This window comes from Janibacter sp. HTCC2649 (genome assembly GCF_000152705.1).
GTDB lineage: Bacteria > Actinomycetota > Actinomycetes > Actinomycetales > Dermatophilaceae > Knoellia.
Genome location: NZ_CH672413.1, coordinates 3,314,862 through 3,370,958 on the forward strand (window position 1 = coordinate 3,314,862; position 56,097 = coordinate 3,370,958).

At 68.7% G+C, this 56,097-nt stretch carries 59 protein-coding genes and 1 tRNA gene (1 of these 60 cut by a window edge); 37 read left to right on the forward strand and 23 right to left on the reverse strand.

Going from position 1 to position 56,097, the window contains the following annotated elements; translation table 11 throughout:
* Positions 1-110 precede the first annotated feature (110 nt).
* From JNB_RS15865 to JNB_RS15875, 3 genes are read right to left on the reverse strand one after another with little or no spacing between them, the layout of a single operon-like run.
* Positions 111-1,022, reverse strand: coding sequence for an NUDIX hydrolase (locus tag JNB_RS15865; protein WP_009777530.1), 912 nt, complete (start codon positions 1,020-1,022; stop codon positions 111-113).
* A 53-nt stretch (positions 1,023-1,075) separates the two neighbouring features.
* Positions 1,076-3,394, reverse strand: coding sequence for an RNA degradosome polyphosphate kinase (locus JNB_RS15870; protein WP_009777531.1), 2,319 nt, complete (start codon positions 3,392-3,394; stop codon positions 1,076-1,078).
* 47 nt (positions 3,395-3,441) lie between these two features.
* Entirely contained in the window at positions 3,442-4,149 is a 708-nt protein-coding gene (locus JNB_RS15875) for an aspartate/glutamate racemase family protein (RefSeq protein ID WP_009777532.1), read from the reverse strand.
* A 149-nt stretch (positions 4,150-4,298) separates the two neighbouring features.
* On the opposite strand from JNB_RS15875, the gene JNB_RS15880 reads away from it, so the two are divergent.
* Together JNB_RS15880 and JNB_RS15885 are read left to right on the forward strand one after the other, a co-directional pair.
* Positions 4,299-5,525 carry a peptidoglycan bridge formation glycyltransferase FemA/FemB family protein gene (locus JNB_RS15880; RefSeq protein ID WP_009777533.1) on the forward strand — a complete coding sequence of 409 codons (1,227 nt, stop codon included), beginning with the start codon at positions 4,299-4,301 and terminating at the stop codon, positions 5,523-5,525.
* A 135-nt stretch (positions 5,526-5,660) separates the two neighbouring features.
* Positions 5,661-6,878 carry a hypothetical protein gene (locus tag JNB_RS15885; RefSeq protein ID WP_237700678.1) on the forward strand — a complete coding sequence of 406 codons (1,218 nt, stop codon included), beginning with the start codon at positions 5,661-5,663 and terminating at the stop codon, positions 6,876-6,878.
* 127 nt (positions 6,879-7,005) lie between these two features.
* Here the strand turns inward: JNB_RS15885 and murJ are convergent, their stop codons facing one another.
* Genes murJ through JNB_RS15900 form a run of 3 tightly spaced genes read right to left on the reverse strand, consistent with a single transcriptional unit; the run spans position 7,006 to position 10,367 of the window.
* Positions 7,006-8,688 carry a murein biosynthesis integral membrane protein MurJ gene (gene murJ, locus JNB_RS15890; protein WP_009777535.1) on the reverse strand — a complete coding sequence of 561 codons (1,683 nt, stop codon included), beginning with the start codon at positions 8,686-8,688 and terminating at the stop codon, positions 7,006-7,008.
* Between the two features lie 39 nt (positions 8,689-8,727).
* A complete protein-coding gene (gene mshD / locus JNB_RS15895) occupies positions 8,728-9,660 on the reverse strand; it encodes a mycothiol synthase (RefSeq protein WP_009777536.1) in 933 nt (310 codons plus the stop codon).
* Positions 9,657-10,367 carry a response regulator transcription factor gene (locus tag JNB_RS15900; protein ID WP_009777537.1) on the reverse strand — a complete coding sequence of 237 codons (711 nt, stop codon included), beginning with the start codon at positions 10,365-10,367 and terminating at the stop codon, positions 9,657-9,659. Before JNB_RS15900 ends, mshD begins: the two co-directional genes overlap by 4 nt.
* A 20-nt stretch (positions 10,368-10,387) precedes the next feature.
* Here JNB_RS15900 and JNB_RS15905 point away from each other — a divergent pair, with 20 nt between their 5' ends.
* Both JNB_RS15905 and JNB_RS15910 read left to right on the forward strand, forming a co-directional pair.
* Entirely contained in the window at positions 10,388-10,660 is a 273-nt protein-coding gene (locus JNB_RS15905; protein ID WP_009777538.1) for a MoaD/ThiS family protein, read from the forward strand.
* Between the two features lie 28 nt (positions 10,661-10,688).
* Positions 10,689-11,552 carry a hypothetical protein gene (locus tag JNB_RS15910; RefSeq protein WP_148232471.1) on the forward strand — a complete coding sequence of 288 codons (864 nt, stop codon included), beginning with the start codon at positions 10,689-10,691 and terminating at the stop codon, positions 11,550-11,552.
* 34 nt (positions 11,553-11,586) lie between these two features.
* Here JNB_RS15910 and JNB_RS15915 read toward each other — a convergent pair whose 3' ends face one another.
* Entirely contained in the window at positions 11,587-11,964 is a 378-nt protein-coding gene (locus JNB_RS15915; RefSeq protein WP_009777540.1) for a DsrE family protein, read from the reverse strand.
* A 35-nt stretch (positions 11,965-11,999) separates the two neighbouring features.
* Between JNB_RS15915 and JNB_RS15920 the strand changes: the two genes are divergently transcribed.
* On the forward strand, positions 12,000-12,509 hold the full coding sequence (locus JNB_RS15920) for an FABP family protein (RefSeq protein WP_009777541.1): 510 nt from the start codon (positions 12,000-12,002) through the stop codon (positions 12,507-12,509).
* Positions 12,510-12,536: 27 nt separating this feature from the next.
* Here the strand turns inward: JNB_RS15920 and JNB_RS15925 are convergent, their stop codons facing one another.
* A complete protein-coding gene (locus JNB_RS15925; protein WP_009777542.1) occupies positions 12,537-13,562 on the reverse strand; it encodes an LCP family protein in 1,026 nt (341 codons plus the stop codon).
* Positions 13,563-13,620: 58 nt separating this feature from the next.
* On the opposite strand from JNB_RS15925, the gene JNB_RS15930 reads away from it, so the two are divergent.
* From JNB_RS15930 to JNB_RS15940, 3 genes are all read left to right on the forward strand, one after another.
* Positions 13,621-14,040, forward strand: a complete 420-nt coding sequence (locus tag JNB_RS15930) for a Fur family transcriptional regulator (protein ID WP_009777543.1) — start codon at positions 13,621-13,623, stop codon at positions 14,038-14,040.
* Positions 14,037-15,083, forward strand: coding sequence for a folate-binding protein YgfZ (locus JNB_RS15935; RefSeq protein ID WP_050766637.1), 1,047 nt, complete (start codon positions 14,037-14,039; stop codon positions 15,081-15,083). The genes JNB_RS15930 and JNB_RS15935 overlap by 4 nt, the downstream gene beginning before the upstream one ends.
* Positions 15,084-15,146: 63 nt before the next feature.
* Positions 15,147-15,986, forward strand: coding sequence for a 3-keto-5-aminohexanoate cleavage protein (locus tag JNB_RS15940; RefSeq protein ID WP_009777545.1), 840 nt, complete (start codon positions 15,147-15,149; stop codon positions 15,984-15,986).
* An 85-nt stretch (positions 15,987-16,071) separates the two neighbouring features.
* Here the strand turns inward: JNB_RS15940 and JNB_RS15945 are convergent, their stop codons facing one another.
* Entirely contained in the window at positions 16,072-16,578 is a 507-nt protein-coding gene (locus tag JNB_RS15945) for a DUF4395 domain-containing protein (protein WP_009777546.1), read from the reverse strand.
* Between the two features lie 190 nt (positions 16,579-16,768).
* On the opposite strand from JNB_RS15945, the gene JNB_RS15950 reads away from it, so the two are divergent.
* From JNB_RS15950 to JNB_RS15970, 5 genes are all read left to right on the forward strand, one after another.
* The gene (locus JNB_RS15950; RefSeq protein ID WP_009777547.1) at positions 16,769-17,137 is read left to right on the forward strand and encodes a helix-turn-helix domain-containing protein; all 369 of its coding nucleotides are present in this window, start codon (positions 16,769-16,771) and stop codon (positions 17,135-17,137) included.
* 62 nt (positions 17,138-17,199) lie between these two features.
* Positions 17,200-17,877: a hypothetical protein gene (locus tag JNB_RS15955; RefSeq protein WP_148232473.1), complete on the forward strand. Its 678-nt coding sequence runs from the start codon at positions 17,200-17,202 to the stop codon at positions 17,875-17,877.
* A gap of 31 nt (positions 17,878-17,908) precedes the next feature.
* Positions 17,909-18,892 (forward strand): asparaginase, encoded by a 984-nt coding sequence (locus JNB_RS15960; protein WP_009777549.1) that lies wholly within the window; start codon positions 17,909-17,911, stop codon positions 18,890-18,892.
* Complete coding sequence (gene dtd, locus JNB_RS15965; RefSeq protein WP_009777550.1) at positions 18,893-19,327, forward strand: D-aminoacyl-tRNA deacylase; 435 nt, start codon at positions 18,893-18,895, stop codon at positions 19,325-19,327. It abuts the gene before it with no gap.
* A gap of 9 nt (positions 19,328-19,336) precedes the next feature.
* On the forward strand, positions 19,337-19,663 hold the full coding sequence (locus JNB_RS15970; protein WP_009777551.1) for a DUF2516 family protein: 327 nt from the start codon (positions 19,337-19,339) through the stop codon (positions 19,661-19,663).
* Here JNB_RS15970 and JNB_RS15975 read toward each other — a convergent pair.
* Positions 19,648-20,478, reverse strand: a complete 831-nt coding sequence (locus JNB_RS15975) for a hypothetical protein (protein ID WP_050766638.1) — start codon at positions 20,476-20,478, stop codon at positions 19,648-19,650. The two genes, JNB_RS15970 and JNB_RS15975, sit on opposite strands and share 16 nt — an antisense overlap.
* Before the next feature lie 57 nt (positions 20,479-20,535).
* Here JNB_RS15975 and JNB_RS15980 point away from each other — a divergent pair, with 57 nt between their 5' ends.
* From JNB_RS15980 to JNB_RS15995, 4 genes are all read left to right on the forward strand, one after another.
* Complete coding sequence (locus JNB_RS15980; protein WP_148232474.1) at positions 20,536-21,327, forward strand: hypothetical protein; 792 nt, start codon at positions 20,536-20,538, stop codon at positions 21,325-21,327.
* Positions 21,328-21,350: 23 nt separating this feature from the next.
* Positions 21,351-22,664 (forward strand): D-inositol-3-phosphate glycosyltransferase, encoded by a 1,314-nt coding sequence (gene mshA / locus JNB_RS15985; RefSeq protein ID WP_009777554.1) that lies wholly within the window; start codon positions 21,351-21,353, stop codon positions 22,662-22,664.
* Positions 22,661-23,149: a YbjN domain-containing protein gene (locus tag JNB_RS15990; RefSeq protein WP_009777555.1), complete on the forward strand. Its 489-nt coding sequence runs from the start codon at positions 22,661-22,663 to the stop codon at positions 23,147-23,149. Before mshA ends, JNB_RS15990 begins: the two co-directional genes overlap by 4 nt.
* Positions 23,150-23,214: 65 nt before the next feature.
* Positions 23,215-23,949, forward strand: coding sequence for a phosphoglyceromutase (locus JNB_RS15995; protein ID WP_009777556.1), 735 nt, complete (start codon positions 23,215-23,217; stop codon positions 23,947-23,949).
* 114 nt (positions 23,950-24,063) lie between these two features.
* Here the strand turns inward: JNB_RS15995 and JNB_RS16000 are convergent, their stop codons facing one another.
* The 3 genes from JNB_RS16000 to phoU all read right to left on the reverse strand — a co-directional run bounded on the left by JNB_RS16000 (position 24,064) and on the right by phoU (position 26,908).
* On the reverse strand, positions 24,064-25,386 hold the full coding sequence (locus tag JNB_RS16000) for a hypothetical protein (protein ID WP_040883905.1): 1,323 nt from the start codon (positions 25,384-25,386) through the stop codon (positions 24,064-24,066).
* 1 nt (position 25,387) lies between these two features.
* A complete protein-coding gene (locus tag JNB_RS16005) occupies positions 25,388-25,927 on the reverse strand; it encodes a SigE family RNA polymerase sigma factor (RefSeq protein ID WP_009777558.1) in 540 nt (179 codons plus the stop codon).
* Positions 25,928-26,200: 273 nt separating this feature from the next.
* Positions 26,201-26,908 carry a phosphate signaling complex protein PhoU gene (gene phoU, locus JNB_RS16010; protein WP_009777559.1) on the reverse strand — a complete coding sequence of 236 codons (708 nt, stop codon included), beginning with the start codon at positions 26,906-26,908 and terminating at the stop codon, positions 26,201-26,203.
* A 194-nt stretch (positions 26,909-27,102) separates the two neighbouring features.
* Between phoU and JNB_RS16015 the strand changes: the two genes are divergently transcribed.
* Together JNB_RS16015 and JNB_RS16020 are read left to right on the forward strand one after the other, a co-directional pair.
* On the forward strand, positions 27,103-28,287 hold the full coding sequence (locus JNB_RS16015; RefSeq protein ID WP_009777560.1) for a cell wall metabolism sensor histidine kinase WalK: 1,185 nt from the start codon (positions 27,103-27,105) through the stop codon (positions 28,285-28,287).
* Entirely contained in the window at positions 28,284-28,964 is a 681-nt protein-coding gene (locus JNB_RS16020; RefSeq protein ID WP_009777561.1) for a response regulator transcription factor, read from the forward strand. The genes JNB_RS16015 and JNB_RS16020 overlap by 4 nt, the downstream gene beginning before the upstream one ends.
* A gap of 161 nt (positions 28,965-29,125) precedes the next feature.
* Here the strand turns inward: JNB_RS16020 and JNB_RS16025 are convergent, their stop codons facing one another.
* On the reverse strand, positions 29,126-29,626 hold the full coding sequence (locus JNB_RS16025) for a hypothetical protein (RefSeq protein ID WP_148232475.1): 501 nt from the start codon (positions 29,624-29,626) through the stop codon (positions 29,126-29,128).
* 233 nt (positions 29,627-29,859) lie between these two features.
* Here JNB_RS16025 and JNB_RS16030 point away from each other — a divergent pair, with 233 nt between their 5' ends.
* From JNB_RS16030 to JNB_RS16075, 10 genes are all read left to right on the forward strand, one after another.
* Positions 29,860-30,342 carry a CarD family transcriptional regulator gene (locus JNB_RS16030; RefSeq protein ID WP_009777563.1) on the forward strand — a complete coding sequence of 161 codons (483 nt, stop codon included), beginning with the start codon at positions 29,860-29,862 and terminating at the stop codon, positions 30,340-30,342.
* A gap of 27 nt (positions 30,343-30,369) precedes the next feature.
* Positions 30,370-31,026, forward strand: a complete 657-nt coding sequence (gene ispD, locus JNB_RS16035; protein WP_083784510.1) for a 2-C-methyl-D-erythritol 4-phosphate cytidylyltransferase — start codon at positions 30,370-30,372, stop codon at positions 31,024-31,026.
* Positions 31,023-31,793, forward strand: coding sequence for an SDR family oxidoreductase (locus JNB_RS16040; protein ID WP_009777565.1), 771 nt, complete (start codon positions 31,023-31,025; stop codon positions 31,791-31,793). The genes ispD and JNB_RS16040 overlap by 4 nt, the downstream gene beginning before the upstream one ends.
* Positions 31,790-32,284 (forward strand): 2-C-methyl-D-erythritol 2,4-cyclodiphosphate synthase, encoded by a 495-nt coding sequence (gene ispF / locus JNB_RS16045; RefSeq protein ID WP_009777566.1) that lies wholly within the window; start codon positions 31,790-31,792, stop codon positions 32,282-32,284. Before JNB_RS16040 ends, ispF begins: the two co-directional genes overlap by 4 nt.
* 142 nt (positions 32,285-32,426) lie before the next feature.
* On the forward strand, positions 32,427-33,515 hold the full coding sequence (locus tag JNB_RS16050) for an S-(hydroxymethyl)mycothiol dehydrogenase (protein ID WP_040883909.1): 1,089 nt from the start codon (positions 32,427-32,429) through the stop codon (positions 33,513-33,515).
* Entirely contained in the window at positions 33,512-34,192 is a 681-nt protein-coding gene (locus JNB_RS16055) for an MBL fold metallo-hydrolase (RefSeq protein ID WP_009777568.1), read from the forward strand. The genes JNB_RS16050 and JNB_RS16055 overlap by 4 nt, the downstream gene beginning before the upstream one ends.
* 60 nt (positions 34,193-34,252) lie before the next feature.
* Complete coding sequence (gene cysS, locus JNB_RS16060; protein WP_040883911.1) at positions 34,253-35,686, forward strand: cysteine--tRNA ligase; 1,434 nt, start codon at positions 34,253-34,255, stop codon at positions 35,684-35,686.
* 2 nt (positions 35,687-35,688) lie between these two features.
* Positions 35,689-36,639 carry a 23S rRNA (guanosine(2251)-2'-O)-methyltransferase RlmB gene (gene rlmB, locus JNB_RS16065; RefSeq protein ID WP_009777570.1) on the forward strand — a complete coding sequence of 317 codons (951 nt, stop codon included), beginning with the start codon at positions 35,689-35,691 and terminating at the stop codon, positions 36,637-36,639.
* A 144-nt stretch (positions 36,640-36,783) separates the two neighbouring features.
* A complete protein-coding gene (locus tag JNB_RS16070) occupies positions 36,784-37,194 on the forward strand; it encodes a CD225/dispanin family protein (RefSeq protein ID WP_009777571.1) in 411 nt (136 codons plus the stop codon).
* 11 nt (positions 37,195-37,205) lie between these two features.
* On the forward strand, positions 37,206-37,646 hold the full coding sequence (locus JNB_RS16075; protein ID WP_148232476.1) for a DUF2752 domain-containing protein: 441 nt from the start codon (positions 37,206-37,208) through the stop codon (positions 37,644-37,646).
* A gap of 17 nt (positions 37,647-37,663) precedes the next feature.
* On the opposite strand, the gene JNB_RS20645 is transcribed toward JNB_RS16075, so the two are convergent.
* The 3 genes from JNB_RS20645 to JNB_RS16090 all read right to left on the reverse strand — a co-directional run bounded on the left by JNB_RS20645 (position 37,664) and on the right by JNB_RS16090 (position 40,857).
* Positions 37,664-38,356 (reverse strand): RDD family protein, encoded by a 693-nt coding sequence (locus JNB_RS20645; RefSeq protein WP_009777573.1) that lies wholly within the window; start codon positions 38,354-38,356, stop codon positions 37,664-37,666.
* A gap of 40 nt (positions 38,357-38,396) precedes the next feature.
* Positions 38,397-39,650 carry a DUF4032 domain-containing protein gene (locus tag JNB_RS16085; RefSeq protein WP_009777574.1) on the reverse strand — a complete coding sequence of 418 codons (1,254 nt, stop codon included), beginning with the start codon at positions 39,648-39,650 and terminating at the stop codon, positions 38,397-38,399.
* Positions 39,651-39,753: 103 nt separating this feature from the next.
* Positions 39,754-40,857: an ABC transporter ATP-binding protein gene (locus tag JNB_RS16090; RefSeq protein ID WP_009777575.1), complete on the reverse strand. Its 1,104-nt coding sequence runs from the start codon at positions 40,855-40,857 to the stop codon at positions 39,754-39,756.
* A gap of 214 nt (positions 40,858-41,071) precedes the next feature.
* On the opposite strand from JNB_RS16090, the gene JNB_RS16095 reads away from it, so the two are divergent.
* On the forward strand, positions 41,072-41,500 hold the full coding sequence (locus tag JNB_RS16095) for a CBS domain-containing protein (RefSeq protein ID WP_009777576.1): 429 nt from the start codon (positions 41,072-41,074) through the stop codon (positions 41,498-41,500).
* Between the two features lie 13 nt (positions 41,501-41,513).
* Positions 41,514-42,152 carry a hypothetical protein gene (locus JNB_RS16100; RefSeq protein WP_009777577.1) on the forward strand — a complete coding sequence of 213 codons (639 nt, stop codon included), beginning with the start codon at positions 41,514-41,516 and terminating at the stop codon, positions 42,150-42,152.
* Positions 42,153-42,179: 27 nt separating this feature from the next.
* On the opposite strand, the gene JNB_RS16105 is transcribed toward JNB_RS16100, so the two are convergent.
* Positions 42,180-44,360: an alpha/beta hydrolase gene (locus tag JNB_RS16105; protein WP_009777578.1), complete on the reverse strand. Its 2,181-nt coding sequence runs from the start codon at positions 44,358-44,360 to the stop codon at positions 42,180-42,182.
* Between the two features lie 4 nt (positions 44,361-44,364).
* Positions 44,365-45,477: a class I SAM-dependent methyltransferase gene (locus tag JNB_RS16110; protein ID WP_009777579.1), complete on the reverse strand. Its 1,113-nt coding sequence runs from the start codon at positions 45,475-45,477 to the stop codon at positions 44,365-44,367.
* A gap of 132 nt (positions 45,478-45,609) precedes the next feature.
* Between JNB_RS16110 and JNB_RS16115 the strand changes: the two genes are divergently transcribed.
* The 5 genes from JNB_RS16115 (at position 45,610) to JNB_RS22240 (ending at position 53,299) form a co-directional block, all read left to right on the forward strand.
* The gene (locus JNB_RS16115; RefSeq protein ID WP_158306148.1) at positions 45,610-48,348 is read left to right on the forward strand and encodes a LuxR family transcriptional regulator; all 2,739 of its coding nucleotides are present in this window, start codon (positions 45,610-45,612) and stop codon (positions 48,346-48,348) included.
* Between the two features lie 79 nt (positions 48,349-48,427).
* A complete protein-coding gene (locus JNB_RS16120) occupies positions 48,428-50,179 on the forward strand; it encodes a serine/threonine-protein kinase (RefSeq protein ID WP_009777581.1) in 1,752 nt (583 codons plus the stop codon).
* Positions 50,176-51,630, forward strand: a complete 1,455-nt coding sequence (locus JNB_RS16125) for a threonine/serine exporter ThrE family protein (RefSeq protein WP_148232477.1) — start codon at positions 50,176-50,178, stop codon at positions 51,628-51,630. The genes JNB_RS16120 and JNB_RS16125 overlap by 4 nt, the downstream gene beginning before the upstream one ends.
* Positions 51,631-51,776: 146 nt before the next feature.
* Positions 51,777-52,472, forward strand: coding sequence for a transglycosylase family protein (locus tag JNB_RS22235; RefSeq protein ID WP_009777583.1), 696 nt, complete (start codon positions 51,777-51,779; stop codon positions 52,470-52,472).
* A 137-nt stretch (positions 52,473-52,609) separates the two neighbouring features.
* Complete coding sequence (locus tag JNB_RS22240; protein ID WP_009777584.1) at positions 52,610-53,299, forward strand: transglycosylase family protein; 690 nt, start codon at positions 52,610-52,612, stop codon at positions 53,297-53,299.
* A 24-nt stretch (positions 53,300-53,323) separates the two neighbouring features.
* On the opposite strand, the gene JNB_RS16140 is transcribed toward JNB_RS22240, so the two are convergent.
* The 4 genes from JNB_RS16140 to JNB_RS16155 form a co-directional block, all read right to left on the reverse strand.
* Entirely contained in the window at positions 53,324-53,695 is a 372-nt protein-coding gene (locus JNB_RS16140) for a VOC family protein (protein ID WP_009777585.1), read from the reverse strand.
* 90 nt (positions 53,696-53,785) lie between these two features.
* Complete coding sequence (locus tag JNB_RS16145) at positions 53,786-54,034, reverse strand: acyl-CoA-binding protein (protein WP_009777586.1); 249 nt, start codon at positions 54,032-54,034, stop codon at positions 53,786-53,788.
* A 298-nt stretch (positions 54,035-54,332) separates the two neighbouring features.
* Positions 54,333-54,665 carry a putative quinol monooxygenase gene (locus tag JNB_RS16150; protein WP_009777587.1) on the reverse strand — a complete coding sequence of 111 codons (333 nt, stop codon included), beginning with the start codon at positions 54,663-54,665 and terminating at the stop codon, positions 54,333-54,335.
* 347 nt (positions 54,666-55,012) lie between these two features.
* Positions 55,013-55,085 (reverse strand) — tRNA-Thr (locus JNB_RS16155).
* Positions 55,086-55,329: 244 nt separating this feature from the next.
* Here JNB_RS16155 and JNB_RS16160 point away from each other — a divergent pair.
* Positions 55,330-56,097 carry the 5' portion of a nitrate/nitrite transporter gene (locus JNB_RS16160; protein WP_009777588.1) on the forward strand. 576 nt of this gene lie beyond the right edge of the window, so only the first 768 of its 1,344 coding nucleotides appear in the window; the start codon lies at positions 55,330-55,332; its stop codon lies off the right edge, out of view.

The following is a 56,097-nucleotide window of genomic DNA, read 5'->3' on the forward strand; positions in this document are numbered from 1 at the left end:
CTCAGGGGGTGCGGCGAGCGCCAGCGAGTTGTCCGTGCGGGGCACGAAGACGAGCTCAGGAGGTGCGGCGAGCGCTAGCGAGTTGTCCGTGCGGGGCACGAAGACGAAGGTCAGGTCGTGAGGTGGCGCTCGACGGCGACGATGCGCGCGTCCGCCCCGACACCGGCGACGTGGCAGACGAGCGCCTCGCCCTTGACGAGGTTCTCGTCCTGCGCTGCGACGAACCGCTCGAGCGAGTCGACGGAGCCATCTCCCGCGAGATCGAGCCGCGTGCCCAGGGCTTCGAGCAGCGACCCCATCACCGGTCCGTGCGAGCACACCGCCGTCGGTTCACCGCGCTCAAGCACCCGCTCGATGTGCTGCTCCGCCTTGTCCGGGGCAGCCTCGTGGCCCTCCTCGGACAGACCTCTCTTGGCACGGGGCACGATCCCGAACCACACGGCATACGGGGAGATCGTGTCGAGACAACGCACGGACGGTGACGTGAGGATTCGTGAGATCCCGTATGCCGTGAGCACCGGGATGAGCCCATCGGCGCGTTCTCGTCCGCGCGCCTCGAGTGGGCGCTCGCGGTCGTCGCCCTTCCAGTCCGAGCGTGGGACGGCCTTGGCGTGCCGGACGATGATGAGCGGCCAGGTGTCGAGGGAGGCCTCGGTGTGGGCGCGCACGAGGGCGCGCAACTGTTCGCGGTCGTGGGCGTAGTCGAGGCGCACGTTGGCCTCGACGACGTCGAGCCATGCGACTGCGTCGATCTCGTTCTCGAGCACGCCGCTGCCGCCGGTGACGGTGGAGGCCCAGTAGCGGACGATCTTCTCGCCGGGCTCGCCCGCCTTGGTGAGCAGGAGGTAGCGGGCCTCGGGCAGGGGACGGCCGAGGCGCACCTCGAGCCCGGTCTCCTCAAGCGTCTCGCGGGCGGCGGCAGTGCCCCAGTCCTCGCCCGGGTCGAGCTTGCCCTTGGGCCAGGACCAGTCGTCGTAGCGAGGGCGGTGGACGAGGGCGACCTCGAGCACGCCGTCACGCACCCGCCACGGCAGCGTTCCTGCCGCGGGGATGACCTGGGATCGGGCCTGCGTACTCAGCGCCGCCGAGCCTTGCGTCGACGCTTCGCGTGCATCTCGATGAGCCCGGCCTGCAGATCATCGAGCAGCTCGCCGTCGGCTCCGACGTGGTGTCGGCTCCAGCGACCGTCACTCTCGAGACTCCAGTGGGAGTAGTCGCCACTCATGCCCTTGGTCATGAGCGAGCTGAGGTCGTGGAGGTGGCGCGGGTCGGACAGGCTCACGAGGCACTCGACACGGCGGTCGAGGTTGCGGTGCATCATGTCGGCGCTGCCGATCCACGCCTCTGCCTCGTCACCGGTTCCGAAGAGGAAGATCCGGGAGTGTTCGAGGAAGCGGCCGAGGATCGAGTGGACGGTGATGCTCTCGGACAACCCCTCGACGCCGGGGCGCAGGGACGAGATGCCGCGGACCCAGACGTCGACCTTCACGCCGGCCATCGAGGCACGGTAGAGCGCGTCGATGACCTGCTCGTCGACGATGGAGTTGACCTTGAAGCCGATGTAGCCGGTGCCCTTCTTGGCTTTCTCGCACTCGATCTGCGTGTCGATGCGCTCGAGGAGCCCGGTGCGCACCGATCGCGGCGCGACCATGAGTCGCTTGAACTTGCTGCGCGGTGCAATGCCCGAGAGCTGGTTGAACAGGCGCGACAGGTCCTCGCCGACCTGCGGGTCGCACGTGAGCAGACCGAAGTCCTCATAGAGGCGGGCCGTCTTGGGGTTGTAGTTGCCGGTGCCGACGTGGCAGTAGCGGCGCAGCCCGTCCTCCTCCTGACGAACGACGAGGCTGAGCTTGCAGTGGGTCTTGAGTCCGACAATGCCGTAGACGACGTGGACGCCGGCGCGCTCGAGCTTTCGGGCCCAGGAGATGTTGTTCTGCTCGTCGAAGCGGGCCTTGATCTCGACGACGGCCAGCACCTGCTTGCCGCTGTCGGCGGCGTCGATGAGGGCGTCGATGATCGGGGAGTCACCGCTGGTGCGATAGAGGGTCTGCTTGATGGCGAGGACGTTGGGGTCCGCGGCCGCCTGCTCGATGAAGGCCTGCACCGACGTCGAGAACGAGTCGTAGGGGTGCTGGAGCAGGACGTCCTGCTTGCGGATGCTCGCGAAGATGTCGCGCGCCTTGGCGCTCTCGGTCGGCGCGAGGTCGCTGTTGGTGCGCGAGACGAACGCCGGATAGTGCAGGTCGGAGCGTTCGAGGTCGGCGATGATGTTGAGGCCGCGCAGGTCGAGCGGTGCGGGCAGGCGATAGACCTCGTGACCCGAGACGCCGAGTTCACGCACGAGCAGGTCCATGACGTGGTCGTCCATGGCGCGGTCGACCTCGAGCCGGACGGGCGGGCCGAAGCGGCGACGGGTCAGTTCCTTCTCGAGGGCAGCAAGGAGGTTCTCGGCGTCGTCCTCCTCGACCTCGAGGTCCTCGTTGCGGGTGACCCGGAAGGTGTAGTGCTCGTGCACCTCCATACCGGGGAAGAGCTGGTCGAGGTGGGCGGACATGACGTCCTCGAGCGGCACGAACCGCACGTCGTAGACGTCGCCGGCCGAGCCGGTCTCGCCCACCCGGATGAGGCGAGGGAGCAGCGGCGGCACCTTGACCCGAGCGAAGTGCTCCTTGCCGGTCTTGGGGTTGACCAAAAGGACGGCGAGGTTGAGCGACAGCCCGGAGATGTAGGGGAACGGGTGGGCCGGATCAACAGCCAGCGGAGTGAGCACGGGGAAGACCCGGTCGGTGAAGAGCTGGCCGAGTTCGGTCTGCTCGTCCTCTGAGAGCTCGTCCCAGCGGACGACCTGGATGCCCTCGTCCTCGAGTGCGGGCTGCACGAGGTCGTCATAGACACGGGCCTGCATGTCGAGGAGCTCGTGGGCCACGCTGGAGATCTGCTCGAGGACCTCGCGCGGCTCGAGACCCGAGGCCGAGCGCACCGCGAGGCCGGTGGCGATGCGGCGCTTGAGGCCGGCGACTCGCACCATGAAGAACTCGTCGAGGTTGGACGTGAAGATCGCGAGGAAACGGGCGCGTTCGAGGAGCGGCACGTTCTCGTCGGCGGCCAGCTGGAGGACGCGCTCATTGAACTGCAGCCACGAGATCTCGCGGTCGAGGAACCGGTCGGCGGGCAGCCCGTCGGCCTCATCCTCGGGTCGTGTGAAGCGGCCGTTGGACGAGCGGGGCTGGATCGCCCGGGCCTCGGACGCAGAGGCGCTCGCGATCGACACCTCTCGGACGAAGTTCCCACCAGCAGCAGCCTCGGCAGCCGTGTCAGGGGCGTCGGCCGCTTCCGTCGAATCCTCGGGCTGTTCCAGGTCCACTGAGTTGTCCTGGGTCGTCGACGTCGTCATGGCTTCATCGTGACAGTTCGAGGTGAACAGGAGAAGACATCACCGGGTCAGCGCAGTCTGCCGCCGGCGAGCACCACCGTGCGCGCGGCAAGGGCATCGAGCGAGTCGACGACATCGGGCTCGTCGACCTTGAGGTCGGTCTGCAGGATGGACAGCTCGGTGCAGCCGAGCACGATGGCGCCGGCACCCTTGGTGCGCAAGTGCTCGACCGCAGCGTCGAAGCGGTCGCGGCTGACCGGCATACCCGCTTTGACTCCGTCGTAGATCATCGACATGACGTCCTTCTGGACGACGTCGTCGGGGGCGATCGGTGTGAGCCCCGCAGCCTCGGCGGCCCGGTGATAGGTCTCCGCGCGCAGCGTGCCGTCCGTCGCGAGGATGCCCAGCGTCGTCAGCCCGGGCACGGCAGCCTTGGCGGCCTCGACCGTCACGGCGACGATGTCGATGACGGGAATGGTGACGGCGGCCGCGACCTCGTCCTGGAACGCCTGCGCGGTGTTGCACGGCAGCGCGATGAACTTGGCGCCGGCCCGCTCGAGCTCGCGTGCGTCCTGCGCCATCACCGGTCCGGGGCTCTCGTCACTGTCTCCGACGATGTATGCCGTGCGGTCCGGAATGCTGGCGTGGTTCCACACGAGCATGTCGACGTGGTCCTGGTCCCGGCCCGCATCCGTCATCTCGAGGACGCGCTGCATGAAGTAGACGGTGGCCATCGGGCCCACGCCGCCAAGAATGCCGACCGGTTCGTTGCGCACGCTTCGAGCCTAACCCCGGCGTGGGCTGCTCGCCGATGGCGCGGAAATCGCGGATCGTCTCGGTCATATCCGGGAACATGCCCGATTTCCGCGTCCCGCTCGGCGGATAGACTCCGGTGCGATCCCTGACGACCTGACCTAGGAGCTTCGTGGCACTGTCGGCCCTGTCCCTCACCGAGCGTGAGCACGACGATTTCGTTCGTGACCACCCCAACGGGCACCTCATGCAGACGACGCCGTGGGGCAAGGAGAAGGAGCACACCGGCTGGACCTGGAAGACGGTCGCCGTGGGCCGCAAGGGCGCCGGACCGGATGGCGCCGACGAGGTCACCGGCGCAGCGCTGATCCTCTTCCGCCGCACCCCGGTCGTGCCGATGGCCCTAGCCTACTGCCCGCGTGGGTTCGTCGTCGACTGGGCAGATGCCGAGGCGGTCGACGCGCTGCTCGCCGAGGTCACCAAGGTCGCCAAGGAGAACCGTGGCGTCCTCCTGCGCATCGACCCGGCCGTGCGCATCGACAACCCCGACATCCGGCCGGCCCTCGAGTCGCGTGGCTTCACCCGCACCGACCCGGGCGACGACGCGGCCAAGACGCTCGCCCAGCCGGCGCTGCGCATGGTCACCGACATCAGCGACCTCGAGGCCCTGCACAAGGACCTCACCCAGGGCACGCGCCAGTCGATCCGCAAGGCCGAGAAGTCTGGCCTCGTCTACGAGTCGGTCGGTCGCGACAAGATCCCCGCGTTCTACGAGCTCATGAAGACGACCGGTGCGCGCGACGGCTTCGGCATCCGCAGCATGGAGTACTTCACGACCCTCTACGACGTACTCTCACCGACCGACGACATCGTCATCTCGCTCGTCAAGCTCGACCACGGTGCTGCGGCCGAGGCAGCCCGCGCCAAGCTCGAGGACCTGCGCGGTCAGCTCGAGAAGGCAGCGGCCAAGCGCGAGAAGTACCCCTCCGAGAAGGCCGACCGCCAGGTCGCCGGACTCGAGGAGAGCATCGAGAAGAACGAGGGTTCGGCCGCCGAGTTCGAGGCATCGCACGCGAAGCACCCCGATGGCCAGTACCTCGCCGGCTCGGTCTTCGCGACGTGCGGCACCCGCGGCTCCTACCTGTATGCCGCGAGCTCCGACGAGCACCGCAACCTGCGCCCGAACTACCTCATGGTCTGGCAGATCATGCAGGACGCGGCGGCCAAGGGCGTGACGACCTTCGACTTCGGTGGCATCGACGCGTCCGAGGGGCTCGAGGAGTTCAAGCGCCAGTGGAACCCGGAACGACGCGAGTATGCCGGTGAGTTCACCAAGCAGCTCCGTCCCCTTTCCGGTCGGCTCATCGACCTTGCCGTCCGCGTCTACAAGCGCCGCTGAGAGGCGAACTCCATGCCAAGGACACAGCCTGAGAGCTCGTATGAATCTGTAGCCGACCAGCCGTTCGTTCCCGTGATCGTCGGTGCCCACGTCGGTGGGTACTCGTTGGTGCGTGCCTTCCATGAGGAGTACGGCGTGAAGTCGCTCGTCGTGAGTGGCGCGACGTCGTGGGTCGTCGAGAACTCCGCGATCCTCGAAGTGGTCACGTGCTCCGACGCCCACGACCCCGAGGCCTTGGCGGCCACCCTCAAGTCCTCGGGCTTTGCCGAGCTCTCGCAGCCCAAGATCCTTCTCGCGACCTCGGATGCCCTCGTCGACGTCATCGACGCCATGCGCGACCAGCTCGACGACTCGTGGAAGGTGCCCTACGTCCGGGCCGAGATCCTGAAGCGAGCGACGCGCAAGCACACCTTCGAGAAGGCGGCCCTGGCGGCGGGCGTCTCGATCCCGACCACGACGATCATTGACCTGGCCGAGAATTCACAAGGAACGGCATACACCGTTTCTGATGGTGGTCAGATCCCGACGCAGGGCTATCCGCTCATCCTCAAGCCCACGGCGCCGCGGGCCTGGAACCTCGTGAAGTTCGAGGGCCAGGCGAAGGTGCACGAGGTCGCGTCCGCCGACGAGTTGCGCGACCTGCTCGACCGCATCCACGGGTCGGGCTATCGCGCCAAGCTGATCCTGCAGGACATGATCCCGGGCGACGACACGGGCATGCGGATCCTCACCTGCTACTGCGACAAGAACTCGCAGGTGCGCTTCGCGTCCTACGGCCGGACCCTCATCGAGGAGCACTCACCCGGACTGATCGGTGTGCCGGCCGCGATCCTCACCGGCCAGAACCGCGAGATCGTCGACGAGTCCGTGCGCCTGCTGGCCGAGCTCAAGTGGGTCGGCTACGCCAACTTCGACCTCAAGTACGACCCGCGCGACGGGAAGAGCAAGTTCTTCGAGCTCAACCCGCGGCTGGGGCGCTCCAACTACTACGTCACCGGGACCGGCTTCAACGCGGTCAAGTGGTACGTCGATGAGTACGTCCACGACAACCTCCCCGACGAGTTCGAACTCATCGAGGCCGACACCGAGACGGTCTACTCGGTCGTCCCGGTGCGGACGATCAAGTGGGCTCTCGCCCGTCACCCCGAGCTGTGGGCGCGGGTGCAGCGAGTCATCAAGGCCGGTGGGTTGCGCAACCCGATGCACTACAAGGCCGAGAAGCATCCGGTGCGGTGGGCCAAGATCCTCGCGGCGGGCGTGAGTTACGACCGCAAGTTCCACCAGTACTACGACCCCGAGGCGGCCTTCCACCCCGGCGGCGAGGCCGCGGACTCGGACCTCCCTCGACGCTGACCCGCCGACCCACACTTCTTGCGCAATCCGACGGAACTGTCCACTGATTGCGCAAAGCGTCGGGCAGACGGATTGCGCAAGAAGTCAGGCGATCCGACGGGTTGCGCAATAAGTCGGGGGAAGTGGGTCAGGCGCGGCCGGGGAGGCGCCGCAGGACCGGCGCGACCATGTCCTCGACCTCGCGGATCCGCATGACCTTCGCGGCGACGTAGTAGAGAACCAGCATGACCAGGCCACCCACCGCGAGTGCGGCGACGTTCAACACGTAGCTGCTCGCCGGGTCGGCAACCAACGACGCCGCGGCCCAGCCACCCAGACCGGCGATCGCCGAGGCGAGGGCAAGGCGAGTCCACAGCCGCGAGACCCGGCCGAAGTCGAGTCCGCCGAGCTGCGAGCGGGCCACGAAGAGGAACGCGCCCGCTGAGGCGAAGTTGGCGAGCGTGGCACCTGCGGCCACGGTCGCGACGAGGTACTTCGGCGGCGAGACCCACACGGCCACGGCGCAACCGGCAACGCTGATGCCCACCATGAGGGCCACGAGCCAGAAGTTGAGCCACCCGTCGCCGCGAGCGAAGCAGTAGCGCTGCTTGAGTGCCGTGACGCCAAAGGGCAGCAGGCCGATCGACATGATGGCCAGGACGAGCGCGACGTCCCTGCCGTCGTCGACGCCCTTCTCCGGGATGTAGCGCGTCCCCGGGAAGAGGCTGTTGGCCATGGGTCGGCCCAGCGCGATGAAGGCAGCAGTCGCGGGGAGCAGAAGGACGGCCGGGCTGGTGAGTCCGCTGACGACCCGGCGCCGCATCTCGGCGAGGTCGCCCGACTCGTGCGCGCGTGACATCGCCGGGAAGAGCGCGCTGACGATCGAGGTCGTGATGATCGAGTGGGGAAGGATGTAGAGGGTGTAGGCCCAGGTCTGGATCCCGGTGCTCGGGACGTTGTCACCGACGGACTCGGGCGCCATGATCCCTGTCGTCAGGAAGCCGTAGGCCTGTGAGATGACCAGGGCCGCGACCGTCCATCCGGTCATGCGCGACATGTCGCTGAAGCCGACACCGCGCCAGCCGAACCGGGGCCGGTAGCGGAAGCCGGACTTCCACAGCGGCCAGATGAGGCACAGGCCCTGCAACGCAATGCCCAAGGTGGTGCTGACCCCGAGCACGAGGATCATCTCGGTCGTCCAGCCGGTCGCGGCGGACTGCTTCCCCCACTGCACGATGAACCAGCCCAGGCCGATGATCTGGATGACGTTGGCCGCGGCGGGTGCCCAGGCGTAGGCGAGGAAGTTGCCGCGGGCGTTGAGCACCTGTCCCAGCACGGAGTAGAGCCCGTAGAAGAACAGCTGCGGCACACAGATGTAGGCCATGAAGATCGTCAGGTCGAGGAAGGCCTGGCCCGCGGAGTCCTTGGTCAGCAGATCGATGATCCACGGCGTCCCAGCCATCGAGAGGAGGGTCGCGCCGCCCAGCACGAGCAGGCACAGGGTGATGAGGCGGTCGCTGAAGTCCTGCCCACCGTCCTTGCGCATCATCGCCTTGGTCAGCTGCGGGATGAGCAACGCAGAGATGATGCCGCCGTTGATGAGCACGTAGAGCTGCGTCGGCAGGGTGTTCGAGATGGTGAACGAGTCGAACGCCTTGGACACGACGACACCCGAGAGCATCGCGGTGCGGACGAACCCGAGGACCCTGGACCCGAGGGTTCCGACCGCCATGATCGCGCTGTTGCGGGCGACGCTGTTGCCGCCCGTGTCGAGCGGCGGGGTGGCGCCTTCGGGATCTACTCCGGCGCCCTCGGGGCGGGTGTCGGTCACGTGCTCTCCCTGACGCGTCTGCGGGTGGACCGGGCCACTCTACGGCGCGGTCGGACGTCCGTAGACGACGTGGATGGCGGCGTCCTCGAAGCCCGCGCGCCGATAGGTCGCGAGCGCACGCGTGTTGTCGCCGTCGACGTAGAGGTCGATCGTGTCGACGCCCTGACGGGCGAGGTAGGCGGTGCCGAGTCCCGTGAGTGGTCCGGCAAGACCACGACCTTGGTATGCCGGGTGCACGCCTACGACGTACACCTCTCCGGTTCTTGAGCCGGGTTCCCGCTTGGTCCAGTGCGAGGCCGCGAGCGGATGGCCACCGTCGGCATCGGTCACTGTCGTGTCCTCCACGAGGAAGAGGCCAGCGGGGTCGAACCAGTCCTGGGCCATGCGGTCCTGCAGGTCCTCGAGGGTGATCGAGCCCTGCTCAGGATGGGTCGCGAAGGCCAGCGCGTTGACCTCGAGCCAGGCCTGCTCGTCACGCCCGAGCTCGAACGTCCGCGCCGAAAAGCCCTCTGGGAGAACAGGATCGACTTCGTCGCCCGGCGCCACGTCTCGCGCCATGACATGAAGCTCGCGGGTCGAGACCAGACCCTCGGCGGCGGCCAGGGCCTGGGCAGCTGGCAGATCGCCATGAGCCCACACACCCGTCGCCGACCCGGGCACGAAGTCGGAGTCGAACAAGGCGTGGAGCAGCTCCCGGCCCACGCCCTGCCGGCGCGCATCCGGGTCGACGACGAGCTCGGCGGAGCCACCGGAGTCCACCGCCGCGTAGCCGAGCAGGTCCTCGGAACGCGACTCACCGGCATACGCCACAAGGTGTGAAACGTCGCCATGGGCGGAGGTGAGGGCAAGTCGGAAGGCCTCCGAGATGGCCTCGACGCCGTCGGCGTCGGCAGCACGCGCAGCCAACGCGAGGACGTCAGCAGCCACGGTCCCATCGAGGTGGGAGGACGTCTCGAGGCGGACGGAGGTCACGAGGACGCGATCTCGGCCTCGGCGGCAGCCTCAGCCTCTTCGGGGACGAAGCGGTAGCCGACGTTGCGGACCGTGCCGATGAGCGTCTCGTGGTCGGAGCCGAGCTTGGCGCGCAGGCGGCGTACGTGGACGTCGACGGTGCGGGTGCCACCGAAGTAGTCGTAGCCCCACACCTCCTGCAGCAGCTGGGCACGGGTGAAGACGCGGCCCGGGTGCTGGGCGAGGTACTTGAGGAGCTCGAACTCCTTGTAGGTCAGGTCGAGGGCCTTGCCGCGCAGCTTGACCGAGTAGGTCGCCTCGTCGATGACGAGCACGCCGGCAGTGATCCGTACGTCGTCATCGACTCCTTCGCCCTCCAGGCCGCGAGCAATGGCGAGCCGCAGCCGCGCCTCGACCTCGGCGGGGCCGGCGCTGTCGAGCAGCACGTCGTCGATGCCCCACTCAGGGGTCAGGCCCGCGAGCCCACCCTCGGTGAGCACGGCAAACAGGGGCGCGGACAGGCCGGTCGTGCGGATGACACGGCACAACGAACGCGCCATGGCGAGCTCACGGCGGGCGTCGACGAGCACCGCGTCAGCGGCCGGAGCGTCGATGAGTGCGGTCGGCTCGGCCGGGAGGATGCGAACATGGTGGCTGAGCAGGCCCAGAGCTGGCAGCACCTCGGCGCTCGGCGCCAAGGCGTTCGTCAGCAGCAGGAGGTGGGCCATCCAGCACAGAATAGGTGGACATGACCGCGATCGACGGCTCTCACCGGGGCATGAGACTGGTGACACTGCGTTATTGGGCCGGTGCCCGGGCGGCCGCAGGCGTGACCGAGGAGACGTTCGAGGCGGGTCCGCGGGTCGGTGACGTCCTCGACGCGGCGGTCACGGCGCACCCGGCGCTGCGCGACGTCGTCGCCGTGTGTTCGGTCCTCCTCGACGGCCGATCCGTGGGTCGCGACGCGGAGGTCGGCGAGGACAAGGTCGTCGAGGTGCTTCCGCCTTTCGCCGGGGGGTGACGGCGTGACTGATGGCAGGATGCCGATCGTGGATGCGACGGAGCCCGTGAGTGACCCGGTGAACGAACCGGTGAACGAGTCGCGTGCTGCCCGGCGTGCCGCGCGGGAGGACCGCCGGCGCAACCCGATCCTGCCGCCGATCGCCACGGAGCGTCGGGTGACCCTGGTCCTCGCGACTGCGGTGTTCGCCGTGCTGCTGGCCGTCGCGACTGCGGCTGACCATGCTCTGGGGGCTGCGGCGATTGCCTGGGGTGGCCTCGTGCTCGCCTGGGGCTGGCCCGAGCTGCTGGGTTCCTCGAGCAAGTTCGGCTCGTCGCTTGCCATCGGCCTGGCTGGCGTGGGCGCACCCGTGGCCGTCGCGCTGACCTCCAGCGAGCCGTTTCTGCGCCATGTGCCCGTCGTCGTGGCCGTCGCGATGCTGGCGATGTTCCTCCACCAACTCCTGCGCCGCGACGGTCGACCGCGCCTCACCCAGTCCGTGGCCGTGAGCGCCGCTGGCGTCGCGATCGCTGCCATCGGTGCTGCGTACGTGCCCCTCGGCCGCACCTACGGCGGCCGAGAGGTCGTCGCCGTCGTGGCGGCCGCCCTCGCCCTGTCCGCCATTGCCGACCTCGGCGCTCCGATCGCGAGGGCCCGGCCGTGGATGATGCCGGCCGCCGCTGCCATCGGGCTCGTCGCCGGAGGTGTGGCCGGTCTGTTCGTCAACGTGGTCGGTGGGCCTTCGGGAGCCCTGCTCGGCGCGGTCGTCGGCGTGCTGGCGCACGTGATGCGGCGGGCCCTGTGCACCCTGTCGCCGATTCGCGGGATGCGCGGCCAGATCACGGCCGCGGCGGCCTCGGTCCTCGTGACCGCCGTGCCGGTCTACCTGCTGTCGCGACTCATCGTCGGCTGACCCGGCCACACGGCATACGCCGTCGTGGTCTGCGTCAGTAGACGATCGCTTGCGCGTCCGGTCGCAGGATTTCTTCGACGTATGCCGCGGCGCCCCTGATCGTCGCGCCGTCCAGCAGGTCGTCGGGGGAGAGGTCACGCCGCGCCGCGCACTGGCCGCAGACCGTGACGGTGGCACCCGCGAGCAGGGCGTCGCGCAACTCGTGGAGCGGGGCACCGTGGGGGAGTGAGAGCTGTTCGGCGCGACCGGCCACGGCCACCCAGGTCGCGTCGCCGGTGAGCCACAGGCTGACCTCAGCGCCGGCTGCGACGGCCGTCGCAGCCACGGTGAGCCCCTGGTTGAGGCGTTCGAGCTCCTCGGCGCCACAGGTGATCTTGACGACGAGCGGTCGGATGGTCGAGGCATTGGCCATGGGTCCTCCTCAGGGGTGCGACTACGATCCCACTCGTGGCCTTCCATCTCGACACAGACCTCCCGCCCGAGCTCGCCCCCCTCGCTTGGCTTGTCGGCAAGTGGGTCGGTGCCGGCGTCGTCGGCTACCCCACGATGGAGTCGGCGAACTTCGGCCAGGAGATCATCTGCGCCCACGACGGGCGGCCGTTCCTCGAGTGGCGCAGCCAGTCCTGGCTCCTCGACGACGCGGGCGAGAAGGTCCGCCCGCTCGCGACCGAGGTCGGCTTCTGGCGTCCCGTGCCCGAGAGCGAGGACGGCACCAACGTCGAGCTGCTCCTGGCGCACCCCACCGGTTTCGTCGAGATGTATGCCGGGCACGCCCAGCCGGCCAAGGTCGAGCTGCGCACCGACGGTGTCATGCGCAGCCCGCACGCCAAGGAGTACACCGCGGCGCACCGGATGTACGGCTACGTGACGTCCAACCTCATGTGGGTCATGGACATGGCGGCCATGGGCCAGCCGCTGACCTCACACCTCTCGGCGGAGCTCAAGCGCGTCGAGTAGCCGTTCGCCCTTTCGGGCCGCCGGACGTTACGGCGTGACGGACACGTCGGCGTAGTCGTCCATGGTGTCGGTGCGCAGGGCCTTGCCCAGTGCAGCCATACCGACCTCGTCCAGGATGTCGATCGACCCACCTTCGGGGGACGTGCCGAACCCGTTGAACGGTGCGGTGATGAAGACGATGTCGCCGCTGCGGAGGTTGCGCAGCGAGATCGCTTCGCTGCGCATCGTCCCGATGTCCATGCCCTTGTCCACGACGAGGTTGCTCGTGGCCGCGTTGACGAACTTGGTCAAGGTGATGGGGTTGGCGATGACGGACGGCGTGAGCGTCTTGATCATGAGCGCCTTGATGAATGCCTGCTGGCGTCTGCCGCGCGAGATGTCGCCCTCGGAGAGCTCGTGGCGTTCACGCACGAAGGCCAGTGCCTGGTCGCCGTTGAGGTTGTTCCAGCCCTTCTGGATCGCGATGTCCGTGGCCGCGCCACTGCCACTGCTTGCCTCCTCGGCGTAGACCCGAACTCCGCCGACCGCGTTGGTCATGTTCTTGAAGCCCTGGAAGTCGGTCTTGGCGACGTGGTCGATCTTGACGCCGAGGAGGTCCTGGAGCGTGCTCACCAGCAGGGGTGCCCCGCCGTAGGCGTACGCGGCGTTGATCTTGTCCTTCTTGCGGCCCGGGATCGAGACGTAGAGGTCGCGGGGGAAGTGGATGAGCTGGACGGCCTTCTTGTCCTCGGGCACGTGCGCCAGCACGATGACGTCCGCTCGGCCGGCGTCGCCGGGGCGCGTGTCCGCGCCGATGATGAGGTAGTTCTGGCCGACACCCGTGAGCGGGACCGGCTTGCCGTCCTTCGTCGTCGGGGTGGACTTGGGCAGGAGGTCCTCGTGGCTGATGTTGCTGGCCGCCTTGCGGTCGAGGAAGACGACGAACCCGACCGCCCCGACGAGCGCCAGGGCGACGAACGAGGCGACGACGAGCAGGAAACGTCGCCCCCAGCGCGGCTTCTTGTGAGCCTGGCGGTCTGCACGGGAGTCCTCGGCGGCGAAGTCGTCTAGCACCCTGCCCAGTGTAGGTGCGCATGCTGGGCCATCCGGCCGACCGGCATACATTGGTGGGGTGAGTGATCTCGGCACGCGTCTGCGAGCCGCCGGACGGCGGCTCACGCCGCAGCGCCAGCAGGTGCTCGACGCGGTCGAGCGACTCGGACATGCCACGCCCGAGCAGATCGTCGACGCCGTCTCAGCACAGGCGGACGCACCGATGGCGCTGTCCACGGTCTACCGCTCGCTCGAGGCGCTCCAGGAGCTCGGTCTCGTCACCCACACGCACGTCGACCACCGGGTGCCGAGCTATCACCTCACCACCCATGCCACCCACATCCATGTCGTGTGCCGTGAGTGCGGTTCCGTGGACGAGGCACCGGTCGAGGTGGCGCAGGAATTCGTGGCTCGCCTCGATGGTTCTCTTGGGTTCCAGGCCGATGTCACCCATGCCGCCATCCACGGCCTCTGCCGCACCTGCAGGAAGCAGTCATGACCGAACCTTCAACAGTGCCACCCGTCATCGTTGGCGGTTCACCCCTGCTGACCCGGCCCGGTGCCGTCGCGGGTGAGGGTCTCGACGCTGGCGTGGCCGCGCACTACGGCGACCCCGGCCGTGAGCAGCGCCTCCTCGAGGAGGGCCTGGCCGTCGTCGACCTGTCGCACCGTGGCGTCGTCCGCGTCACCGGACCCGATCGCCTGACGTGGTTGCACTCCATCACGACCCAGCAGCTCACTGGCCTCGCGCCGCGGGTCTCGACCGAGTCGCTCGTCCTGTCGCCCAAGGGACACATCGAGCATGACCTGCACATCGTTGACGACGGCGAGTCGACGTGGATCACCGTCGAGCCCGGCACCTCGCCGGCGCTCGTGGCCTGGCTCGACTCGATGCGCTTCATGTTGCGGGTTGAGGTCTCAGACGTCACTGACGCGTATGCCGTTCTCGGAGAACCGCTTTCGGCTGCCAGTGTCGAGGGTGAGCCGTTGGCGTGGGTGGACCCGTGGCCGAACCTCGTCGCTGACACGGCGGCATACGGTCCCGAGACCGAGCACCCGGGTGAGTCGCGCCGCTGGCGCGAGCTGATCGTCCCGCGCGCTGACCTCGAAGCCGCCGTCGGTGACCGCCCCCTGGCCGGGATCTGGGCAGCTGAGGCGTTGCGAGTTGCCGCCTGGCGTCCGCGACTGGGCTTCGAGACCGACCACCGCACGATCGCGCACGAGGTCGACTGGCTGCGCACGGCCGTGCACCTGCACAAGGGGTGCTACCGCGGCCAGGAGACCGTCGCGCGTGTCCACAACCTCGGTCGCCCGCCGCGACGCATCGTCTTCCTCCACCTCGACGGCTCCGGTCACCTGCTGCCCGAGGCCGGGGCGCCGCTGGTCCTCGAGGGCCGCGAGATCGGTCGCATCACGAGCGTGGCGCGCCACCACGAGGACGGCCCCATCGCCCTGGCCGTCATCAAGCGCAACACTCCCGATGATGTCGATCTTGTCGCCGGAACCGTTGCTGGAGCGCAAACCGTCATCGTCGGACGCTGATCGGCCGCAGGATCTGCGCGATCCGGGTGCCCAAGGGTCTGGTCCTCCTGACAGACTGAGGCCATGGCCACCGCATCGTCCGCGACCCTGATCACCGTTGCCCCCACGGGGGCGGAGCATGCGAAGGCCGATGTGCCGCAGCTGCCGACGACTCTCGAGGAACTCGTCGAGACGGCGCGCACGTGTGAAGCGGCGGGGGCGGCCCTCATCCACCTGCACATCCGCGACGACGAGCACCGGCCCACGCTCGATGGCGGACACCTGAAGGCTGCAGTCGACGCGATCCGCTCCGAGACCGACCTCATCGTCCAGCTCTCGACCGGCGGCTCGGTGCACGACCCGCTCGAGCAGCGGCTCACCGTCCTGGACGCCGAGCCTGACTCGTGCTCCTTGACGTGTGGCACGACCAACTTCGGTGACGACGTGTTCCTCAACCCGTGGGGCTTCATGTCGGACCTCTACGTGCAGGCGCAGGAGCGCGAGGTCGTGCCGGAGTTCGAGCTCTTCGAGCTGGGGCACGTCCACGCGTTGCAGCGGCTCCTCGACACCCACGGGCTGCCGTTCGGCGGCAAGGTCCACGTCGACTTCGTCCTGGGTGTGCCGGGCGCGATGCCGGGCACTGCCGCCGCCCTCCTGGCTGGCGTCGCGATGCTCCCCGACGAGGTGACCTCATGGTCGGCGACGGGGATCGGCCGGACCCACCTGCCCGTCCTGGCGGCGGCCCTGTCGGCCGGTGGGCACCTGCGCGTCGGCATGGAGGACAACGTGGTGTTCGCCCGGGGTCAGCACGTGCAGCACAACTCCGAGCTCGTTTCCCGCGCCGCCGAGCTCGCGACCACGATGCAGCGCCCGCCGATGTCGACGACCGATGCCCGCGAGCTGTTGGGCATCAAGCGCCGCTGACCGGCTTGACGACCGACCTCGTGCCCCGTACGGACACGCGCGCCGGGGCTCGCATGTCCGTACGGGGCACGAAGTCGGGGTGGGGTCAGGCGGGTTGGTTGGTGGCCTGGGGCTGGCGCAGGCGGATGTCGTTGCAGGCCACGCACGTCTCCTCGGGGATGACGCCAAGCCGCATGAGGTGGCCGAACACCCAGCAACCGGCGCAGAACCCGAGGGCTGACTCGAGCAGCGCAAACACGACGAGGACCGCCAGCAGCACCGTGGCGAGGGTCGTGGCCCCGGCGGCCAGGGCGATGGCCGCGCCGCCGCTGAAGAGGAGGCCGACGGTCTGCGCGAAGCGCTTCGGCGGGCCGGGCACGAGGCGCGCCTCTCCGAAGCGGGGCGCGATGACGTGGACGGCGAGGCGCCCGAGCGGGCTGTAGCGCGGCCCGCCGGCAACGCGCAGCGCGAACCCGAGGGCCAGCAAGGCGGCCAGCCACCACCACTGAGTGACCAGGGTCAACAGGGACAGCACGACGACGCCTCCGGCGACCGACCTGGCCGCCTTCTCGTTGACCGGGTTGGGGAAGGTGAGGAGCTCGCGCACAGACATAAGGCAAGGTTATGTCAAACCCAAGCACGCGGCATACTCCGTCTCAGTCCCCAATCCCACTTCGTGCCCTGGACGGACACTCGTCGCTGCGCTCCTCCTGTCCGTCCGGGGCACGAAGGTGAGGGTGTGTGTTCACCATCACGCTTGCCCCGGTTTGCGTTTTGCTAACTACAGCAAGCACAATGGATCCATGAGCCGGAACCCGCTGAACGACCTCGCTGGATTGGGCGATTACCTGCGCGAGCAGCGTCTGTCGCACCGTCTGTCGCTGCGTCAGCTCTCCGATCTCGCCGGGATCTCGAACCCCTATCTCTCCCAGCTCGAGCGCGGCCTCAAGCGCCCGAGCGCCGAGATCCTGCAGCAGCTGGCCAAGGGGCTGGAGGTGTCGGCCGAGACGCTCTATGTCAAGGCCGGGCTCCTCGATGAGCAGCCCGTGGCCGAGACCACCAGCACCACCGTCCGGGACGCCATCGCCGCCGACCCGAATCTCACCGACCGTCAACGAGAGACCCTCCTCGACGTCTATGAGTCCTTCATCGGCGCGGACCCCAAGCGCTGAACCCTGACGCACCCCTTCCTTTGCACGACACCCAACCTCACCACCATTCACCAGGAGTGAACATGCCCACGAAGACCGCCACCAAGAGCCCCGCCACCCCCCTGTTCGCCGTCGTCGGCGTCACCGACCTCGCCGTCGAGCGCGTTCGTGAGGCCCGTCTGCGCGCCGAGAAGGCTCGCACCGAGCTCCAGGCCGACCTGGCCCCGACCGCAGTCCAGAAGCGCGCCGAGACCGTCTTCGGCGACATCAAGGCTCTCCCCACCAAGGCCCTCAACACCGGTGTGGCCAAGGCCGATGAGGTCACCAAGGGCTACGAGGACCTCGCGGTTCGTGGCGAGAAGCTCATCACCCGCATCAAGAACCAGAAGGCCACCAAGGACCTCGTCGCCCAGGCCGAGACCACCGTCAGCCTCGGCAAGGGCGCCGTCACGACCGCCCGCAAGGCCGTCCTCGACGTCCGCAGCTCGGCCCTCGCCACGTTCACCACGGGTCGCAAGGAGGCCGTCAAGGTCGCCGAGACCGTCGCCGACGCCGTTGAGGACAGCACCGAGGTCGCCGCGACCGAGGTCAAGGCTGCCGCGAAGCGCACCCGCACCGCCGCCAAGCGCACCACCACCACGGCCGCCAACGGCGCCAAGCGCACCACCACCTCGGCCAAGGCCACGACCACGAGCGCCAAGAAGGCCGCCGCCTCCACCACGAAGGCGACCGCCAAGGCCGCTGACAAGGTCGGCGACTGATCACAGTTCCCGCGGACCTAGTCTGGGACGCGTGAGCACCCCCCAGACCTCCCGCACCCCTGCAGTCCTCGACGCCGCCCCGGTTCTCGCGCAAGCGATCCGGGGCGGCTTTGTCGAATCCGTCCACCGAGCGAGCGTCGCCGTCACCGCGGCCGACGGCTCGGTGGAGCTGGAGCTCGGCAACGCCACGGACCCGGTCTTCCCGCGGTCCTCGAACAAGCCGATCCAGGCCCTCGCCATGGTGCGCAGCGGCCTCGACGTGGCCCCCCACCACCTGGCCCTCGTGAGCGCCAGCCACTCGGGTGAGCCCTTCCACCTGGACGCCGTGCGCGAGATCCTCGCCGGCGCGGGCCTCACCGTGGCCGATCTTCAGAACACCCCGGACTTCCCGATCGACCCGCAGGCCCAGGTGGACTGGATCCGCGCCGGCCACGACAAGGAGTCGCTCGCCCAGAACTGCTCGGGCAAGCACTCCGGCATGCTCGCGACCTGCGTCGCCGCGGGATGGGACCACACGGCATACCTTGATCTTGACCACCCGCTGCAGCGCGCCTGCGACGCGACCCTGGCGGAGCTCGCGGGGGAGCCGATCGCGGCGACCGCGATCGACGGCTGCGGTGCACCGGTGATGGCCGTCTCGCTCGCTGGTCTGGCTCGCGCCTTCGGCCGCGTGGCCAGCGCCCCGGCCGGCACCGACGAGGCACGCGTTGCCGATGCGATCCGCAGTCACCCCGAGTACCTCGGCGGCACCCGGCGTGACGTCACGACCTTCATCCAGCGCACTCCCGGCGCGATTGCCAAGGACGGTGCAGAAGCCGTGTATGCCGTGGGGCTGGCTGACGGTCGCGGCATCGCCATCAAGGTGGCTGACGGGGGTCAGCGGGCCCGGACGGTCATCCTCGCTGCCGTGCTGCGTCGCCTCGGTGTCGAGACCGACGCGCTCGAGGCGCTCGAGGACGCGCCGATCCTGGGGCACGGTGAGCCCGTGGGATCCGTCGTCGCCGTGGGCATCTGAGTGCGCGCAGTCATCCAGCGGGTCCGTCGGGCGGCTGTCGTCGTCGATGGCGAGACGGTGGGTGAGATCACCGCGCCGGGGCTCTTTGTCCTCGTCGGGGTCGGGCACGACGACGGCCCGGCCGAGGTCGAGTTCATCGCCCGCAAGGTGGCCGACCTGCGGTTGCTCGAGGGCGAGCAGTCGGTGACCGACGCGGGTGCGCCGGTGCTCGTCGTCAGCCAGTTCACCCTCCTTGCAGACACTCGCAAGGGCCGCCGCCCGTCGTGGAACGCTGCGGCCCCCGGCGATGTCGCCGAACCCGTTGTGGCACAGGTGGTTTTGGCGCTGCAAGCCCGCGGACTCGAGGTGGCCACGGGCCGCTTCGGCGCACACATGGAGATCGAGAGCATCGCGGATGGCCCGGTGACGATCGTCGTGGACTCCTCCGCGCCGTAGGCTGGTCCCATGTTCGCACTCGGTAACGCGCAGGCCTACGTCATGCTCGCGCTCACCATCGCCGCCCTCGCCGTGGAGGTGTTCGCCTTCGTGCACGCCCTCCGGACCCGCGCCGACGCCTTCGCCGCGGCCGGCAAGCGCACCAAGAACTTCTGGCTCGCGGTGACCGGGGTTGCGGTCCTGCTCGGCTTTGTCGCTCTGGGCGGGGCAGTGCTCTTCCTGGGGATGATCGCTGTGGCCGCGGCCGGGGTCTACCTCGCCGACGTGCGCCCCGCGGTCGAGTCGGTGCAGGGCAAGGGCAGCGGTTCGCGCCAGGGCCCCTACGGGCCTTGGTGACTCACCGGGTCTGAGCCGGGTCCGGCAGGCGCCACGGCGTCCCAGGCGACCGTGAGCTCGCCGAGGCGCCACCTCGACGGTCCGTCGAGGAGCGGCCAACCGCTGTCACGCATCGCTTGCGCTGTGGCCAGGAACCGTTGTCGCACGCCGTATGCCGCGTGGCTCGCGCTGCGTGCCCAGTGCCGATCGAGGTCGGTCAGGTAGTCGTGGACAGCCTCGCCGGGGACGTTGCGGTGGATGAGTGCCTTGGGGAGGCGTTCGGCGATGGCCGAGGGCTGGTCGAGCCCACGGAGGTGCCAGGACAGGGTCAGGCTGACCGGTCCAGAGGGCTCGACGGCGACCCACGTCGCGAGCCGCCCGAGTTCGTCGCACGTGCCGTCGACGAGCAGGCCATCGGCAGTGAGTCGGCCACACACGGACTCCCAGGCCCCCGCCACCTCGTCCTCGGCGTACTGGCGCAGCACGTTGAAGGCGCGCACCACGGTGGCATCGCGACCGTCGAGCGGCACCTCGAACCCACCGCGGCGAAAGCTCAGCCCCGGACGGGCGAGCAGCTGCCCGGCCGCGACGCGGGCCGGGTCGATCTCGATCCCCACGACCTCGACGTCGGAGCGCACGCGCGTGAGTCGGTCGTGCAGCTCGACGGCGGTGACCGGTGAGGCGCCATAGCCCAGGTCCACGACGATCGGCGGTGAGCCGGTTGCGCGGCGCAGCCGCCCTGCCGCGGGCCCGGCGAGCCAGCGATCGCAGCGACGAAGGCGGTTGGGGTTGGTCGTGCCACGGGTGATCACCCCAACCGGTTTCGTCCTCGCCACGGGCCCAGCGTACGAGCAGCGGAGCCCCCTCACAGCCGGGCCGCCTAGGCTGCAACCGTGCGCCAGTGGGGAGTGCGCGGCCGCGGCCGCGACGTGAGTCGGAGCATGGTGGCGCTCGTCGTCTCCGTGGCAGCCGCTCTTGCCCTGGGTCTCGCCACCTGGCTGCCCGGTGTGCTGCGCACGGACATCGGTCTCGTCCCGGTCGACCCGGGGTTGCTCACCGTCAACGAGAGCGCGCGGGGGATTGCCACGCTCGGGCGGGGCTACACGGTCGCGGCCTACCAGTCCGGCTTCCGCGTCTCGGCAGCTTCCGGCACGCTGGTCGACACCATCACTCGCGGATCACCGGTGAGCGCCGTCCTCGGCCACCTCGGGGAGCGTGAGGACCACCCCATCGAGAACGTCGAAGCCACCCTCGACCACGTGCGCATCGACGAGGTGGACATCGAACCCGGCCGCGCGGCATACACCGGTGAGGTCTATGACGACGTCGACGGACAGCGACGCACGATGCCGCTCCGTCTCGTCTTCCTGCTCACCACGGCGGGAGTGCACGTGACCGCGGACATCCAGGGCGCCGACGCGGTGATCATCCACCTCGATGCCCTGCCAGGGACGACCGGTATCGATCCGGCCCTGCCCACGCACAACCTGCGCCTTCGTGGCTGGTGGGTGGTCGCGAAGTCGGGGGAGCAGCAAGCCTTCACCACGGCCCGCAAGGCCGTCGTCGGCATCGGCCCGGCCATCAGGACCCGCGGGCTCGACCTGCGGCCCGACGGCCGGCTCGACATCCATGTGTGGTCCGAGCGGGCGACCCTCACCCTCAGCGGTGTGCCCGACGCGGGTTGAGCCGTGCGTGTCAGACTGACTCGATGACGACCGACGAGCCACGAGCCCGACGCCGCGTGGCGATGGTGTCAGTGCACACGTCGCCGCTTGCCCAGCCCGGCACGGGGGACGCGGGCGGCATGAACGTCTATGTCATCGAGACGGCAAAACGGTTGGCGCGCAGGGGAATCGATGTCGACATCTTCACCCGTCAGACCACGGCGTCCGACGCGCCCGTTGTTGAGGTCGAACCCGGTGTCGTGGTGCGCCACGTCGCTGCCGGCCCTTACGAGGGCCTCAACAAGGAGGATCTGCCCGGTCAGCTGTGCGCCTTCGCCGCCGGGATGATGCGGGTCGCAGCGCACGCGCCAGAGGGGCACTATGACCTCGTCCACTCGCACTACTGGCTCTCCGGCCAGGTGGGCTGGCTCGCCGCCGATCGGTGGGACGTCCCCCTCGTCCACACGATGCACACGATGGCCCGGGTCAAGAACCTCCACCGCGCCGAGGGTGACGCCGAGGAGCCGCGCGGTCGCGAGATCGGTGAGGCCCAGGTCGTCGAGGCCGCTGACCGGCTCGTCGCCAACACCCAGGACGAGGCCCGCGAGCTGATCGAGCTCTATGACGCAGACCCCGACCGTGTCGACGTCGTCCCGCCCGGCGTGGACCTCGACGTCTTCCACCCGGGTGATCGCTCCGAGGCCCGCCGCACCGTCGATGTCCCCGAGGACGCAGTCCTCCTGCTCTTCGTCGGGCGCATCCAGCCGCTCAAGGCACCCGACATCCTCATCCGCGCCGCGGCCATGCTGACCCGTCGCGACCCCGGCCTGCGTGATCGCCTCGTCGTCGGCATCCTCGGCGGCCCCAGCGGGGGAGCAGTGCGCACCCCCATGGCTCTCGACCAGCTCGCGCGGGACGAGGGCATCGCCGACCTCGTGCGCTTCGTCGAACCCACCGACCGCGACAGCCTCGCGACGTGGATGCGCGCGGCCGACATCGTCGCCGTCCCCTCGCACAACGAGTCATTCGGCCTCGTCGCCGTCGAGGCCCAGGCCTCTGGTGCCGTCGTCGTCGCGACCAACGTGGGCGGCCTGCCCACGGCCGTCGGCGACGCCGGGCTCCTCGTCGACGGGCACGACGTCCACAAGTGGGTCGACGCCATCGAGTCGGTCATCGACAACCCCGAACGCCAGGCCGAGCTCTCCGCCCGCGCCGTGGAGCGCGCCCGCGCGTTCGCGTGGGAGGTGACCGCCGAGCGGTTGGCGGCCGTCTACGAAGCCGCGCTGGCGACCCCACGCAGAGCCTCGATCAACGACTCGGACGCGCTGGCCGGCATACCCACGGCGGTGATCCCGTGACCACCGATCTCAAGGCGACGATCAAGGACTTCCTCGACGCGACCGAGATCGAGTGGGAGGCGGGGGCGCGCGACGGCGAGTTCGTCGTCACCCTGCCCGGTGAGAAGAAGCTCAAGACTGTCGTGTCCCTTGTCGCCGGCTCGGACCTCTCGGTGTCGGCGTTCGTCATCCGCAACCCCGACGAGAACCACGAGGCGTTCTATCGCAGCCTCCTGCGCCGCAACCTGCGCCTGCCCGGTCTGGCCTACGCCATCGACGGCAGCGGCGACGTCTACGTCACCGGCCACGTTCCAGCTGCAGGTGTGGACGCGGAACTGCTCGACCAGCTGTTCGGGGTCGTGCTCGAGGCTGCCGATGCACCGTTCAACGAGCTCCTCGTCATCGGCTTCCTCACCTCGATGCAGAAGGAGTGGGACTGGCGGGTGTCGCGCGGTGAGTCGCTGCGCAACCTCGAGGCGTTCCGTCACCTTCTCGACAAGTCCTGAACGACCGATTCCGTATGCCGGGTGCTCCCGGTGCGCTCGCCCGTTGCCTCGCTAGGCTGCCGCCCATGGCACACACCCTGATCCTGCTGCGTCACGGCCACTCCGAGTGGAACGCGAAGAACCTCTTCACCGGATGGGTCGATGTCGACCTCAACGACCAGGGGCGTGAGGAGGCCGTCAACGGTGGCCGCCTGCTCAAGGAACGCGGTGTGCTGCCGACCGTCGTCCACACGTCGGTGCTGCGTCGCGCGATCACCACGGCCGACCTCGCCCTCGACGCCGCCGACCGCCACTGGATCCCGGTGCGTCGCGACTGGCGTCTCAACGAACGTCACTACGGCGCACTGCAGGGGCTCGACAAGGCGGCGACGCGCGACAAGTACGGCGACGAGCAGTTCATGCTCTGGCGTCGTTCGTTCGACACCCCGCCGCCGGCCATCGAGGTCGGCTCGGAGTTCGACCAGACGAGCGACCCGCGCTACGCCGGCATCGAGGTGCCGCGCACCGAGTGCCTCAAGGACGTCATCGTGCGGTTCACGCCCTACTGGGAGGGCGCGATCCGCGACGACCTCACCGCCGGCGAGACCGTCCTGGTCGTGGCCCACGGCAACAGCCTGCGCGGCCTCGTGAAGCACCTCGACGGCATCTCGGACGAGGCGATTGCCGAGCTGAACATCCCCACCGGTCAGCCGCTCGTCTACGAGCTCGGCGACGACTTCATGCCGACCAAGCCCGGCGAGTACCTCGACCCCGAGGCCGCAGCCACAGCAGCCGCCGCAGTCGCCAACCAGGGCCGCTGACCAGCCTTAACTCGTAGCGCCCCACCAGTCGGGGCTTCTGTGACGAGTCGGGGCTCCACGGACCCCCGACTCGTCACAGACACCCCGACAGGTGCCCGCCGCTGGGTCAGGGCCTCACTGGAACACGTCTTGGGTGGGCACTGTTGTCCGGACCGAAGTGAGCACCCGATCGCCGTCCAGCACTTCGATTCGATAGTTCTGGTCAAAGGCGCCGGGCGAGACTGGAACCTTGAAAGTCGCGACGTGGTTGGTGAGTGGGACCACAGCGGACGAGGGCCACAGTGCGGGAGAGTCCGAGACTGCGCGAACGGCAGTTCCACTGGGCACGACAACATGAATCGTCGTAGGGGCCTCGGCTGATTTGCCCGAGCCGAACGAGATGATCGGCACTGACTCGGCCCGGATGGCGTCGATGGGGCGTCCGAGTTCGATCCGCATCACCTCGTTGTCATCACGAAGTAGCGCCGAGCGCAACACCTGTCCTCCCGGCAGACGGCTGTGCATGACGTGCAGATGGGATGCCCCGCTGTCGCTGGTCAAGCCAGGTGTTCGGAAGTCTCGCGGGACTGCGCCATTGAAGACTGTCTCCGTGGTGACCGCCTTCCTGTCCAGACCGAGCATGCGCGCAACGAGGTCGTTGGTGTCACGCTCTTGCGCCGCCACCGGCTCTCGGTTGCAGGTACCGCCTTCACAGGGCACGCCCTCGGTGGTCTCCACGCCTGTCATGAACCCGAGCCGTGGCTGGCCGACGAAGGCTCCCAACCGTAGGCGGGAGAGTTCGGTCCAGTCGTTGCGCCCGAAACCGGCGATCAGTGGCGCCTTCTGCCACGAGCGGCTCACCGTCCCGTCGAGAGCGATATCAGGGGTCCTGGACATCTCGTAGAACGTCCGATCCGGTGTGGTCAGGACGATGAGATCATTCGTTCCGACCATGCTCAGAACGCCATCGGTGACGTCCGAGATCGGGCCGGAGCTCGACCTGCGCATGTCCGCTGCTGCGGCTCCCGCTGGGCCGGTCCCCACGACGAGGTCGGAACGACTCACGACCACAGCCACGCGGGTTGAGCCAAGGTCCTCGACAAAGATGGGCCGGCCGTCGAACTGTTTGCCGATGGCCGCCACGAGTGCGGTGTCGCCCGCCAGGGAGCCTCGGGTGGGCCAGGTCGTGACGGATTTCCACGCCTTGTCGGTCGCAGGGGGCAGGTTGGCCGAGTTGCCCGCCGGAGTCGTCCGGCCGTCGGCGAGGCGACTCGAAACTGTCGGGACGCCGATGGCGATGGCCGCCACCACGGCCACCGCAGCAGCGCCGACGGTGCGCCGACGCGTGCGGTTCTTGGCGACAGCGCCAGCCACCCGCTCGTAGGGGTGAGCCTCCACCGACTCGATCGAGCCGGCGTGAGAGGTCAGTGCGTCGCGCAGCTGGGTCTCGATGCTCATGTCACGCTCCATTCGTCGAAGTGGTGGGGGTGAGGTGTCCGGGTTCGGAGGCGTCGGTGATCGCGTCGCGCATGCGGTCGAGGCCGCGTGAGGTCTGGCTCTTCACCGAACCCACCGAGATCCCGAGCGCGTGAGCCGTCTCGGCCTCGGACAGGTCGTCGTAGAACCGCAGGACGATCACGGCGCGCATCCGCGGAGGCAGTCCGTGCAGCACGCGAACGAGCTCGTCGCGGTTGTCGACACCCGCATACGCGTCCGTGGTGGAGCGGTCGGCGCTCGCGGGTAGTTCGCCGAGGTTCTCTGCGACCCGCTTCCGGCGCCACCACGACGTCGACTCGTTGGCGACGGCCGCCCGCGTGTAGGCATAGGGCGAACCGTCGCGATGCACGCGCGGCCAGTGCCGGTGGACCTTGACCAACGCCTGCTGCACGAGGTCCTCGGCACGCCCCACGTCGCCGGTGAGAAGGAAGCCGACCCGCACGAGTCGTGACCACTCGCGCATCACGAACTCGGCGAATGCCGCCTCGTCGTCTCGGTCCACGTCCCCATCCTCACGTCGATCGCACCCCTGTCACCCCAAGAGAACGCGAGCCGCGAAGCCAAGGTTGAGTGCCGACCGAGACTTTCCGTCATGCGTGCCTGCCAGCGGACCATCAGCTCGCCCGACAGTGGCACGGATTCGTGCTCAGCGCCGCGACGGCTGACGTCGGCTGATGGTCCGCCGGTTGGCGGCCGGGCTGGAAGGCGACAGATCCCGTATGCCGGGCGGCCGGCATACGGGATCTGTGGTCTTTCGCTGTGCGGGAGGAACGCGTCAGGAGGGTGTGGGCTCCGGTCGGACCTCGTCGTCCTCGGCGTCCTCATGGCTCGCTTCGCTCTCGGCGCTGTGTTCGCCGGTGACGAGGAAGATGACGCGACGGGCGACCGAGACGGCGTGGTCGGCGAAGCGCTCGTAGTAGCGCCCGACGAGCGTGAGGTCGACGGTCACTTCGGCCGGCTGGTTCCAGGAGTCCGAGGCGAGGGCCTCGAACAGGCGACGGTGCAGGTCGTCCATGGCGTCGTCGTCGCGTTCGATCTGCTTGGCGGCCTCGACGTCGCGGGCCGCGATGACGGAGCCGGCCTTGGTCACGATGCGCTCGGCGACCTGGCCCATCTCGAGGATGATCGAGCGGAGCTCGGCAGGGACGGCAGAGTTCGGGTAGCGCAGCCGCGCGACCTTGGCGACGTGGCGGGCGAGGTCACCCATGCGCTCGATGTCGGCGCTCATGCGCATCGACGTGACGACCATGCGCAGGTCGGTGGCAACCGGCTGCTGCAGGGCCAGGAGGTCGAACGACAACAGGTCGAGCTCTTCGCGCAGCGCGTCGATCTCGGCGTCGGCACCAATGACCGACTCGGCGAGCTGCACGTCTGCATCGAGCAGAGCAGTCGTCGCCCGGGACATGGCCGAGCTCGCGAGCCGGGTCATCTCGACCAGCCCCTGCGTGACTCGGTCCAGCTCCTCGTGGAATGCCTTGCGCATGAATACCCTCTCGACACAGGTGGCTGGCGCCCTCCGGCCCGGCGGGCACGCGGACTAGGGCGCCCGTCTTCGTCGGCAGCGTGACACGGGGTGATGAATTCCCGCCAGCGCCAAGGTGAACATCTGCCTGCTGCCCCCCACTGGCCACCCGCGAGTGGGTCTGGGTTCATTCCCCGTCCGTCTACGCTGATCTGGTGGATGCGACGCTCGCAGGAATCGTGGGTGGCGGCCTGGGACTCGTCATCGGTGCCGTGGCCGTCGCTGCCAGTCGGCTCAGCGAACGCAAACTGACGACGATCCCGCCCAGCGCGCCGCCGCCTTTGCCTTCCGGCGTGAGCGATGTGCTCGCCGTCCTCAAGTCGATCGCCATCGTCCTGGACTCCTCGGACGCCGTCGTCAACAACTCCGCATCTGCCGTGAGCTACGGACTCGTGCGTCACGGCGAGCTCGTCCACACCGAGCTGCGCCAGCTCGCTCGACAAGTGCGACGTGACGGTGAGATCCGCGAGGTGGAGCTCGAGCTCTCGCGCGGCTTCGGCACGACGACCAACACGCTGATGACGGCACGAGTCGCCCCGCTCGGCGCACCCCACATCCTCATCCTGGCCGAGGACCACACCCACGCCCGCCGGGTCGAGGAGGTGCGCCGTGACTTCGTCGCCAACGTGTCGCACGAGCTCAAGACCCCGGTCGGTGGCATCGCCCTGCTCGCCGAGGCCGTCCTCGATGCCCGCGACGATCCCGAAGCGGTGTCACGCTTCGCGGCGCGCATCCAGGTCGAGTCCACGCGCCTGACCCGCCTCGTCAAGGAGATCGTCGACCTCTCCCGGCTCCAGGTCGCCGACACCCTCCACGAGCCCGAACTCGTGCAGATCCCGCAGGTCGTCGCGGAGGCGGTCGACCGAGTGCGCGTCGCAGCCGAGGCCCGGCAGATCACGCTCGAGGCGGTGGCCGACGAGCGCGCCTCCGTCTTCGGTGACACCGAGCTCCTCGCGACCGCCGTCGCCAACCTCGTCTCCAACGCCGTCAACTACTCCGAGCAGGGCACCCGGGTCGCCGTGGCTGCCCGCCGGGTGGGCGACACCATCGAGATCACCGTCTCCGACCAGGGGCAGGGCATCCCGGCCACCGAGCAGAGCCGCATCTTCGAACGCTTCTATCGCGTCGACGCCGCGCGCTCGCGAGCAACCGGCGGCACCGGCCTCGGCCTCGCCATCGTCAAGCACGTCTGCGCGACCCACGGCGGCGACGTGTCGGTGTGGAGTGAAGAGGGCCACGGCTCCACCTTCACCATGAGACTTCCTGCTGCGTCCGACCGGGCTGCGGCAGACTCCGATCGGCACACGGTCGGCAGAGCACAAGGAGAAACCCCAGGATGACCCGCATTCTCGTCGTCGAGGACGAAGTGTCCTTCTCCGATCCCCTGTCCTACCTCCTGCGCAAGGAGGGCTACGAAGTGAGCGTCGCCGAGAACGGCAACGACGCCCTCACCGAGTTCGACAGCGGCGGCGCGGACCTCGTGCTCCTCGACCTCATGCTTCCGGGCCTTTCAGGCGTGGACGTATGCCGTGCGCTCCGGCAGCGCTCCAACGTTCCGGTCATCATGCTGACCGCCAAGGACAGCGAGATCGACAAGGTCGTCGGGCTCGAACTCGGCGCCGACGACTACGTGACCAAGCCCTATTCGTCGCGCGAGCTCCTCGCCCGCATCAAGGCTGTCCTGCGTCGACTCAGCGAGCCCGAAGAGCTGCTCCCGACCACCCTTGAGGCGGGCCCGGTGCGGATGGACGTCGAGCGCCACGTCGTCACCGTGGGCGGTGCCGCGACCCAGCTGCCGCTCAAGGAGTTCGAGCTGCTCGAGATGCTGCTGCGCAACACCGGCCGCGTCCTCACCCGCATGCAGCTCATCGACCGGGTGTGGGGCAGCGACTACGTCGGTGACACCAAGACCCTCGACGTCCACGTGAAGCGGCTGCGCGCCAAGGTCGAGCCCGACCCGGCAGCGCCCAAGCACATCGTCACCGTGCGCGGACTCGGCTACAAGTTCGAAGCCTGACGCATTCGATCCGACTTCGTGCCCGAGACGGACACGTCGTTCCGCGCGAAGCGCGCCCTTGTGTCCGTCTCGGGCACGAAGTCGCTGTCGCGGGCAAGCCAAGAGCCCACCGGCGCGCGATCGCGCTCGGTGGGCTCACGGCATACGGGGCCGTTCTGGGATCAAGGGGTGGCGCTGGACGACGGGCTCGGCTTGTCTCCGGAGTAGTAGCCGTTCGAGGGCAGCACCGGGACGGTCACGACGTTCTGGCCCGTGGCTTCAGTGATGACCTGGAGCTGGAGGACATCGCCGGGCGAGACGGTCACCTTGGGGAGGGTGGCTGATTCGCCCTCGCCGAGGGTGACCGAGGAGTGTCGGCCGACCATGAGCTGGGGGCCGGCCGCGCCATCGGTCCCGAACGCGACGGCGATGTCCTCGTCGCTCGAGTTGACGAGCTGGCCCACGATGTTGCCGGGGGCGTCCTTGGCGTCGGAGATGACGAGCACACCGCGCACGTCGAGGTCACCGAACGTCGCGTCGACACCGTCCGATGCCTGATAGGGCACGTCGGTCTGCACCGGCGAGAACACGGCGCAGCCACCGAGGAGAGTGGTGCCGAGGGCAGCGGCCGCAAGGGCAGCGCGCAGGCGATGGCGGGGAGTGGTCACTGGTGCGGTCGTCACGGGGGACAGCGTAGCGAGCGCCGCCCACCACCGTGCGCACAGTGGTGGTGACAACCGGCGCCCGGTCGCACCTTCCGCTCCGCACAGGCACGGTAATGGCAATGTGTCAAGACCCAGTTTCGGTGCCTGCCAACGGTTTTCACCGTTCTGACCTGCGGGTATGCCGTCATCGTCGATTCCGCGTGTCGCTCTCGGCGTGTTAAACTGGGGGTCGCGAAAGGGGCAAGTTGCATATGGTTTTCAAGGTCGGCGAAACGGTCGTGTACCCCCACCACGGGGCTGCGCGCATCGAAGAGATCAACAAGCGCACCATCAAGGGCGTTGAGAGGCTGTACCTGAAGCTCAAGGTGGCCCAAGGAGACCTCGTCATCGAGGTTCCCGCCGAGAACTGTGACCTGGTCGGCGTGCGTGACGTCGTCGACAAGGCCGGCCTCGAGAAGGTCTTCGAAGTGCTTCGGGCCCCATTTGCCGAGGAGCCGACCAACTGGTCGCGCCGCTTCAAGGCCAACCTCGAGAAGCTCGCTTCCGGCGACGTCATCAAGGTCGCAGAGGTCGTTCGTGACCTCTGGCGCCGCGACAAGGACCGCGGTCTGTCCGCCGGCGAGAAGCGCATGCTCTCCAAGGCACGCCAGATCCTCGTGTCCGAGCTGGCTCTGGCCGAGAAGACCGACGAGGAAAAGGCAGAGACCATCCTCGACGAGGTCCTCGCGTCCTGATCGGCTGCTGACATCAGGGTCGGCATCATCCTCGTTGCTGCTGGACAGGGCACGAGGCTTGGGGCAACGCAGCCCAAGGCATTCGTCCGCGTCGCGGGCGTCACGCTGATCGAGCACGCGGTCACTCGCGCGTTCGAAGCTGCCGACACCTCTCAGATCGTCATCGTCGCGCCCGCTTCCCATCTCCGGGAGGCGGGCGCGCTCGTGTCTGCCCACCCACGTGCCACTGACGTCAGCGTGGTTGCGGGTGGCGCCGAGCGGACCCACTCCGTCTCCGCCGGGCTCGCTGCCCTGCACGAGGACATCGGCATCGTGCTCGTCCACGACGCAGCCCGGTGCCTGGCGCCGGCTGAGCTCTTCGACCGACTCGTGGTGGCCGTGCGTGCCGGTCACGACGCGGTCGTGCCGGGGCTGCCGGTCACCGACACGATCAAGCAGGTCGACGAGCAGGGCCAGGTGGTCGCGACCCCGAACCGTTCCAGCCTGCGGGCCATCCAGACCCCCCAGGCCTTCCGCCGCGCGCTGCTCGCCCGGGCCCACGCCTCCGGGCTCGAGGCCACCGACGACGCGGCCCTCGTCGAAGGCCTTGGGGTCCCCGTGACGGTGATCGACGGCGATGACCTCGCCTTCAAGGTGACCACTCAGTCCGACCTCGAGCGGGCCGGCCGTATCCTCGGCTCGTGAGCCAGAGACCCGTCGCCCTTGTCACCGGAGGCGGCACCGGCATCGGTGCTGCCATCACCCGTCGCCTCGTCAAGGACGGGTATGACGTGATCGTGGCCGGACGTCGACCCGACCGGCTCGAGTCGGTGGCCACCCTGCTCGGTGACGCTGTCACTGCAGTGCGCCTCGATGTCACCGACGAGCACAGCGTCGACTCGGTCATCTCCTCCGTCGAGCGGCTCGACCTGCTCGTCAACAACGCCGGTGGCGCCCTCGGTCTGAGCTCGGTGGAGAAGGCTGACCTCGATGAGTGGCAGGCGATGTACGAGACCAACGTGCTGGGCACCGTCCGCATGACCCAGGCGGCACTGCCCCTGCTGCGTGACTCGGCCCGCGGCACCATCGTCAACGTCAGCTCCATCGCGGGGGAACGCGTCTATCCCGGCGGAGGCGGCTACACGGCGGCCAAGCATGGCCAGTCCGTCGTCTCGGAGACCCTCCGGCTCGAGCTCAACGGCTCGCACGTGCGCGTCATCGAGATCCGTCCCGGCATGGTGCAGACCGAAGAGTTCTCACTGACCCGCCTCCACGGCGACCAGGCCGCGGCCAACAAGGTCTATGAAGGCGTCGACCGCCCCCTCATCGCCGACGACGTCGCGGCCTGCGTCGCCTTTGCCGTCGGCCTGCCCCAGCACGTCAACATCGACACCCTCGTCGTCAAGCCGGTGGCCCAGGCAGCCCCGCACCTCCTGCACCGCGGCTCCATCGACTGGCGGGACGGGTCATGACCCGAGCGGCGCTGCCGCGCACCGGTGTCGGCGTCGACGTGCATGCGTTGGCTCCCGAGGGTTCAGAGCGTGAGCTCTGGGTCGCCGGTCTGCTCTGGCCGGGGGAGCGTGGTCTCGACGGCCACTCCGACGCCGACGTCGCAGCCCACGCAGCGTGCGACGCGTTGTTCTCGGCTGCAGGCATCGGAGACCTCGGTCAGCACTTCGGCACGGGCCGCCCCGAGCTCGCCGGGGCCTCGGGCGTCACCCTGCTCGAAGAGGCCGCGCGACTCGTCCGCGAGGCCGGCTTCGAGATCGGCAACGTCGCCGTGCAGGTCATCGGCAACCGACCCAAGGTCGGCACCCGGCGGGCGGAGGCCGAGAAGGCCCTCTCTGACGCGTGCGGCGCGCCGGTGTCCGTGAGTGGCACGACCACTGACGGCCTCGGACTCGCCGGCCGTGGCGAGGGAGTTGCCGCCATTGCGACGGCTCTCATCGTCTCCACCGACTGACCCAACCCGACTTATTGCGCAATCCGCCGGGAGGAGCGCAGCGGGGGACGACGGATTGCGCAATAAGTCGGGGCAGGCAAGGTGCTCCGGTTGCGCGACGTGGGCGACCGCCTAGAGTCAGGGAAGACCAATGGAGGGGAACATGCCGCAAACCGTCAAGGGTGTCATCGCCCGCGCGAAGGGCGCCGACGTCGAGCTCGTCGACATCGTCGTGCCCGACCCCGGGCCGGGAGAGGCCGTCGTCCAGGTGCAGTCCTGCGGCGTGTGCCACACCGACCTGCACTACCGCGAGGGCGGGATCAACGACGAGTTCCCGTTCCTGCTCGGCCACGAGGCTGCAGGAGTGGTCGAGGCGGTCGGCGAGGGAGTCACCGAGGTCGCTCCCGGTGACTTCGTCATCCTCAACTGGCGAGCCGTCTGCGGCCAGTGCCGCGCGTGCGCCAAGGGCAAGCCCTGGTACTGCTTCAACACCCACAACGCCAAGCAGAAGATGACCCTGACCGACGGCACCGAGCTCAGCCCGGCGCTCGGCATCGGTGCGTTCATCGAGAAGACGCTCGTCGCCGCCGGCCAGTGCACCAAGGTCGACGCGGATGCTGACGCGGCCGCCGTGGGACTGCTCGGGTGTGGCGTCATGGCTGGCTTCGGTGCCGCGGTCAACACCGGTGGTGTCGGTCGCGGTGACTCAGTGGCCGTCATCGGTTGCGGCGGCGTGGGCAACGCCGCCATCGCCGGGGCTTCCGTCGCCGGCGCGACCACCGTCATCGCCGTGGACGTCGATGACCGCAAGCTCGAGGGCGCGAAGAAGTTCGGCGCCACCCACACCGTCAACGGGAAGACCGAGGACGTCGTCGAGCGCATCCGCGAGCTCACCGGTGGCCACGGAGCCGACGTCGTCGTCGAGGCCGTGGGGCGCCCCGAGACCTATGAGCAGGCGTTCTATGCGCGCGACCTCGCCGGAACGGTCGTGCTCGTCGGAGTGCCGACGCCCGACAAGGAGGTGACACTGCCGATGATCGAGATCTTCGGTCGCGGGGGAGCCCTCAAGTCCAGCTGGTACGGCGACTGCCTCCCCAGCCGCGACTTCCCGATGCTCGTCGACCTCTATCGCCAAGGTCGCTTCGACCTCGATGCATTCGTGTCGGAGCGCATCGCGCTCGGCGACGTCGAATCGGCGTTCGAGAAGATGGAACGCGGCGAAGTCCTGCGCTCGGTCGTGGTGCTGCGATGACGGCCGACACTCCGGCTACTCCCTGGCTGCCCCCCATCGCGCCGTCCCACGGCGGCGTCCGCGTCGACCGCGCCATCACGTCGGGCACGTTCGAGCTCGACGGCGGCTCCTGGGAGGTCGACAACAACGTCTGGGTCATCGGTGACGAGCGCGAGTGCATCATCATCGACGCCGCCCACGACGCCGAGGCGATCCTCGCTGCCGTCGGTGGCCGCACTGTCCGCGCCATCTTGCTGACCCACGGCCACAACGACCACGTCAACGTCGCCGACGAGCTCCGGGCGGCGACCGGGGCGCTCGTCCACCTACACCCTGAAGGCCGTGTGGTCTGGGCCCTCAGCCAGGACGGCGCCCCCGACGCGATCCTGGCCGACGGGCAGGAGTTCCACGTCGGCGACGTCACCCTCCGGGTCCTCCACACGCCGGGTCACTCGCCCGGCGGCTGCTCGTTCCACGCGTCGGCGATGCACGTCGTCTTCACCGGCGACACGCTCTTCCAGGGCGGGCCGGGTGCCACGGGACGGTCGTTCAGCAACTTCGACCAGATCATCGAGTCGATCCGGACCCGTCTCCTCACCCTTCCGTCCGGAACGGTCGTCCTCACCGGCCACGGAGATGCGACGACGATCGGCGCCGAGGCACCCCATCTCGACGAGTGGATCGCCCGCGGTCACTGACCGAACGAGGGGTATGCCGGGTGGCGGGGAGCCGCGCTCTGCGCCGGTACCCTTGTGCGGGTGACTCTCAGATTGTTTGACTCCCAGTCGCGCGCAGTGCGCGACTTCGTCCCGCTGCAGCCTGGCCGGGTCGGGATCTACATCTGTGGACTCACCACCCAAGCCCCTCCGCACATCGGCCACGTCCGCTTCGCCGTCGCCTTCGACGTGCTCCGCCGCTGGCTCGTGCGCGGTCACGGGCTCGACGTGGCGCTCGTGCGCAACGTCACCGACCTCGACGACAAGATCCTGCGCAAGTCCGCCGAGTCCGGCGAGGACTGGTTCGCCCTGTCCTACCGCAACGAGGTCGCGACCTCGGAGGCGCTGACCCTGCTCGGTGTCCTTCCGCCGACCTACGAGCCGCGCGCCATGGGTCACATCACCGAGATGGTCGAGCTCATCGAGGTGCTCATCGCCAACGGCCATGCGTATGCCGCGGAAGACGGCTCGGGTGACGTCTACTTCGACGTCCGTTCGTGGCCGGCATACGGAGAAGTGACGAACCAGAAGATCGACGACATGGCCGCCGCGGAGGACGCCGACCCGCGCGGCAAGCGCGACCCCCGCGACTTCGCCCTCTGGAAGGGGCGCAAGGACGGCGAGCCCGAGACCGCGAGCTGGCCGACGCCCTGGGGCAGAGGGCGTCCCGGCTGGCACCTCGAGTGCTCGGCCATGGCGCGCAAGTACCTCGGTGACGCCTTCGACATCCACGGGGGTGGGGTCGACCTGCGCTTCCCCCACCACGAGAACGAGCAGGCCCAGTCGCGCGCGGCAGGACTGCCCTTCGCGTCCCTGTGGATGCACAACGCGTGGGTGACGATCAGCGGCGAGAAGATGAGCAAGTCGCTCGGCAACAGCCTGCTCATCCACGAGGTCACCAAGAAGGCCCGGCCTCTTGCCGTGCGCTACTACCTGACCGCAGCGCACTACCGGTCGATGATCGAGTTCCATGAGGGGTCACTCGCCGAGGCGGAGGCCGCCGTGGACCGCATCGAGGGATTCCTGCGTCGCGCGCTCGGCCCCGACAGCGCCGTGACGCCGACCGGCGACGAGAAGCTGCCCGTCGAGTTCGTCGAGGCCATGGACGACGACCTCGGGGTGTCCGGCGCGCTCGCGGCCATCCACGACACCGTGACGCAGGGCAACACCGCCCTCGACGACGGCGAGAACGACACGGCGCGTGAGCTCGCCGCGCTCGTCATTGCCATGACCGACATCCTCGGGGTCAACCCGCTGGACCCGGCGTGGGCCGGCGCGGACAACTCGTCCAGCGACGCCCAGTCGGCGCTCGATGCGCTCGTGAGTGAGCGCCTGGCCGCCAGGACCAGCGCGCGCTCGGCGCGCGACTACGCAACATCCGATGCGATCCGCGACCAGCTGATCAGTGCCGGCATCACGATCGAAGACACTCCGACCGGCGCTCGCTGGTCGTTGACCCGTGGACGAGGAGAATAGCCGTGGCAGGCAACAGCCAGCGACGAGGAGCCGTCCGCAAGGGCGGAAAGAAGGCCCCCACCGTCGGTTCCGGCGGTCAGCGACGCCGAGGACTTGAGCCCAAGGGAGCGACCCCGCGCGCAGAGGACCGGACCTATCACAAGGCCCACTCGGCCGCGAAGGCCAGCGAGCGACGCTCCGGTGGACGCCCGACCGGTGGCCGCAAGGCCAAGGCGTCGAGCGAGGTCGTGGCCGGACGCAACTCCGTGCTCGAGGCCCTGCGCAACGACGTGCCCGTCACGACGATGTACATCGCCGGGCGCATCGACAGCGACGACCGCGTGCGCGAGGCCCTCAAGATCGCGACCGAGCGCAGCCTGCCGATCCTCGAGACGCCTCGCGGCGAGCTCGACCGCATCACCGATGGTGCCGTGCACCAAGGGCTGGCGCTCCAGGTGCCGCCCTACGAGTACGCGCACCCGAACGACCTCATCGACCCCGAGCTGCCGGGCATTCCGCTCATCGTCGCGCTCGACGGCATCACGGACCCCCGCAACCTCGGAGCCATCGTGCGTTCAGTGGCGGCCTTCGGTGGTCACGGTGTCGTCGTGCCGGCTCGACGTTCCGTCGGCATGACCGCCTCGGCGTGGAAGACCTCGGCCGGTGCTGCGGCTCGCATTCCGGTGGCGCAGTGCACCAACCTCACCCGGACCCTCGAGGACTACCGCAAGGCTGGCTTCTTCGTCATCGGCCTCGACATGGAGGGTGACGTCGAGCTGCCCGATCTCGAGCTTGCCAATGAGCCGATCGTCATCGTCGTGGGTTCCGAGGGCAAGGGCCTCTCCCGCCTCGTGCGTGAGACCTGCGACCAGATCGTCTCGGTGCCGATGTCGTCGGCGGTCGAGTCGCTCAACGCCGGCATCGCCACGGGTGTCACCCTCTACGAGGTTTCCCGTCGCCGGCGTCGTCGCTGATCAGAGGGCTGATCGGGAGCCGGCTCGGTCGAGTTTCTTCCGTGCGTCCGCCAGTCGTGTGGCGGTGACTTGTGCCACGATTGCGCCAGTCGGTATCCCGACCAGGGGGCTCAACCCTGATGGAACACAGTGAGAGGGACATAGATGTCTGACTACGGAAACACGCCGCCGCCCCCGCCGCCTCCCGGCGACGGTGGCTCGACGCCGCCGCCGCCCAGCGGTGGTGGCTACGACGGCGGCGGGTACGGCGCCCCGCCGCCCCCGGCCGGTGGCTACGGCGGAGTTCCCGCTGGCCCGCCGCCCAGCAACAACTTGATCCTGGCGATCATCAGCCTCCTGTGCTGCTGGCCGATCGGCATTCCCGCCGTCGTCTTTGCCGCTCAGGTGAACGGCAAGTGGAACGGCGGCGACCAGGCCGGGGCCATCGAGGCTGCTGCGAAGGCGAAGAAGTTCGCGATCATCGCCCTTGCGCTCGGCATCGTCGCGACGATCATCTACATCATCCTCATTGCGGTTGGTGTGGTTGGCGCGAACAGCACGTCAACAGGTATGTGATCACGACGTCCTTGACGCAGTTCACGACGCCTCCGCTCGCCGATCCGTCGGTCGGGCGGGGGCGTCGCCTGTGGTGGCCAGCGGTGGCCGCCACCGGCGCGACGGGCTTTGTCCTCGTCGCGCACCTCGTCGACCCCAACCAGGCCGGGAACTATCCGACGTGCCCCTGGCTGGCCCTCACCGGAACGTTCTGCCCGGGCTGCGGGACCCTGCGAGCGACCCACGCCCTCAGTGAGGGCCATCTGGTCGAGGCACTCCAGCGCAACCCGCTCACCGTGGCGGCCTTCGTCGTGATGATCCTCGGGTTCGCCCGGTGGACCCGGCGCCAGTGGCGTGGTGAACAGCGCATGACCGCAGCACCCGCCTGGCTCCTCTACGGCCTGTTCTGGCTCATCATGGCGTTCTGGATTGCCCGGAACATCCCCGGTTGGACGTGGCTCTCACCCGCCTGAAACTCGGGTGGTGGGGGTCAGGACTTGGGGACCTGGATCACGGTCGAGTGGACGACCTTGTCGTGCAGGGTCTGCTTGTTGTCGTCCCACAGCATCCAGAGGTAGCTGATGTAGAAGACCTGGTTGATGACGCCGCTGAGCAGCTCCCGAAGGAAGGACTGGAGCGCTCCGATCGGCTGGCCCGTCTGCTCGTTGATGAGCGTGATGCCCATCGCCTTCTTGCCGACGCTCTGGCCGGTGCGGCCCATCTTGAAGATCCGGTTCCAGATCTGGATCGCGATGGAGATGGCGAATCCGAGGAAGATCAGCACGCCACCGCCGGCCAAGAGGCCGCCGTTGCTCGTGCCGTCGACGGTCTGGCTGTATCCGTACTCGTCGACCGTGGTCTCCGGAAAGCCCGCGATGAGGAGGCCGATACCGGTGAACGTGGGGATGAGCCCGATCAGGGAGAGCAGCACATCGATGATCAGTGCTCCGGCGCGGCTGCCGAACCCGGCGATCGGACCAAACTGCTGCTCGACGTAGGCCTTGGAACCCGGGAAGGCCTGGGCCCCACCGTAGGGATTCACCTGGGGTGCCGCCTGGTAGGGCGCGGGTGCGGCAGCGGCATACGCGTTCGCCTGCGGCGCCTGCTGCTGCAACGGCTGCGACGGCTGCGACGGCGGGACCGGCGGCGGAGGCGGCTGGGTCGGGTCGTTCGGTTCGGACATGCTGTGGTCCCCCTGGGGAGTGTGTGTTGGCGCCCTGATTCTAGGGGCGACTGGGCGGCTGGGCGATGACGGGCATCTCGACCGTGTCGACACCCACGACGGAGACTTCGTCGGGCTTGGACGGGAGGATCGAGGCAACGTAGTCCTCGATGGCGCGCTCGATCGTGACGTCCTGCTGCTCGCGTTCGGCCATGTACCAGCGGTGTTCGAGCACCTCGTGGAACAGCTCGGCCGGCTCGAGCTTGCCGGACAGCTCGCGGGGCACCCGACGGGTGATGGGTTCGTAGATCTTGGTCAACCAGTCGTGGGCGACGAGCTCTTCGTCGTCGTTCTGCCGGTCGGTTGCGGCTTGATAGCTGTCGAGGTCGTTGAGGAGGCGCCGGGCCTGACCTTCGCCCACGTCGAGACCCGTGAGTCTCAACAGGCGACGCGAGTGGTGACCGGCGTCGACCACCTTGGGCTGGATGCTGATGCTGGTGCCGCCGATGTCGGTGGTGATCGCCAGCTCGTCGACGTCGAAGCCCAGTGCGTTGAGGCGACGGATGCGTTCCTCGACGCGCCACCGCTCACCGGTGTCGAACTCCTCGGTGGCGGTGAGCTCGCGCCACAGCTCCTCGTAGCGGGTGACGATCTTGTTGGAGATCTCCACGGGGTCGACAGCGTCATCGAGCAGCTCGCCGGCCTGCAGGTCCATGAGCTCGCCCGCGATGTTGACGCGGGCAATGTCGAGGTCGTGGGCACGCTGTCCGTCGCTGAGTGAGGACTGGAGCTCACCGGTCTCGGCGTCGACGAGCCACGCGGCGAAGCTCCCCGCGTCACGTCGGAAGAGCGTGTTGGACAGGGACACGTCGCCCCACCAGAAACCCGTGAGGTGGAGACGCACCAGGAGGACTGCCAGGGCGTCGATGAGTCGGGTCTCGGTGCCGGGGCGCAGCCCCTGCGAGAACAGCGCGCGATACGGGAGCGAGAACTTGAGGTGTCGAGTGAGGAGGCACGCGTCGAGCGGGTTCCCGTTGGCGTCGATCCGGCCACTCACGATCCCGAACGGCTCCACCGACGGCTGGTCGAGACGACGCAGGTTGCGGAGCATCGCGTACTCACGGCGCGCGATGTCCTCCTTGATCTCCTTGACGGCCAGCACTCGTCCCGAGAGCTTGACGAAGCGGACGACGTGGCGGGAGATGCCTCGGGGGAGAGCGGCGAGGTGGTGCTCCGGCCAGTCCTCGAGCGGCGTCGACCAGGGCAGGTCGAGCAGGGCGGGATCGGGCCGGGCGGTCGTGATCTGCAGGGCCATCGACTACCTCCGACGTGACAGCAGCGGTACGAAACGCTTCAGGGGTGCCGAGCACGCGGCATACGCCGCTCTCGGCACCCCCGAAGGCAGTGTTGGTGCGACGTCAACTCAGGCGGACGCCGGACTCCGCGTTGAAGATGTGCATGTGGCTCGCGTTGGGCTGGACCCAGATCTTGTCACCCTTGAGGGGGACGCGGCGGCCGTCGACACGGGCGATGAACGGCTTCGGGATGGAGTCCTCGCCGCCCTCGAGCTTGATCGACTCGTCGCTCGGGGTGCCGTAGACGTAGGCGTCGGCGCCGAGCTCTTCGACGACGTCGATGGTGATCTCGAGGCCCTGGCCCTCGGACGTGACCTCGACGTCCTCGGGGCGAACCCCGACGATCGCGTTGGAGCCGACACCCTTGAGGGAGTCGCGCGGGACCTCGAGCGTGTGCGAGCCGAACTTCACGCCGCCGTCGGTGACGGGGACGCTGATGAGGTTCATCGCGGGGGAGCCGATGAAGCCTGCGACGAAGACGTTGGCGGGGCTGTCGTACATCTCGCGCGGCGTGGCGACCTGCTGGAGGATGCCGTCCTTGAGGACCGCGATGCGGTCACCCATGGTCATGGCCTCGACCTGGTCGTGCGTGACGTAGACCGTCGTGACGCCCAGTCGCCGCTGGAGAGAAGCGATCTGGGTGCGGGTCTGGACACGGAGCTTGGCGTCGAGGTTCGACAGCGGCTCGTCCATGAGGAAGACCTGGGGGCTGCGCACGATGGCGCGACCCATGGCGACGCGCTGACGCTGACCACCGGAGAGGGCCTTCGGCTTGCGCTCGAGGTAGGGCGCGAGGTCGAGGATCTTGGCGGCCTCTTCGACGCGCTTGCGGATCTCGGCCTTGTCGACGCCGGCGATCTTGAGCGCGAAGCCCATGTTGTCGGCGACGGACATGTGCGGGTAGAGCGCGTAGTTCTGGAAGACCATGGCGACGTCGCGGTCCTTGGGGGACAGGTTGGTGACGTCGCGGTCACCGATCCAGATCTTGCCGCCGTTGACCTCTTCGAGGCCAGCCAGCATGCGGAGGGCGGTCGACTTGCCGCTGCCCGAGGGACCGACGAGGACGAGGAACTCGCCGTCCTTGACGTCGATGTTCAGTCGGTCAACCGAAGGGGTGTCGTTGCCGGGGTAGACCCGGGTGGACTCGTCGAACTTGACTGTTGCCATGGCTGCATTGCCTTCCTTCACCGGCAGGAACGTGCCGGACGATCCGTTGTAAAGGGAAAAACCCGCTCACGTCGGTGTAAGCGGTTTTGCCAGCATGCCGTATGCCGTGGCTCCTGTCACTCCCCTGTCTCACCGCAGGGGTGGTCGGCCGGTCTCACCGCAGGGTGATGGCGTAACTCTGGCGCGGGCACGCGCGGACCACTACCGTCGGCACATGAGGATCTCCGATGTCGTGAAGCGCAAGGGAGACACCGTCATCACGGTGCGCTCCGACGCCAGTGTCACCGACCTCCTCGACCTGCTCGCCGAACATCGCATCGGCGCCGTCGTCGTGAGCGATGACGGTCAGAGCGTCGACGGGATCGTCAGTGAGCGTGACATTGTGCGTCATCTCCAGAAGCTCGGTGCCGATGTTCTGGGCAAGCCCGTGTCGTCGATCATGACGAGCGAGGTGGCGACGTGTGCCCCCGAGGACGAGCTCGGTGCGCTCGAGCACACCATGACCGAGCTCCGCATCCGCCACGTTCCCGTCGTGGTGGATGGTCAGCTCAAGGCGATCGTCAGCATTGGTGACGTGGTCAAGCACCGGATCACCGACCTGCAGGCCGAGCGCGACCAGTTGAGCGCCTACATCCAGCAGTAGCTCCGCGATCTCGATGCCCCGGCGCAACCGGGTCGACCCGTGGGGTGACCTGGTCGCGAACCCTGCCCGCGGGTTGTTCACGGGCAACCGTGGCTGCGTGGTGGACGACCACGAGCAGGTCGTGCGTCATCACCAGACTAACCTGTTGTGGATCACGTGTCTGCTGGAGTTCAGGGGATGGCGGGTGGATCTGGCCCGCCCCCATCGCTGGACCCCGATCTTCTTCCTCGATGAGGCGGTGGCGCTGGCCGCCGGTCACCGCCCGTGTGGTGAATGCCGAAGAGCCGCGTATGCCGCGTATCGCGACGCTGTCTCCGCTGCGGCAGGTGCCCACAAGCCTTTGACGGCAACGGAGCTCAATCGTCGGCTGGCGGACGAGCGGCTGCGCCCGGGTCGCGGGATCGACCGGGCAGCGGATCGCAAGCTCTGGCGTTCCACCCTCGGTGAGCTGCCGAGCGGGACCGTTGTGCTGAACGCCGAGCGCCGACCGTGCCTGTGGACAGGGGAGGCGTTGCGACCGTTCGCTTTCGAGGGCTGGGGACCTCCGGTGCCGATCGCGAGCGACACCGTGGAGGTGCTCACGCCGCCGACGTCGGTGGCTGCGATGGCGCATGGCTTCGAGCCTGTGCTGCACCTCTCCGCCTTCGCCTGAGAGAAGTCGCCGAGGCGCTCGGGCGCGTCAGAGCAGGTCGGCCAGGAGGGCGGCTGCCCGCGCAGCACCGTCGGTCTCGACGGCCCGATAGTCGACGTCGCGTCCGAGCTCCTTGACGAGCATCGCGGCGAGGGCGTTCGGGTCGGTGGCCAACCCGTAGTCGACGCACGTCCCGGCGCGGTACTGCTCGAGGCGGTGCCTCACGTGGAAGTTCTGCTCGAAGTGGTGCCGCAGCGGCACGTAGAGGAACGGCTTGCGCAGCGCCGTGAGCTCCATGCACGTCGTGAGCCCGCCCTGGGTGAGTGCGACGTCGCACGCCGCAAGGTGGTCGGTGAGGTCGGGGAGGAACCCGTGCACCTCGGCCCCGGCAACGGCTGGGAGTGACGCCGGGTCGATCCGCGGCCCTGTGACGATGACGAACCTCAGCTCGGGCACGGACTGCCGTGCGAGTGGGACCGCGTCCAAAACCCTTCTCAGCAGCGGCAATCCGACGCCCGAACCACCGACGGAGACGACGCAGATCTTCTCGTCCAAGTGGTGGCCGAGCCGCGGCCGGAGCCCCTCGACGTCCTTGACCGACGCATCGAACCCCGTGACATATCCGGCGAAGTCGAACTCGCCCTCCGTCCACTCGCGGATGGCCGGCAGCCCCGGCCCGAACGCATCGGCGACGACATCAGCGGGGTTCCCCACGAAGATCGACCGGTCGCGCAGCCCGCGGAACCTCGCCCGGTGCTCGATCATCTCGGCGTTGAGGTCAGCCGTGAGTGCGGCCTCCTCCTCCCCGCCGTCAGGCATCGGCAGCCATCCCACGAAGTCGGTGAACCACGCATAGCGCGCCCGCTTCAGCTCGGGGTTCTCGTGCAGGAAGTAGTCGACGTCCCAGGCTTCGTCCCCGATGACGAGGTCGAACGGCTCGCGCTCCATCAGCTCGTCGAAGACCATGAAGTTGTTGATGAGGATCTCGTCCATCCGACGCACCGCCCGGAACGCGTGCAGGTCGTGTTCGCCGCACTCCGACTCGATGTGGCCCGACTCGTTCGCGAGGTGCGCTGACGCGGGGTGGATCGTCTCGCCCCTGGCCGCGAGCACCCGCGTCACCGGGTCCTGAGCCAGCCACTCGATCTCGAGGTCGGGGTGCAGCAGCCGCAGCTCATCGGCGATGGCAACGTCCCGGCGCGCATGCCCCAGCCCGATGGGCGACGAGATGTAGAGGGCGCGCTTGCGCCGCGATGTGGCACGGACGTGGGTATGCCGGGTACCGCCTTCCGATTCGTCCTCCGGTCGCGACGTGAACCGTTCGGCGAAGCGTCGGATCTCGTGGTTGACGAAGACAGGGTCCCTGGCCAGCGGCCCGTGTCCGGCGCCCTCGACGACGATGAGGTTGCCACCGGTGAGTTCGGCGAGCCGCTCGCCGTACTGCAACCCTCGGACGTGGTCGTCGGATCCGTGGAGCACCGTCACCGGCTGCGTGACTCGGGCGCACAACGCCTCGATGTCCGAGCACACCGCCCCGTCACACCCGATGCGCCCGGCGGTCGTGTCGGCCAAGGTCTGCGGCGAGATCTGGTGCCCCCACGCGACGGCGTCCTCGATCTGCTTCGTCGAGTGCGGCTCACTGAACATCTGCGAGAAGAAGAACCGCACGAAGTCGCCGTAGTCGCCGTCGAGCCAGTAGTGCTTGTTGTACTTGTTCCACCCGTTGGCGTTCGGCAGGGGCTGGTCCCAGGGCACGTGGTCGCGGTTGGGGTCATCGATGGAGAAGCCGCACGACGGGGCGATGGCGAAGATCCCGAGCACGCGCTCGGGCCAGCTCGTCGCCACGTGCACCGACCAGCTGGCGCCGCACGACAGTGCCACGAGGACAGCCCGATCCACGTCTGCCGCATCCATCACGGCAACGGCGTCGGCGGCATACTCCTCGTTCGTGTATGCCGCGGCGCCCGTCGGGTGGCCGGAGGCGCCGCTCCCGCGACCGTCGAACGTGACGACCCGGAAGTGACGAGCCAGGTAGCCCACCTGCGCCTTCCAGATCCGCGACGGGACGATCGACCAGGTCGGCATCAGCAGCAGCGTCGGCGACGCCGTCCCGAAGGACTCCCAGGCGAGGTCCACACCGTCGCGCGAGGTGACGCCGGACCGGTCGGGGCGGCGGGCCCGGCTGGCCGGGTCCGCCGCGTCACCGACGCGAGTGCTGGTCAGTGACACGTGGTCACTTCCTGATCTCGAAGACGTTGTTGAACGGCGTCGTGGCCGCGATCCGGAAGCTGCTGAAGCCAGCGGTGGTCACGATGTCGCGGATGCGGGCCGGCCCTGCCTGGGTGCCGATCGCGAGACCAACGTCCTGGGACAGGGATCCCGGAGTGCAGAGCAGCGTGGAGAAGCCATAGTAGGCCCGCCCGACGGGGTTGAGATTGTCCTCGACGCGGTCGCCGGCGACCGGTTCGACGACCATCCAGGTGCCGTCGGAAGCCAACGCGTCGTGGACCCGACGGGCCGCACCGACCGGGTCTCCCATGTCGTGCAGGGCGTCGAACGTGGTGACGAGGTCGTAGCCCGACCCGCCGAGCGCAGTGGCCGATGTCGACTCCCATGTGATGCGCACACCGACCCCAGCCTCGGCAGCGCGCTCGCGGGCCACGTCGAGCGAGGCACCGTGCGCGTCCGATCCGACGAAGGTCGTCGACGGGTAGGCCTGCGCCATGAGGATCGTCGACGCGCCGTGGCCGCAGCCGAGGTCATGGACCTTGGCGCCGCCCTCGAGCTTGGCGACGACGCCGTCGAGGGCGGGCAGCCATTCGCCCACGAGGTTCGCGGCGTAGCCCGGACGGAAGAAGCGCTCGCACCCGATGTGGACGTCGGAGTTGTGCTCGCCCCAGCCGAGTCCGTCGCCGTCGCGGGCCAGGTCGAAGATTCGATCCGCGTCGCGGACCGTGCCGAACGCGATCTGGAAGAACCCCGGAAGGTATGCCGGGCTGCTCGGGTCCGTGAGTGCCATCGCGTGCTCGGCCGGCAGCGTGTAGGTGAGTGACGACGGGTCGTAGGTCACGAAGCCTCCCGCAGCCTGCGCGTTGAGCCACTCGGCGGCATACCTCTCGCCGGTTCCGGTACGGCGCGCGAGCTCCGATGCGACGAGAGGTCCGTGGTCGGCAAGGGCCTGGTAGTAGCCGAGCCGGTCGCCCATGACGACGAGGGCGCAGTTGAGGGTGGCGCCCACCTCGTCGACGGCCCGGAAGACGAAGCCCATGAGCTTGTCCATGTCGATGGGCGGGGTGGCGGCGTCAGCCGTCGTGGTGTTGGTGGACGTGGTGGTGTCGGTGCTCATGGCGATCTCCTGAGATGGGTGCCGTGACCCCTGTCATGGCGTCGGATCGAGGTTCGTCGGGGGAGCGGTGTCGTCGCATCCGGGCCCCCACCTAGTCCTTGCGCCCGGCCCTAGCATCGAGGGGTCATGTTGATGGGCCGGGTTGACGAGCAGCGCACCCTCGATGCGCTGATGTCCGGTGCCCGGGTGGGTCGCAGCGGGGTGCTCGTCCTCAGCGGTGACGCGGGCATCGGCAAGAGCGCCCTGCTGTCCTATGCGAGGTCGCGCGCCGACGGGTTCAAGGTGCTGACCGGGGTCGGGACCGCCTCCGAGCACGACCTGCCGTTCGCCGGGTTGGCGCGCGTGCTGCAGCCACTCTTGGGTGCCATCGACGACCTGCCCGAGCCGCAGGCCCACGCGTTGGGCGTCGCTCTGGCCATGAGGACCGAGGGTGTCGCTGACAGGTTTGCGGTGTCCGCCGCGGCGCTCACTCTCGTGACCCGAGCGGCCGAATCGGGGCCGCTGGCACTGGTGGTCGACGATGCCCACCTGCTCGACACACCCTCGGCCCAGGCCCTGGCGTTCGTGGCCCGGCGGGTGCTCGTCGACGCGGTCGTCGTGCTCGTCGCTGTCCGACCACGGGAGAGCGAGATCTGGGCCGGCCTGCCCACGCTCGACGTCGGACCGCTCGACGCGGAGGCTGCCGATCGGCTCGTCGACGAGGCAGCTCCCGGCCTGCTCACGGCAGAGCAGCGCCGACGCCTCATGGCGATGAGTGCCGGCAACCCTCTCGCCATCCGGGCTCTGGCCCAGGAGCCCGAGGGACTGACCGGTGTGGCCTTCGGTCAGACCGTCACCGTGCCGGTCGTCGTCGCGGATGCGTTCTCTCGCAGGACTGCTGGGCTCTCTCCCAAGGAACTGCGGGTGCTCCAGATGGCCGTCATCGCTGACGGGGACGTGCCCACGATCGGTGCCGCATGCGTGGCGGCAGGCCTCGACCTGGCGGGCCTGGCGCGCGCGGAGGACCTCGGCATCGTCACGGTGTCGCCCTATCGCGTCGAGTTCACGCACCCTCTCGTCGCATCGGCGGTCTACGCCACTATCCCGGCAGGCGAGCGTCGGCGGCTCCACACCCTGGTCGCCGACTCGCTCTCGCCGGGCGATCGCGACCGTCGTGCCTGGCACCGGAGCGAGGCGGCGCTGGGGCTCGATGACGCGGTGGCGCGCGAACTCGACGACGTGGGGGCTCGTGCGTCTGCGCGCGGTGCCTTCGCTGTTGCCTCTTCGGCGCACGAGCGGGCCGCCACGTTGTCCGAGGATGCGGCCTCGCGCGCTCGCCGCTTCTTCGCTGCAGGTGAGGCGGCGTGGCTGGCCGGTGAGGACGCCCGCGCACCCGCGCTCCTCGACGAGGCGGCCCGCCACGCACCGGACGCCGGCCAGCGAGCCCGTGCCCACGCCATGGCCGGGCAGGTCGCGGCCCGCGGTGGATCGCTCACGCAAGCGCGCGACCTGCTGCTCTCGGCGGCCGGGGACGCCGAAAGCGACGCGCCGGACGAGGCCATGCTCATGTATGCCGCTGCGGTCGACGCCTGCTTCTATCTCCTGGACTCGGGCAGTGCACGTGCGGTCGCCGAGCGACTCTCGGACCTGGGAGCTCGCACCGGCGGCGACCCGTCCCGTCGGGCTGCGGCGGTCGCCGCGATCGCCGTTGGCATGGCACGTGTGATCGCCGGGGAACCGGGGATGCAGGAGCTGCGCGCTGGAGTGGACGCTCTGGCCATCCGACAGGACCCCAGTCCCTTCTATGCGGATTTCGCCGTCGCCGGACTGCTCTATCTGCGCGAGGTCGGGGCCAGCAGGGACCTGCTCCGCGAGACGATCGAGACGCGTCGCCGGAACTCCGAGCTCGGTCAGCTGCCGCACCTGCTCTTCCACCTCGCCCGCGGCGATGCGACGACGGACCGGTGGGCGTGGGCCGAAGCGGGCTACAGCGAGGCCGTCGGTCTGGCGCGCGAGTTCGGCCAGCTCACCGAGCTCGGTGCGTCGCTGGCCGGTCTGGCGGCGTTGTACTCCCGCCAGGGGCGGGTCGAGGAGTGCCACCAGCACGCTGCCGAAGCCGTCCGGGTCGGGGAGGGGCGAGATCTCAACCTTGCTGCCGCGTGGGCCGACTTCGCCCGCGCCGAGCTCGAGCTGTCGCTCGGCGAGGTCGACTCGGCGATCGAGGGATTCACGGCTCTCGAGCAGCGGCTCGACGACCTCGGCGTGGGCGACCCGGACCTGTCGTCGGGGCCGGAGCTGGTCGAGGCCCTGCTGCGCAAGGGCAACCGGGCTCGGGCCACTGAGGTCCAGGTGGCGTTCCAGGCACGTGCTCGGCACAAGGGCCTGCCGTGGTCACTGGCCAGGGCGGCGAGGGCGACCGCCCTCCTCGGGTCGGACGACGAGATCGACGATCTCTTCGGCCTCGCCCTGACTCTGCACGGTGACGGTCACGGGGAGGGCGACGACGCCTTCGAGCGAGCCCGAACCCTCATGCTCCACGGTGCCCGGTTGCGGCGGGCCCGTCGACGGGTGGATGCGAGGGTGCCGCTGCAGCAGGCCCGGGCCACGTTCGACGCCCTCGGTGCCCGCCGCTGGTCCGACGTGGTCTCCGCGGAGCTGGAAGCGACGGGTCTGACGGCTCGCGCTCGCACGGCGGGACCAGTGGTTGACCTGACCGCTCGTGAGCTGCAGATCGCCGAGCTCCTGGCCGAGGGCCGCACCACTCGGGAGACCGCCGCGGCGCTCTTCCTCAGCCCGAAGACGGTCGAGTACCACCTTCGTCACATCTACACCAAGCTCGACATCACCTCGCGGGCGGAGCTGAAGGATCACCTCGGAGCCGTAACCACCTGAGTCACATCAGCCACACCAGTCACACCTGGTTCGGCGATTCGGACAGGTTTCTCGCAGGCTCACGGCATACCGTGTCTGCATGACTGCCGAAATCCTTGACGACTCGGGTGGGAGGGACGGCCTCCCCGAGCACTCGCTGCTCGGGTCCTACCGTCTCGTCCAGCGACTCGGCGAGGGTGGCATGGGTGTCGTCCACCTCGGACTCGACCGCCACGGCAAGGCCGTCGCGATCAAGGTGCTGCGACCACACGTCGCGCATGACCCCGCAGCCCGCGCTCGACTGACGCGCGAGGTCGAGACCCTGCGCCGGATTCGCAGCCCTCGCGTCGCCCCGGTCATCGACGCCGACGTCGATGGGGAGCGGCCCTTCATCGTGACGCGCTACGTTCCCGGCCCGCCGCTGGACGAGGTCGTCAGTGCTCATGGGCCGATGGGTCCCGATGACCTCCACCGCCTCGGGCGCGGCCTCGCCGAAGCGCTTGACGTCATCCACGCCAGCGACGTCATCCACCGTGACCTCAAACCGGGCAATGTCCTCATCGTCGACGGCGATCCCGTCGTCATCGACTTCGGCATCGCCCACGTCGCCGACGACATCCGCCTCACCATGACCGGCCTCGTCATGGGTACGCCCGGCTACCTTGCACCCGAGGTCGTCGAGGGTTCTCCCGTGTCGACCGCAACCGACTGGTGGGGTTGGGCGGCCACCCTTGCGTATGCCGCGTCGGGACGTCCGCCCTTCGGTCGCGGTCCGATGGACGCCGTTCTCACCCGCGTCACCACCGGTGAGCCCGACCTCGCGGGCGTCGACAAGCGCATCGCGCCCCTGCTGTATGCCGCTCTCGCTCCCGTTCCTCAGGACCGCCCGCACCAGCGCGAGGTCGTGGCGGCTCTCGAGAAGTATGCCCACGGCGGCCTTGTCACCGACATCATCAAGGTGCGCCGTCCGACGCCACCCACCCAGGCGTTGGCGATGCCCCGAACCGCCGTGCTTCCCTTGTCCCGCAACCGGACTCAGCCCTCTCGCCCAGCAGTCGCTCCCGCCGTGATGCCAGCCGTCGTGCCCTTGGTGGCGCAGCGTCCCACCCCGGCGGAGGCGCTCTTCGGCCCCCCGCTCGGTGCGCCGCAGGTGGCGCCGGAACGACAACTGGAGCACCCGGCATACCCTCCGCAGGAACCCGGCCAGAACGACTGGGACGCCGCCAGGGACGGCCAGCCACTGATCGACCCGCGCATCGGTCGGCAGAGCCGCAGTGGCACGGTCGCCGCCCTGCTCGCCGTGCTCGTCGCGACAGCAGCCACCGCCCCAGTCGTGGCCGCGATCGGGCTGCTCGTGTGGATCGTGCTCGCGCGCACTGCCGACCGTTCGGTGACCTCCCTGATCATGCGCAGGCACGACAAGGGGCGGCGTCGCAGTGACATTCCGGTCGCGGTGGTGGCCAGCCCGTGGCACTTCCTGGTGGGCGTCATCAGCTCGCTGTTCGGCGCGATCATGCCGGCGCTCATGGCCGTGTCGGGTGTGTTCTGTGCGGCGCTGGCCGTCGTCGCCATCCAAGGGACTGGGTCGCCGGAGCCCGATGCTCTCGCACCCCTCGCCGTGGGTGGCCTCCTCGCCGGGCTGATGGCGTGGTGGGGCCCGGGTGGCGCCAGCCTGCGCCGCGGCACCCGCAGCATCGTTCGGGGGGTGAGTCCCGGCCCGAGCGTGAGTCGCGTCCTCGTCCTCCTCCTGCTCGTCGGCGCGGTCGCCGTGGCGGCAGCGGGTGTCGTCAACGGCCAGCCGTCGTGGTGGCCGACCGGGACCTCGTGGGCCGACCAGCTCAACCTGCCGTGAGCGACGCAGACCGTCGCCGCCGGGCCTGGCGCCTGCAGGGCGGGCCTCCGACCGAGCCCATGCCGCTCGTCGACCTCCTGCGACGCACCCCTTATCGCAACGCCCGGGTCGCCATCGAGGCCGCGGAAGAGGCGCGCGTGCGCGAGGCCCTCGACCTTGCCGTGCGCCTTGGTGAGCTCATGTTGCGCTCCGGCGCCGGGGCACCCCAGGTCGAAGGGTCTGTCGCCGCGGTGTGCGCCGCGGCCGGGCTGACCAATGTCGAGATCGACATCACGCTGCAGTCGTTGCTCGTCCACGCGCGCGTCGACGCCGTGCACGCGGTGACGGAGCTGCGGGTCGTGCGCTCGACGCGCCACGACTACGCCCGGCTGGTGGCGGTGCACGAGCTGGTCGACGCGTTCGTCAGCGGCCACATCGAGCTTCCGGAAGCCGTCGAGCAGCTGCGCGACATCAAGCGTGCTCGGCGCATCTGGCCCGACTGGTCGGTGACGGCGGCGACGGCGGGGCTCGCTGCGGCTGTGGCCGTGATGATCGGGGCAACGCTCTTCACTGCTGCGATCACGGTCCTCGTGGTCCTCGCTGTGTCGGCCGTCTCGCGATTGATGCAGCCCATCCATCTGCCCGACTTCTACTCGAACGCCGTGAGCGCCTTCATCGCGACGGTGCTCGCCTGGGTGGCGTATGCCTTGGGTGCCCAGGGATGGATTCCGTTGGGGGGCAAGGACTTTGCCTTCATCGTGGCCGGCGGCATCGTTGCCTTGCTTCCGGGGCGGACCATGGCTTCCGCGGTCGAGGACGTCATCTCTGGCTATGCGGTGACCGGCGCCGGACGGCTGCTCGCCGTCATGGTGTCGCTCACCGGAATCATCATCGGCGTCGCGGTGGCGCTGGGCACGACGATCCGGCTCACCGAAGCGCTGTCGTTCACCTTCGTCTCACCGTCGGTGCTCGACCTGCGCACGACCCAGGCGGAATGGTGGGCATCGGTCATTGGTGTCTTCATCGTGGGTGCCTGCGGGTCCATGACGATGCAGACCTTGCGCCGGTTGGTGCTGCCGACCGCGGCTCTGGCCGTGGGCGCAGGAAGTGTGTATGCCGTGCTGACTCGCCTTTTCGATGTGGGCGCCGTGACGGCGACGGGGCTGGCCGCCGTCACGCTCGGTCTGGTGGGCCGGCTCGTGGCCCTGCGTCTGGGTGCGCCGGCCATGGTGGTCGTCGTGCCTGCGAGCTTTGGGCTGCTGCCCGGTCTGACGATCTTCCGCGGCCTCTATGAGCTCGTCGGCCAGAACGCCACGGACATCGGGACGCTCTCCTTCCAGGCCGGTGTCGCGACCCTGCTCGGCGCGGCCGGTGTCCTGCTCGCCATCGCCACGGGGACGACCCTCGGCGAGATCATCGCTTCGCCCTGGGATCGTCGCGTGGCCCGGGTGCGCCGGCGTGCCCGCGTCTGAGGTGTTGAGGGCGCCCGGACTGGGCGGAAGTTTCACAGATTTGTGAATATCCGTGATCTTCTTGTGACCTTTGGTGATCGAGGCTACCTTCGAGGCTTGGCCCGAACCCCCTGTTGGGTCACCCCTCACCGCAAGGACCCCTGCCGATGTTCTACAGCCCGAAGCACGCTGCCCCGAAGTCAGCCCCTGTTCGTCGTCGCCTGGCAGGTGTCGCCGTGACCTCCGTGGCCGCCGTGGGTGGCGCCACCGCAATGGCCCAGTCCGCCTCCGCGGGCGGAACCGTCTGGGACCGAGTCGCCGCCTGCGAGAGCGGTGGCAACTGGGCGATCAACACCGGCAACGGCTACTACGGCGGGCTGCAGTTCTCCTACTCGACGTGGAAGGGCTTCGGCGGTCAGCGCTACGCCACCACCGCGAACAAGGCCTCGAAGGGCCAGCAGATCGAGATCGCCCAGAAGGTCCTCAAGACCCAGGGCCCGGGCGCCTGGCCGGTCTGCAGCAAGCGCGCCGGGCTGACCAGGGAGAACGGCGCGGCCGTGGCCACGCCCGCCGCCGAGGTTCCGGTCTCGCGCGACACGGTTCGTCCGGGGTTGCTCGCGGTCGACGGACGCAAGGGTCCGGCGACCCGGCGCGCGATCGAGTCGTGGATCGGTGGGTCCGTCAACGGCTCGCTCAGCAAGGCCGACACCCGCCTCCTCGAGAAGAAGGTCGGCGGCACCGTCAACGGTGGGTTCAACCGCTCGGACGTCCGCAAGCTCCAGAAGCTCGTGGGCGCCACGGCTGACGGATCGTGGGGTCCGAAGACCACCGCAGCCCTGCAGCGTCACCTCAACGCGCGCTGATCGCGACACGCCGTGCGGCGTCCTTGCGTGACAGGTGGTGTTGAAGTTACAGTTGTGTAGTTATGTGACAGGATTGAAATCTGTGACTGATGTGACGTAGCGTCCTTTGTCGTCCCCTGACGCAAAGGACTTCGGTCATGCTCTTCGCCCCTGAATTCCCCTCCCGCCCGACTCGACGCCGGCCCCTGCGCCGCGCAGTCGTCGGCACCGCGCTCCTTGCCACGACCGCGTCAGCGGCCGTCTTCGGTCTGGCGACCGGCGCCGGGGCGGCCGAGAACGTCTGGGACCGCGTGGCCATCTGCGAGAGCGGTGGGAACTGGTCGATCAACACCGGCAACGGCTACTACGGCGGGCTGCAGTTCTCGTACTCGACGTGGAAGGCCTTTGGCGGCCAGACCTACGCGACCACTGCGAATCTCGCGTCGAAGTCGCAGCAGATCCTCATCGCCCAGAAGGTCCTCAAGGTCCAGGGCCCCGGTGCGTGGCCGGTCTGCAGCGTCCGTGCAGGGCTCACCCTGTCGAACGGGCTCGCCGTTCCCGTCTCCCGCGACACCACCCGGACCCTCTTCCCTCTCGTCGTCGATGGTCAGAAGGGACCTGGCACGCGCAAGGCCGTGGAGACGTGGGTCGGCGGATCGATCGATGCCATCTGGTCGCGCGACGACGTCAAGAAGCTTCAGGGCAAGGTCGGGTCGACGCAGGACGGCTCCATCGGACCGAAGACGACGAAGGCCCTCCAGGCCAAGGTCGGCGCCGAGCAGGACGGCTCGTGGGGTCCCAAGACCACCGCGGCGCTGCAGGGCTACCTCAACCGCGTCTTCGACTGAGTTCGCGAGTTCAGATGTTCTCGATCAGCCGCGGTCGGGGAGTTGTTGCAACGTCCACTGGTTGCCGTCGGCGTCGCTGAAGTCGACGAAGCGCCCCCAGGCAAGGTCCTTGACATCAGTGCACTCGACGCCCCGCCCGCGCAGGTAGTCGCAGGCGGCGTCGGCATCGGCGACAACGATTTGGATGTGCTGGGTCTGCCCAGCAGGCAGCATGTCCAGGCCCGTGCCGAAGCAGAACGAACATGCCGACCCCTGTGGCGTGACCTGCACGAAGCGCAGCCCCTCCATGGGCGTCTGGTCGTGGTCGACCGTCCAGCCGACCTTCCTGCCGTAGAAGTCCACGGCAGCATCAACGTCACTGACGCTGATGGGCACGAGCTCGATCCGGAAGTCCATGACGCGTCCTCCCGCAGTCGCCCGAGCCGGTCTCGAGCTCTCCAGCGACGCTAGCGGGCGTTCCGGTCAGTTTCAGGACACCCGGAACGATCAGGACAGGCGAGAAACCTCGGCGATGTAGTCGGCCTCGGCCTGCTCGCTCGAGGTGCCCGAGAGCTTGGCCCACGCGTCGTACTTGGCGCGGCCGACCGGGTTCGTGAAACCGGGGCGCTTGCCGTCGGCGTCACCACCTGTCGCCTGCTTGTAGAGCGCGTAGAGGCGCAGCTTGGTGTCGTTGCCGGGGTCCTTGGTGAGGTCCGCGACCGACGCGACGGCCTGTTCAAACTGGTTGCTTGCCATGTCCGTCAGGCTATCGCTGAGCGCGCCCACTGCGTGTGATCAGCCACCAGGCATGACGCGTGACCACTGGCCCGGCGGGCCATATTGCTTCTTCTCCTTGCCGCACCGACGACACTGTTCGTAGTTGGCGTCCGGCCCGCTCGCTTCGTGGTTGACGTGATGCTCCCAAACGTGCCGGCCCAACAGGCAGAGCGCTCGCTTCATCGCGCACCTCCCAAAAGGATGGGTTCCCGTCAGTGTCCTGCGGTGATGCGCTGAAGGCAAGGGGTAACGGGCTTGGCCAGTCGGTTCGCGGCGGTCAGGACTCGAGGGGCGTGATCTCACCCATCGGTCCGAAGCCGGTGACCTCCTCGGCATCGACATAGATGATCTGTGGCTGTGCCGAAACGATTGCCGGCATCTCAGCCATGAACGTGGCGACGTGGTCCTGGCTCATGTGCTCGCCACCGGCTGCAGAGTCACGGAATCCTTCGATGCACACGAAGGTGTTCGGCTCGGTGAGGCTGCGGGACAACTCGAAGAAGACGCATCCCGGCTCCTCGTTGACGGCGCTCGCGTAGAACGACGACAGCTCGTCCCACCGCTCAAAGCGGTCCTCGCGGATCGGAAACTTCACGGTGATGAGGATCATCTGTTGCCCTCCAAGGCATCGAGTGGGGAACTGTGAGGTGGACGACTCGCGTCAGGTAGCAGCCTTTCACCGATCAGGCACACCCTGCAGGTCGCTGACGCCGAGGAGCGACAGTCCTCATCGGGTGTCATCGTCGGGACGGGAACCGGTGCGACGGGATGGTGCCTCTCGCTGCAGCAGCTTCAGGCACCCCAGCTCGCCCTGCCGCGACGGCATCGAGAGCGATCGGCCTACCCTCGTGTAGGGGCAGTCCGTGTCCATTCCCCCATCCGACCGCAGGCTGGCGACGGTCCGTAGGCGACCCGGCGGCCGACCGAACGTCCACTCGGAACGGCCTTCGGGCCTTGAGCTGGCGAAGGGACTTGAACCCTCAACCCCCTGTTTACAAGACAGGTGCGCTACCAATTGCGCCACGCCAGCGCGCGTCGGCGAGCTCTCACCCCCGACGGCGACCCGAACTTTACCTGTCGCTGGCCGTCGTGCCCTCATCGTCAGCCCGGCCAGCACTGCAGGTCTCACTGGTCCATGTCGTTACCGCTGATCCGTGGCCCTGCAGCGGCATGGATCAGCGAGAACGCCATGGGCGACCCGGCCAACCGCGGGCCGGCGGCCGGGGCGCGGACGGGGGCGGACGGCATACCCCGTCCGTCCCTAGAATTGAGCGGTGACGCGACCCCTACGACGCCAGATCCACGACATCGGGCGACGTCGTGCGTGGACGATCTGGGTCGTCGCGCTCGCGGTCTACACGGTCGCGATCTTCCACCGCACCTCCCTTGGCGTCGCGGGACTCGTTGCGGCCGAACGCTTTGACATCACCGCGTCCCAGCTCGCGACGTTCACGGTCCTCCAACTCGTCGTGTATGCCGGGATGCAGATTCCCGTGGGCGTCCTCCTCGACCGCTTCGGGTCGCGTCGCCTGCTGCTCGTCGGGCTCACGCTCATGACGGCCGGACAGCTGTGGTTCGCCTTCGCGGACAGCTACGCGATGGGGCTTGCGGCGCGCGTCCTGCTCGGCATCGGCGACGCCATGATCTTCACGAGCATGCTGCGGCTGGTCGCGTTGTGGTTCCGGGTCAAGCAGGCGCCGATCATCACGCAACTGAGCGGCATGGTCGGGCAGCTGGGTGCGGTTGCCGCGGCCACGCCGCTGGCGCTTGCTCTCGATCGTTGGGGCTGGGAGCGGTCCTTCTCGATCACCGCAGGCTCCGGCGCCCTGCTCCTCGTCGCCCTCTTCTTCGTCGTCAAGGACTCGCCCTACACCGGTGAGGCCGTCGAGAAGATCAAGGTGCGTGCCCTCGCCCGAACCCTCGGCGAGGTGTGGGGCAACCCCGGCACGCGCCTGGGCATGTGGATTCACTTCACCGGTCAGTTCGGTGCCACGGTGTTCACGATGCTGTGGGGCTACCCGTTCCTCGTCGAAGGGCAAGGG

Bases quoted from the DNA above. Each gene is read 5' to 3' on its own strand.
- JNB_RS16020 (WP_009777561.1), top strand. From the start codon at position 28,284: ATGACCCGCATTCTCGTCGTCGAGGACGAAGTGTCCTTCTCCGATCCC.
- JNB_RS22235 (WP_009777583.1), top strand. From the start codon at position 51,777: ATGTTCTACAGCCCGAAGCACGCTGCCCCGAAGTCAGCCCCTGTTCGT.
- JNB_RS15955 (WP_148232473.1), top strand. From the start codon at position 17,200: ATGCCCACGAAGACCGCCACCAAGAGCCCCGCCACCCCCCTGTTCGCC.
- JNB_RS16085 (WP_009777574.1), bottom strand. From the start codon at position 39,650: ATGGCCCTGCAGATCACGACCGCCCGGCCCGATCCCGCCCTGCTCGAC.
- JNB_RS20645 (WP_009777573.1), bottom strand. From the start codon at position 38,356: ATGTCCGAACCGAACGACCCGACCCAGCCGCCTCCGCCGCCGGTCCCG.
- JNB_RS16070 (WP_009777571.1), top strand. From the start codon at position 36,784: ATGTCTGACTACGGAAACACGCCGCCGCCCCCGCCGCCTCCCGGCGAC.
- JNB_RS22240 (WP_009777584.1), top strand. From the start codon at position 52,610: ATGCTCTTCGCCCCTGAATTCCCCTCCCGCCCGACTCGACGCCGGCCC.
- JNB_RS16030 (WP_009777563.1), top strand. From the start codon at position 29,860: ATGGTTTTCAAGGTCGGCGAAACGGTCGTGTACCCCCACCACGGGGCT.
- JNB_RS16100 (WP_009777577.1), top strand. From the start codon at position 41,514: ATGCCCCGGCGCAACCGGGTCGACCCGTGGGGTGACCTGGTCGCGAAC.
- JNB_RS15945 (WP_009777546.1), bottom strand. From the start codon at position 16,578: ATGTCTGTGCGCGAGCTCCTCACCTTCCCCAACCCGGTCAACGAGAAG.
- JNB_RS16055 (WP_009777568.1), top strand. From the start codon at position 33,512: ATGACGGCCGACACTCCGGCTACTCCCTGGCTGCCCCCCATCGCGCCG.
- JNB_RS15905 (WP_009777538.1), top strand. From the start codon at position 10,388: ATGACCGCGATCGACGGCTCTCACCGGGGCATGAGACTGGTGACACTG.
- JNB_RS15870 (WP_009777531.1), bottom strand. From the start codon at position 3,394: ATGACGACGTCGACGACCCAGGACAACTCAGTGGACCTGGAACAGCCC.
- JNB_RS16110 (WP_009777579.1), bottom strand. From the start codon at position 45,477: ATGAGCACCGACACCACCACGTCCACCAACACCACGACGGCTGACGCC.
- phoU (WP_009777559.1), bottom strand. From the start codon at position 26,908: ATGCGCAAGGCATTCCACGAGGAGCTGGACCGAGTCACGCAGGGGCTG.
- JNB_RS15940 (WP_009777545.1), top strand. From the start codon at position 15,147: ATGGCCACCGCATCGTCCGCGACCCTGATCACCGTTGCCCCCACGGGG.
- JNB_RS15970 (WP_009777551.1), top strand. From the start codon at position 19,337: ATGTTCGCACTCGGTAACGCGCAGGCCTACGTCATGCTCGCGCTCACC.
- JNB_RS16000 (WP_040883905.1), bottom strand. From the start codon at position 25,386: ATGAGCATCGAGACCCAGCTGCGCGACGCACTGACCTCTCACGCCGGC.
- JNB_RS16095 (WP_009777576.1), top strand. From the start codon at position 41,072: ATGAGGATCTCCGATGTCGTGAAGCGCAAGGGAGACACCGTCATCACG.
- JNB_RS16140 (WP_009777585.1), bottom strand. From the start codon at position 53,695: ATGGACTTCCGGATCGAGCTCGTGCCCATCAGCGTCAGTGACGTTGAT.
- JNB_RS15900 (WP_009777537.1), bottom strand. From the start codon at position 10,367: ATGGCCCACCTCCTGCTGCTGACGAACGCCTTGGCGCCGAGCGCCGAG.
- JNB_RS16050 (WP_040883909.1), top strand. From the start codon at position 32,427: ATGCCGCAAACCGTCAAGGGTGTCATCGCCCGCGCGAAGGGCGCCGAC.
- JNB_RS15915 (WP_009777540.1), bottom strand. From the start codon at position 11,964: ATGGCCAATGCCTCGACCATCCGACCGCTCGTCGTCAAGATCACCTGT.
- JNB_RS15935 (WP_050766637.1), top strand. From the start codon at position 14,037: ATGACCGAACCTTCAACAGTGCCACCCGTCATCGTTGGCGGTTCACCC.
- JNB_RS16115 (WP_158306148.1), top strand. From the start codon at position 45,610: ATGGGCCGGGTTGACGAGCAGCGCACCCTCGATGCGCTGATGTCCGGT.
- JNB_RS16145 (WP_009777586.1), bottom strand. From the start codon at position 54,034: ATGGCAAGCAACCAGTTTGAACAGGCCGTCGCGTCGGTCGCGGACCTC.
- JNB_RS16090 (WP_009777575.1), bottom strand. From the start codon at position 40,857: ATGGCAACAGTCAAGTTCGACGAGTCCACCCGGGTCTACCCCGGCAAC.
- JNB_RS16150 (WP_009777587.1), bottom strand. From the start codon at position 54,665: ATGATCCTCATCACCGTGAAGTTTCCGATCCGCGAGGACCGCTTTGAG.
- JNB_RS16120 (WP_009777581.1), top strand. From the start codon at position 48,428: ATGACTGCCGAAATCCTTGACGACTCGGGTGGGAGGGACGGCCTCCCC.
- ispF (WP_009777566.1), top strand. From the start codon at position 31,790: ATGACCCGAGCGGCGCTGCCGCGCACCGGTGTCGGCGTCGACGTGCAT.
- JNB_RS15950 (WP_009777547.1), top strand. From the start codon at position 16,769: ATGAGCCGGAACCCGCTGAACGACCTCGCTGGATTGGGCGATTACCTG.
- JNB_RS15995 (WP_009777556.1), top strand. From the start codon at position 23,215: ATGGCACACACCCTGATCCTGCTGCGTCACGGCCACTCCGAGTGGAAC.
- mshA (WP_009777554.1), top strand. From the start codon at position 21,351: ATGACGACCGACGAGCCACGAGCCCGACGCCGCGTGGCGATGGTGTCA.